The organism is Enterococcus sp. DIV0240d (genome assembly GCF_051711245.1).
In the GTDB taxonomy this organism is placed as follows: domain Bacteria; phylum Bacillota; class Bacilli; order Lactobacillales; family Enterococcaceae; genus Enterococcus_D; species Enterococcus_D casseliflavus.
This window is the reverse complement of sequence record NZ_JBIOMG010000001.1, coordinates 1,914,867-1,971,530: the sequence shown is the minus strand read 5'-3', so window position 1 is coordinate 1,971,530 and position 56,664 is coordinate 1,914,867. Positions and strand designations below refer to the sequence as shown.

The window sequence follows — 56,664 nt, the reverse complement described above, 5'->3', positions numbered from 1 at the left end:
GCCTGATCAAACAAGTGGCGCAAGTTTCTCAATTACCAATTATTGGCATGGGGGGCGTGATGTCAGTGGATGATGTCCTTGAAATGTATCTGGCAGGTGCTAGTGCTGTTGCAGTCGGAACCGCAAACTTTACCGATCCTTACATTTGCCCAAAGTTGATTGAAGAATTGCCTATACGAATGGCAGAATTAGGAATCCCTTCTTTGGAACAGCTGATAAAAGAAGTGAGAGAGGAGCACATGTGATGAGTGAACGGCCAATTATTGCCTTAGATTTTCCTAACAAACAGGCTATTGAAACTTTTTTAGCGCAATTTCCTATAGAGGAAAAGTTGTTTGTGAAAGTGGGAATGGAGATTTTCTACCAAGAAGGACCAGCGATCGTTACTTGGTTAAAAGACTGTGGTCATGATATTTTTTTAGATTTAAAACTACATGATATTCCCAATACAGTAGGACGAGCAATGGAACGCTTAGCTTCTTTAGGTGTTGCTTTGACGAATGTTCATGCGGCCGGCGGGATCGAAATGATGACTGCTGCTAAAAAAGGCCTGCAGCAAGGAACCCCCGCAGGGCACAAAGTTCCTGATTTGATTGCAGTTACCCAATTGACCTCCACTAGTGAGGCACAAATGCATCATGATCAGCAGATCATGACGTCACTGCAAGAAAGTGTCATGCATTACGCCACTTGTGCCCAAAAAGCTGGGTTAGACGGTGTTGTTTGCTCCGCTCACGAAGCAAAGCAGATCAAACAAAGGACAACGGATGCCTTCATACGCTTGACGCCTGGTATCCGACCAGCTGGCAGTGAATTTGGTGATCAAAAACGGGTCATGACACCTGCACAAGCTCGTAAAGCAGGGGCTACCATGATCGTTGTGGGACGTCCAATCACCCAATCTAAGGCACCGTATGAAAGTTATCTGCAAATAAAACAAGAATGGAAGGAAGCTAGCCAATGAAAGAACAATCCAATCAAATCGCCAAAGATCTTTTAGACATCGAGGCGATTTTCTTACGACCGAATGAACCATTTACTTGGGCAAGCGGCATCAAAAGCCCTATTTACTGCGACAATCGAATTACTATGAGTTATCCACATGTACGTCGCGCCATTGCGAAAGGCTTAGCTGCAGTCATCAAAACGACTTACCCAGAAGCAGAAGTGATTGCAGGGACCGCAACAGCTGGGATTCCCCATGCTGCATGGGTCGCTGAATTGTTAGATTTGCCAATGGTTTATATTCGCAGCAAAGCAAAAGAACACGGTAAAGGCAATCAAATTGAAGGGCGTATTCAACCAAATCAAAAAATGGTCGTCATTGAAGATTTATTGTCAACAGGTGGCAGTGCCTTAGAAGCTTGTGAAGCAGCCAAAAGAGAAGGAGCCGACGTATTAGGCGTCGCTGCGATCTTTACTTACGAGCTGCCTCAAGTCCAAGAAAATTTTGATCAAGCAGGTTTACCCTATGTAACTTTGACAAACTATACAGCGTTGATCGAGTCGGCTTTAGAAACGGGTGCTATTCAAGAATCTGATGTTGCCCTGTTACAAGAGTGGCGTAAAGATCCTGCTGCTTGGTTGAGTGAATAAGGAATTGAAATAAGAAACGGATATGTGAGGGAATGACCAAGCATATTCGTTTTATTTTTACCTATTTTCTGATAGCATTGGGAGAAAGTTTTTTGATAGGAAGGGCTATACCTTGCTGTCAACTTGAATTAGGAGGCTGTTTTTTTTGAAAAGAAATATGGACGTTCCCTGGAGTTATTCCGGAGACAATGGACCTGAACATTGGCACACTTTGTGCGACTGGTATGCACAAGGTGCCGAATTTCCTTACCAATCCCCAATCGCTTTAGTCCACGATGAGACCGAAGAACCCATCGATCAGGACTTGGCTTTTCACTATAAACGAGAGCGGTTCACGGAAAAAGAATTCAAAAATACGATTCACTTCGTTCCTTATAACAAAGAAAGCTATGTCACATTTAAAGGGATCAACTACTATTTGACGGATATTCATTTTCACATGCCGTCTGAACATATTATCGATGACGAGCAGCAAGAGTTAGAGTTTCACCTCGTTCATATGAATGATGACGGAGAAAACTTGGTGGTGGGTATCTTATTCAAACTGACGGATAAACTCAACTGGATCTGCAATCAGCAAGACGACAGCATCTGGGACTTTGAGAACCACACCCAATGGTTTGATCCGAGCATGTTCTTGCCAGAACGCACCCACCATTTTCATTATGTTGGTTCCTTGACGACCCCACCAACGAAAGGGCCAATCAACTGGTTTGTCTTTGACTGGATTGGGGAGATGAGCCGTCGCTTCATTTTAGAATTCCGCGAAGAAGTATTAGAAAATAATAATCGCCCATTGCAAGACCGCAAAGATCGGCCTATTTATTTCTATTGATTTATAAAAATGGTTCCTTTTACGTATTTTTTTCGGACTTCTCTTCTGATTATCCTATAAAACCCGACGTAGTGGGAACCTTCTAGCAATACAATAGTTTAAAAACGAACGGAAAAAAAGACGAAAATCCTCGTCTTTTTTTATTTTCATAGGCATCGAGCACAAAGACTATGCTAAACTAATCAATAAGCAGGTTTTAAGTATTTGGTTTATTGTGAAATAAAACACAATTGAATCAATTGAAAAAGAGCAGACACGGTAAAGCTTTTTTAGCGAATTATTTTATAGTAAAAGAAAGGAAATTCATATGCATGCATGGGAGGCAATCCAAAAATCAATCGATTATATTGAAGACAATCTTACCGAGCCATTAGAGATCGAAACGTTGGCGCAAGTTGCATCATTGTCCGTTTTTTATTATCAGCGCTTATTCACTCGTTTGGTTAAACTTTCTGTTAGGGAATATATAAAACTGCGTCGTTTGGCAAGAGGTGCGCTTTTATTGAAAAACCAAAAGAAGCGAGTCATTGATGTCGCTTTTGAAGTCGGCTTTAGCAGTCATGCCGTTTTTTCAAGAACGTTTAAAACGGTCTATAGAATTTCACCCTCGCTTTATCAGAAAAAGCCCATTGGCTTACAAAACTTTGATAAGCCAGATCTTTCATTAGGCTATATTGTGACGGAAGAGGGTATCCCATTGATCAGTGAAGGGGTTGTTTTAGAAATCCAGAAAAAAAGCAATCTGCATCCACTGGTCTTCTATGGGATCGTCGGTTACTACCCATTCAACTATGGGAAAATGCTAGGGCAACGAACAGGGATCGACCCGATTGAAGAAATTTGGCATGAATTTCTTCAAAAGATTGCTAATCAACCGGGAAAAGCCAACTACCAGATCGGTGTTTCGTTACCTGGAGATGCGCCAGAAGGCTATTCGAGTTACTTTGTTGGCCAAGTAGGTGATGACTCACAGGGATCGACCTTCAGTGAATGGACGCTACCGGCTCGGGATTACGTTGTTTGCAGTTTTGATACGATTTCAGAGCAACTGATCATCAATATGGGGAAGGCGATGCGCTATACCCGTTTCTGGTTAAAGAAGAATGGGTGGATTGCTGAGGATTTTTTCCCTGAGCTTTATCAAGAAAGAGAAAATCATGTCGTTCATGTTGAATTATGGATTCCTTTTAAAAAAAGAAGTGAGATGTAAGGAGGAACAGTACAATGACTCAGTTTGAAGAAGGAGTAAAACTACTTGAAGAAAAATTCGGACATTTTAAAGACAATGTGATCGCCCTTGCCACGACTGCTTGTAACGAGAATGACAAGGGAGAAACACAGCCAGTCGTCCGAGAAGTAGATGCTTTTTATGAAGACGGCGTTTTTTACGTGACAACTCATGAGCAATCAAACAAAATGAAGCAAATCAGCAAGAATTCAGCAGTTGCGATTGCTGTCAGTGGTGAATGGTTTACTGCGATCGGTCAAGGAGAGAATTTAGGGTGGGTGCTAGACCCTAAAAATGCAGAATTAAGAAGCAAAATTCGCAAAGCCTTTGTCTGGTACGACGAAGTTAACAATGAGGATGATAAAGGCTGTTGTTTTCTAGCGATCCGTTTGACCAAAGGAACGTTGAATATCAATCACTGGGAAAAGCTGTATCATTTTGATTTTGAGAAGAAAGTCACTATGGAGGATGGCGGGATTTATTAGCCAGCAGAGCCTATTAGCCGCAGGTGATGTTCAATTGCCATTCTAGCGGATCTAGCAGATATGTTGATGGCTGAATTCTGATAAGGCTTGCCTTTTGTGATACAAGCTAAGCAAAATTGTTGCTGAAAGAGCATTAGATAGAACGAAAAAGCATAAAAACCGATCACAAGCGCTGCGAAGAGGCACGCGCTTGTGATCGGTTTTTTGATTGATTACTTTATGATTTTTGATCCGAATAAACTTAGAAACAGCTAGGACTGTTTTAATCTCAAAATTCCCTCATCAGGTGTCACAAAAAGTGTTTTTTGATTCTCATAAATGACGAATCCAGGCTTGGCACCATTCGGTTTCCGAATATGTTTGACTTGCACGTAGTCCACTGGTACTTGGGCAGATTGACGATATTTCGAGAAATATGCGGCAAGCTCTGCAGCTTCCATTAAGGTTGTCTCACTAGGATCATCCGAACGAATGATGACATGAGAGCCAGGAATATTTTTGGTATGCAGCCAGATATCACTCTTACGAGCTGTTTTTAAGGTCAGTTGGTCATTTTGTAAATTGTTTTTTCCGACGAGAATTTCAGTTCCGTCTGAAGAAAGAAATCGTTCTGGTTGCGAAGGAGCAGCTTTTTTACGCTGTTTCGCCCGATTTTTGACATAGCCTTGTGCGATCAGTTCTTCCCGAATAACCGCCAGATCCATGGGAGAGGCGATTTCTAATTGGGCTAACACGGATTCGAGATACGCGATTTCTTCTTTCGTTTCGGCAATCTGCTGATGGATCAGTTTGACTGCATTTTTTAATTTCTGGTAACGTTGAAAATATTTCTGAGCATTTTGATTGGGAGAAAGAGCAGGATCGAGTTTGATCGTCAAAAGCCAATTCTCATCATAATAATTTTCCAAATCAACTGAAGCAGCACCACGGGGGACTTGATTCATAAAGGTCGTCAAAAGCTCACCTTTTTGACGGAATTCTTCGGCGTTTTCTGAATCGATCAACGTTTGTTGGCGTTTCTTTAACTTCAACTGGTTCCGTTTCAGTTCATTCTCAATTTTTTTCAGTAATTCGCCACCTTGTTGTTTGACCCGATCTCTTTCCGCCTTGTCGTGATAAAACGCATCTAAAAGCTCACTCAGACTCTGATAATGGGTGACAGTGGTGGTCGCATCGATCAATGATGGATAGGGAATTGGTGTAAAATATTCCTTTTTCTCTGACTGGAGATAACTTGGTACTAGCTCCTGGGTAAGCTCTGTAAAGAAAGCTTCCCACTGACGCAGTTTTTCATTGGGATTGGCATTGATTCGAGCGATCAATTCTTCTGCTGTATCGCGGCCTAAGCCTTGGAATCGTTGTTGAAGTTCTTTTGCCGTCAATGGATCAAGAGTAGATAATTCTTCAAAAATTTTGGTGCGAGAGGCTGTGAAAGGATTAAGCGTCGATTGCTTTGGTGGTGCAACATAGACAGCACCTGGCAATAAGGTACGATACGTATTTTGTGAATGACCAATGTGTTTGATCGTATCGACGATTTTTCCGCTCGTCTTATTCATTAATAAAATCGTACTGTGACGGCCCATTAGTTCGACGATCAAGACGAGGGCTTGCAAATCACCTAATTCATCTCGTCGCGTGAAATGAAAATGGATCACACGGTCATTGTCGATTTGTTCGATTGATTCTAAGATCGCCCCTTCTAAATATTTCCGTAGCATCATCAAGAAATTCGGTGGGGTTTCTGGATTGCTATAGGCGATCGTTGTGCATTGTACACGAGCATAGGTGGGGTGTGCGGATAGCAAAAGTTTGTGATTTTTCCCTTGGGAACGAATCACAAATACGACCTCATTTTCATAAGGTTGATGAATTTTGTTTACACGTCCACTGGTTAATTGATTTTGTAATTCTTGGACCATTAAATGGGTAAAGACACCATCAAAAGACATATTGTTTCCCTCTTTTCTTTTAAGGATAGTTTGACTGAGGGATTGATCCTTCCAATGTCAAATATTCCTATCTATTATACCGAAGAATCCAAAGAAAAGCCATGGCAGCTAGCTTTCCTTTTTCTTGGTAGGTTGGTGATCGGTGGTTTGCAGTGCACGCTCGATTTCCTTATTCAAGAAATAAGAGATGACTGTCCGAATAATAACGACGGCAGCTAGACGTACGATGTCTTCGAAAGTAGGGTGGATGATCGTCTCAATAATATCTGCTGCAATCAAGATCTCCAGACCTAATAAGACATAGCTCCCTAAATAATTGCGGATAAAATTATTCTCTCTGGCTGCCACCAATCGATCCTTTTCTGTTAATTCGTAGCGCACAAAATCAATGCCTGCGATCAATACACCCCAAACGATGACAAAAATGGAGAGAAAGTTCAAACAGACAACGATGAAATCGAAGATTGGATTGGCTCCAGTCATCAATGAATCAGCTAGATTATGCATAATGACTCCTTTACCGTTTTCTTTTATCTTACCGAATTATCGAAGAAATGTGAAGTTTCTTGACGTTCTAGGAGGGAATTGATAGTATGAATTAATAGTAGGATTTTTAAAAAAGGTGGGCAAATTATGGAACAAGTTAGGAACTTTGTTCATTACACGAAAGAAAAAATAGTTGAAAGCTGGCAAGCTTTTTTAGATGATCTTTATCGAGATCAGAAAAAAACGATTTTCACGCTGATCGGGGGAATTCTTTTCGCACTGGTCTTCGCAGGTTTGATCGTCTTTTCTCAAAATCGTATCAATGCTTCTTTAGTGGATCGGATCGCTTTTGACAAGCTGCCGTCAGAAAAAGTACAGCCATTGCCTTATCTGACTGCAGACAAGACGATTCGTGAAACACGAGCGATCTCGGTGATGTTTAGTAAGCCCAACGGACCTCAACTCGATCAAGTATTTGATCTGATCCAAGCGCAAGAAGATGAGCTGAATCGGACATTTTTTTATTATCCAATCGTCTATGATGCGGCTTTTTTCTCCAATGAATACAGCGTTGATCCTGATAAAGTGACGTTTGTTTTTTATGAAGAAGGGGTTGAGAAAAATCGCTTTACCTTTGATTCATTTGAGCAGCCAACGACGGAATTCATCCCAGAATTGAATCGTTTACCGATGTGGACGATTCGTTCTTCTGCCAATGATCGATAAAAAAATCTGACAATTTGACAGAAAATTGTTGACGTTTTTTTATCAATAAGCTAAACTGAATTCAATCAAGAAAGAAAACAAGTTGAGAAGGAGGAACAATCATGAAACTATTTATTCCATTGCAAGTGAAATCATGGCAAAACTGGCGTAGATAGTTGTATTGATGGGACCTCATTCCATAGATACAACTTTTTAGAGAACCTTCTAAAGTGCTGTATCTATGCTGGTAGTTGAATTTATCGCCGCATAGGACAAGCTTCTATGCGGCTTTTGCTTACTTGCAATTGCCGTCACATAGGCAGTTGCTTTTTTTGTTCTCAAAAATCATAAAATGAAAAACACGAAAAACGTAAGCAGAAAAAGGAGAATGAAAAATGAAAAACAAGGGATTAATTGCATCGGTTGCCGTTATTTTATTATTTTTAGGAGCGACATTTGTCTATCAGTTAGGAATGAGAAGTGGGACCAATCAAGCTAGTGAGACTTCGGAACCAGTAGAAAAAGCTGAAAAAACAGTCGGGATCCTACAATTTGTCAGTCATGAAGCACTGGATGCGATCACCGAGGGGATCAAAGAAGGCCTTAAAGAATCAGGCTATACCGAAGGGGACAACTTGACGATCGAATTCCAGAACGGTCAAGCGGATCAAAGCAAATTGGCAACGATGAGTCAGCAGCTGCTAAATAAAGATGCCGACGTTTTGGTTGGGGTAGCAACACCCGCAGCACAAGCGTTGGCGAATGTCACTCAGGATGTACCGATCGTTTTAGGAGCGGTCACTGATCCAGTTGGGGCAAATCTGGTGGCAGATATGGATCAACCCGGCGGCAATATCACTGGTGTTTCCGATAATGCACCAGTTGCTGCACAAATCAAACTAGCAAAAGATTTGCTGCCAGAGGCAAAAACAGTCGGTATTTTGTATTCTTCGACCGAAGACAATTCGAAATACCAAGTGGCAGAAGCAGAAGCTGCTGCCGAAGAAAATGGCTTGACCAGCAAATCGTATGCCGTTCCTTCAAGTAATGAAATTGCGCAAATGGTGCAAGTGATGGTACGGGAAGTCGATTTTATCTATATTCCGTTAGACAATACGATCGCAAATGCTATGCAGACCGTAGTTCAAGAAGCCAATAAATCAAAAACACCAATCATTACTTCCGTAGACACGATGGTGGAACAAGGCGGTTTGGCAACGGTCGGACAAGATCAATTTACGATAGGCGTGGAAACTGGGAAGATGGTGGCAGCAATTCTTGATGGGACAGCAGAACCTGCGACAACACCGATCTATACATTCAGCGATGGCGAAACGATCATCAATGAAACTCAGGCGCAGTTATTGGGCATCACTATCCCAGAAAACCTCAAAGACGAGGCGAAACTGATTACAACGACGCCAGAAAGCGAAGCAAGTGACGAGTAATAACCAAGAACAGCGACCACCTGCGATCATCGAGAGGGTCTTGAAAGAGAAAACTTGTAAGAATATGGAGGAAGAATGATGATTGTTTCAGCAATAGGGCAAGGACTACTTTGGGGAATCCTGGGATTAGGGATTTTTATGACCTATCGAATTTTAAATTTCCCGGATATGACGACGGAAGGGTCCTTTCCGTTAGGCGGTGCTGTCTGTGTGACAGCGATCACCCATGGGGTGTCGCCCGTCTTAGCGACTTGTTTAGGAGTATTGGCTGGGATGTGTGCGGGCTGTGTGACAGGACTTCTTTATACAAAAGGCAAAATTCCCGTGATTTTAGCTGGAATCTTGGTGATGTCTTCATTGAACTCGGTCATGCTGTTTGTGATGCGCTCACCCAACCTCTCTTTATTAAACCAACCGAAAATTCAAGATTTTTTTACTAGAATGAATTTACCGAATTATTATGATACGGTGATCATTGGATTGATCATGGTCTTGTTGATCGGGGGCGTCTTGGTTTACTTTTTCCATACAAATTTGGGTCAAGCTTACATCGCTACAGGTGATAATGAGCATATGGCAAAATCGATGGGGATCAATACCGATCGAATGAAAATCATTGGATTGATCGTCTCCAATGGCGTGATCGCACTCTCAGGCGCATTGATTGCGCAAAATGACGGCTATGCCGACATAAGCAAAGGTATCGGTGTGATCGTTATCGGACTGGCGTCAATCATCATTGGTGAAGTGTTATACGGGGAACTGACCTTGCTGGAACGTTTGATCGCTATTGTGATCGGCAGCATTATTTACCAATTATTGATCCTATTTGTGATCAAAGCTGGATTTGATACGACCTACTTGAAGATCTTCTCTGCAATCGTCTTGACGATCTGCTTGTTGATCCCTCAATTTAAACAAGCCTTGCATCTACGCACTGGTTTTGAAACGGAGGACGAATAATGTTAGCCTTAAAAAAAGCCTTTAAAGTTGTCGGCAACGGACCAAATGAGAAAAAAGTACTCTTGAATAAAATCGATCTTTCTTTAAAGCCAGGAGAATTTGTCACGGTCGTTGGAGGAAACGGCGCCGGCAAAAGCACGTTATTCAACTGCATCTCAGGCACCATGCCCTTGACGAGTGGGCAAGTGATGATCGATGATCAAAATGTGACTACACTTTCGGAAGAAAAACGCGCACGCTTTTTGGCGCGGGTTTTCCAAGATCCGAAAATGGGCACTGCTCCCCGTATGACAGTGGCAGAAAATCTGCTGTTAGCACAAAAAAGAGGGCAAAAACGGTCACTTGGTCTTCGACAACTCCAAGGACAAAGGGAAATGTTCTTTGCGCTTTGTAAAGAAATCGGCAACGGGTTGGAAAATCATTTGGATACGCCAACGGGCAGTTTATCTGGTGGTCAACGACAGGCACTAAGTTTATTGATGGCAACGATTCACACACCAAAACTGTTGTTGCTAGATGAACATACGGCTGCGTTAGATCCAAAGACCTCCAAACAGCTGATGCAAATCACTGCAAAACGCGTGGAAGAACAAAACCTGACCTGTCTAATGATCACCCATCGGATGGAAGATGCATTAAAATACGGGGACCGCTTGATCCTGCTCAGAAAAGGAGAGATCGTCAAAGATCTTTCAGCAGAGGAAAAAGCGCAATTAAGCTTACCAGAACTATTACTGTTCTTTGAGGATGACTTATAAACCCTTGATAGAACAGTGTTTTCAAAAAAAACAATCAAATAAATGAAAAAAATAAGAAAAAATCATTGACATCTTTCAAAGTTAAACCTATACTTAGGTCAATCTTACATCAGTTTGGAGCGAATGACTATGCAAAAATTATTGCTAACGAACCCCACACAACTGAATAAATATTACTTTAGCTATTTTAGATAGGTTTGTATTCATGAAGGCATGGGTACAAACGCTAAGTTTGTATCTATGATGGCTAGAGCATTTCGTAATGAATTCGCAGCCACGTAGATCGTAAAATCTATAGTGGCTATTTTTTATATTCACATTTCGGCTCTGTCGTTATGTAATGTTTGAAGGTGTTCACTGTAGATTCTTAAATTTACGGTGGACATCTTTTTTTGTTGAAAGGAATGAACCAGATGAAACAAATGATAACCGGTTACACACGGTTGGCGGCACTATTTGCTAAACCAGCCAAACACAGCATCTCTCCAGCGATGCACAATCTTTCTTTTGAAGAACAAGGGATCGACGCCGTGTATCTGGCCTTTGATGTTGAGCCGGACAATTTAGCCGCTAGTATCCAAAGCATCCGTCAGTTGGACCTCTTAGGTGTCAATTTATCGATGCCTCATAAAATGGCGGCTGTAGCGCTGATGGATGAATGTTCACCCGCAGCCGAGTTGATCGGCGCAATCAATACGATCGTCAATCAAGAAGGTCGCTTGATTGGGCACAATACAGACGGCATCGGCTTTATGCGAGCTCTTGATGACATTCAAGTATCCATCATTGGCGACACCATGACGGTGATTGGAGCTGGCGGAGCGGCGACAGCGATCATTAGCCAAGCCGCACTAGACGGCGTCAAAACGATCCATGTCTTTAACCGCAAGGATGAGTTTTATCCAATCATCCAAGAAAAATTAACACAGATTGCACAAAAAACAGCTTGTGAAATTACCTTAACCGACTTAGAAGATCAGATGGCTTTAAAAACAGCCATCGATCAAAGCAGCTTATTGGTAAATGCCACGGGCGTGGGAATGAAACCAAATGATACCGTAAGTCCTCTGAAAGATAAAACACTCCTACGGGAATCATTAGCTGTCTATGATGTCATCTATAATCCAAGAGAAACGCAGCTTTTGAAAGATGCGAAAGCAGTCGGCGCCAAAACTGCAAACGGCTTAAGCATGCTACTCTATCAAGGTGCAGCCGCATTTGAACTTTGGACTGGCAAAGCGATGCCTGTTGAAAAAGTCAAAGCACTCATCGAATCCATGTAAAAAATAAAAAACAGAAAAAAACGAAAGTAGGAAGAAAAAATGATCGTAATTATGAAACCAGGCGCTACGCCAGAACAAGTTGAAGTTGTTGTAACTAGAATCAAAAAAGAAGGCTTAGATGTTCAAGTCAACCAAGGAAAAGAACAGGTAGTTATCGGCTTAAAAGGGGATACCCGCCGCATCCAAGATGTTGCTTTTCGCAGCTACGAAGGTGTCGAAGATGCCATTCGGATCTCAAATACTTACAAATTGACCTCTCGTGAGTTCCATCCGCAAGATACGGTTGTTGATGTAGATGGTGTGAAAATCGGTGACGGCAACTTTGTTACGATGGCTGGTCCATGTTCGATTGAAGGCTTAGACCAAATTCGTGAATGTGCCCGAATCGCTAAAGCTGGTGGTGCACAAATCTTACGTGGTGGTGCCTTCAAACCCCGCACGTCGCCTTACGCATTCCAAGGGCTTGAAGAAGAAGGGCTAAAATACATTCGCCAAGCAGCCGATGAAACGGGAATGAAAGTCATCACAGAAGTCATGGACGAAGGACATATCGATATGGTGGCGGAATACAGTGATATTTTACAGATTGGTGCTCGGAACATGCAAAACTTCAAATTGCTAGCTGCCGTTGGAAAAACCGGGAAACCAATTGGCCTTAAACGAGGCATCTCAGGCACGATCGACGAATGGTTGAATGCAGCGGAATACATCGCCGTTCAAGATAAAAGTGAAGTGATTTTCATTGAACGCGGGATCCGAACTTACGAAACAGCAACCCGTAATACCTTTGATCTAAGTGCGGTACCAATCATCAAAAAACTGAGCCACTTCCCAATCATCGTCGATCCTAGTCATGGAACAGGTATCTGGGATCTCGTACCACCAATGGCAAGAGCGGGTGTTGCTGCTGGCGCCGATGGGATGATCGTTGAGATCCATCCAGATCCAGCCAATGCTTGGTCTGATGGCCCTCAATCACTTAACGAAAAAACGTACATGAACATGATGAAAGAAGTCCATATCATGGAAAAAGCGATGAAAGAAATCAAAGCGTTGCAAGACTAAGCGTCAAGACAACCAATAAAAGAGGTGCAAAAATCAATGTTACACATTCATTTAGAAGAACATTCCTATGATATCCTCATCAAACGAGGGGCGTTTCAAAACGTCGGAACCTGGGTGCAACAGTTGTGGGACAAACAGCGTATTGCCGTCATTACAGACAGCAACGTCGCACCCCTGTATGGCGGACAAATCGTCGATTCCTTAACCGCTGCAGGGTTTGAGGCAACACTGTTAGTCGTACCAGCTGGCGAAAAAAGCAAATCACTAGAGCAAGCAGCTAATTTATATGATGGTCTTGCCCAACTCGGAATGACCAGAAGCGATGGGATCATTGCCCTTGGTGGCGGTGTGATTGGTGATCTTGGAGGATTTGTTGCTTCTACTTATATGCGCGGCATTGATTTCTTGCAGATTCCAACGACGTTATTGGCACAGGTCGATTCAAGTATCGGCGGAAAAACAGCTGTAAATACTGGCAGTGCCAAGAATCTCGTCGGGACATTTGCACAACCAGCCGGTGTGATGATCGATCCAGATTTACTTACAAGTTTGCCCCTCAAACGCGTCCAAGAAGGCATTGCTGAAATCATCAAGTCAGCCGCTATTGCAGATCCTGAGCTTTGGCAAACGTTAGCAGGTTTGAAAGATGAAGTCGATCTTTTGGCACATGCTGAGAAAGTAATCACTGCTTCTTTAAAGGTAAAACAAAAAGTAGTAGAAGAAGATCCTTTTGATCATGGCAGTCGTCTGACACTGAACTTCGGTCATACGATCGGGCATGGCTTAGAAAGAACAGCCGCGTTTGACACCAGTCATGGCGAAGGGGTTGCAATGGGGATGATCATGATCACCCGTCATGCAGAAGCCATCGGATTAACACCAAAAGGTACGACCCAGCAGCTTACAGAAATGGTTGAGAAGTTTCATTTGCCGATCACACCAAGTGAAATAGATAAAGAGCAATTATACCAAGCAATTACTCATGATAAAAAAGCCCGCGGGCAACAATTGAAGATTATTCTATTAGAAGCGATCGGACAGGCGAAAATCGTGACGATCCCGACTGAAAAAATCAAAGACTACCTATTATAAGAAAGGAAGGTAACGGATCATGCGTTATATTACAGCAGGCGAATCACATGGACCAGAGTTGACCGCCATTATCGAAGGTTTACCGGCAGGATTGCCATTAACAGCAGAAGACATTAATTTTGAATTAGCGAGACGACAAACCGGCTATGGCCGTGGGGGACGGATGCTGATTGAAAAAGACCAAGTCCGTATCACTTCGGGTATCCGTCATGGAAAAACACTAGGCTCTCCTGTGACTTTAGTGGTTGAGAACAAAGATTGGAAAAACTGGACCAAGGTCATGGCGATCGAAGAGGTACCAGAAAAAGACCGCAAACTACGACGAGTGGCACGACCAAGACCTGGTCATGCTGACTTAGTCGGCGGCATGAAATACCATCATCAAGATTTACGAAACGTTTTGGAACGCTCATCTGCTCGTGAAACGACCATGCGGGTAGCCATCGGAGCAATCGCGAAGAAAATTTTAAAGGAGCTTGGCATCGATGTGGCGGGTCATGTAACAATGTTAGGCGGCATCAAAGCGGAAATTCCTGAAGGGTTGACCGTCAAAGAAATCGCAGAACGCTCTGAAGCTTCAGAAGTAAGGGTGTTAGATCCGTCAGTCGAAGAAGAAATCAAGCAGCTGATCGATCAAACGAAGAAAAATGGCGATACGATCGGCGGTGTAGTGGAAGTACTTGTTGGCGGCGTTCCTGCTGGTTTAGGCAGTTACGTGCAATGGGACAAAAAACTTGATGCGAAAATCGCCCAAGCCGTGGTCAGCATTAATGCCTTTAAAGGTGCTGAGTTCGGCGTTGGCTTTGAGGCTGGTGTTTTGCCCGGCTCCAAAGTCATGGATGAGATTTTATGGGACGAACAACGAGGCTATACCCGTCGCAGCAACAACCTTGGTGGGTTTGAAGGCGGCATGACGAACGGTGAACCAATCGTGGTTCGTGGTGTTATGAAGCCGATCCCGACCTTGTACAAGCCATTGCAAAGTGTGGATATCGACAGCAAAGAACCGTATAAAGCAAGCGTCGAACGCTCAGATAGCACCGCTGTACCAGCAGCCAGTGTTGTTTGTGAGAGTGTGGTGGCGACAGTGGTGGCCAATGAACTATTAGAAAAGTTCCCAAGTGATTCATTCGCAGAATTGACTGCATCTGTTCAAGCGTATCGAGAATACTTGTTAACCTACTGATTATAGAACCAGCAAAAATTCCAGTAGAAATGAGGATTCTTTTCATGAACCAAAATATCTTTGTCGCCGGTCTAGGATTGATCGGCGCTTCCTTAGCAAAATGTATCAAAAAGGCACATCCGCAAGTGCATTTGATGGGCTGGGATTGTCAGGAAACCAATGAGATCGCATTAGCAACAAGTTTAGTAGACGAAGTGCCCCCTTCATTTTCTGAAGGTGCTGTCCGTGCCGACGTGATTTTGTTGGCATTGCCGGTAGAGATCACCAAAAAATATCTTGCCGAACTGGGGGTACTTTCATTAAAGCCTTCGGTGCTAGTAACAGACACCGGCAGTACCAAAGCGGAAATCACCCAATTCGCCGAGTCCTTTTCCTTTGATTTTATTGGGGGCCATCCGATGGCTGGCTCTCATAAATCAGGGATCACAGCAGCCGATGAGAACCTTTTCGAGAATGCTTACTATATCTTCACACCGACGAAAAGTCAGCGGATGGAAGAGCTGCAAGAGCTTTTTCGCGGCACCAGAGCCAAATATGTGGCGCTTGCGCCAAAAGAGCATGATCAAATCACAGGGATGTTGAGCCATTTGCCCCATATTATTGCTTCTGGATTAGTCAATCAGGCAGACGCTTTCAACCAAGCCCACCCCAGAGCGCAACAACTTGCAGCAGGCGGTTTTCGCGATATCACTCGCATCGCTTCTTCAGATCCTCGCATGTGGACCGATATCTTATTGAGTAATCGACAGGAACTACTGCAGCTGATCGATGAGTGGCAAAAACAAATGACGACCATGGCTCACTGGTTGCAGGAAAAAGACGAACGGGCGATCTTTCGGTTCTTTGAATCCGCGAAGGAAACACGGGATCAATTGCCGGTTCATCAAAATGGCGCGATCCCGGCATTCTATGATCTATTCATCGATGTACCGGATCATCCCGGTGTTGTCGCTGAAGTGACGGGGCTATTGAGCGAACATCAGCTCTCTTTGATCAACTTAAAAATTCTTGAAACTCGAGAAGACATCATTGGTGTTTTACAGATTTCATTCAAAACGCAAAATGATTTGCTGCAAGCAGAGCAGCTGATCCAAAACAAGACGACCTATTCGTGTCGAAAAAAATAGGAGGCTGGGATGAAACTAAAAAAAGCAACACATTTAAAAGGGACGATAGCGGTCCCTGCTGACAAATCGATCTCACATCGCAGTATCATGTTCGGGGCGTTAGCTGAAGGAACAACGACTGTCCGAAATTTCTTACGTGGAGAAGACTGCTATAGCACCCTTCATGCATTTCAATCATTAGGGGTTCCGATCCATGATGACGGTCAGACGATCACGATTGAAGGACAGGGCTTTAATGGTCTTAAGCCTGCTGACGAACCAATCGATATCGGTAATTCTGGCACAACGATTCGTCTAATGATGGGGATTTTGGCTGGACAGCCATTTACAACTTCCTTATTCGGTGATGACTCATTGAATAGACGACCAATGAATCGCGTGATGCTGCCGTTAAGAGAAATGGGTGCCAATGTGAGAGGGCATGAACAGACGGAGTTCCCACCGATCACCATCAATGGCACGGCTTCATTACATCCCATCAATTATCAGATGCCCGTAGCAAGTGCTCAAGTAAAATCAGCACTGATTTTTGCGGCACTACAAGCACAAGGTACATCTACGATCATTGAAAAAGAAACAAGCCGCAACCACACCGAAGAAATGATCCGTCAATTCGGTGGTGTCATCACAACACAAGGTAAAACGATCACTGTGACGGGACCTCAAACACTCCAAGGGCAAGAAGTAGTTGTTCCCGGTGATATTTCCTCCGCTGCCTTTTTCTTAACAGCCGGCGCGATTATGCCAGAAAGTGAGATCGTTTTAAGAAATGTCGGGATCAACCCCACTCGTACAGGAATTCTTGACGTGCTAGAGGAGATGGGTGCTTCGATTGCTTTTTCTAATCAAGACGATAAGAATCAATCAGCTGACCTTACCGTTCAAAGTTCTACCTTGCAGGCAGTAACCATCGCTGGCGATATTATCCCACGCTTGATCGATGAATTGCCGATCATTGCGTTGTTAGCCACGCAGGCGCATGGCAAAACGGTGATCAAAGATGCGGAAGAACTAAAAGTAAAAGAAACCAACCGAATTGATGCAACTGCCGAAGAGTTGACAAAACTAGGAGCGGACATCACTCCCACCGAGGACGGCTTGATCATCAACGGTCCAACCCCTTTGCATGGCGGTCGAGTGTCAAGTCGGGGGGACCATCGCATCGGCATGATGCTGCAAATTGCCGCCTTATTGACAGATGAAGAGGTAGAATTAGAAAAAGCCGAAGCCGTAGCAGTTTCTTATCCTGATTTTTTTGAGGATGTCGCACGTTTGGCTAAAGGAGGAAACAGCGAGTGAAAAAAGTGATATTAATTGGCTTTATGGGTGCTGGAAAAACCACGATTGGTTGTCTTTTGGCTGAAGAAACGAACCAGTCTCATGTGGATTTTGATGACTTGATCGTTGCTGAGATCGGCATGACCATTCAAGACTTTTTCGATCAACACGGTGAGGAAGCCTTTCGCAAAATCGAAACGGATATTTTAGCTAAAACTTTGGCAAAGGAACAAATTATTTCCACTGGTGGGGGCATCGTATTAAAAGAAGAAAATCGTCAGCTTTTAAAAGAGATGCCGCTCGTCGTGTATTTAAAAACAGATCCCGAGGAACTGATCCATCGCTTAAAGGCGGATACTGGCAGCATTCGCCCCTTAGTCGTCTCAAAATCACCAGAAGAAATATTGGCTGTTTACCGTCCTCGGATCCCTCTTTATGAAGAAACTGCTTCATTGATCGTTGAAACGACGAACAAAACACCAGAAGAAATCGTACAGGAAATCTTGATCAAAGCAGGTGCATAAAATGAAGATTGGTTATTTAGGACCGAAAAGTTCCTTTACGCATTTAGCTGCGCAAGAAGCGTATCCAGAAAATGCCTGTATCCCTTATGGATCGATTCCACTTTGTATTCAAGCGCTAGCTAACGGTGTGATCGATCGCGCGGTCGTTCCGAACGAGAACTCATTAGAAGGGTCCGTTCATGCCACTATTGATACACTGTTTCGTCAAAATCAATTGAGCATCGAACAGGAAATTATTTTACCGATCAATCATCAATTGTTAGTTTCTCAGCAAACAGCAAAAGACAACCGTCCTATCACTAAGATAATTTCTCATCCGCAAGCCTTGGCGCAATGTGCCGACTTCATCGAAGCCAGATTTGCTGGAGCTACTGTTGAGGCGGTTGCTTCCACAACGACTGCAGCAGCCTACGTAGCAAAACATCCAGAAGAAGCAGTTGCAGCGATTGCTTCCAAAGAAGCCGCTTTGGCTTATCAGTTAACGATCAAAGAAACCAATATTCAAGATGTTGCCTTTAATCAAACCCGTTTTTGGGCTTTGACGAAGAAAGCAGCAAACACCCAATTACCAGAGCAGACCGTCGAGAAAGCAACGATTTTTGTGACGCTGCCAGCAAATCGCCCGGGAATCTTGCACAAAATCTTAGCAACCTTTGGCTGGCGAGAAATTGATTTAAGTAAAATTGAATCGCGGCCGTCAAAAACCACCTTAGGGGAATACTTTTTCGTGATCGATCTGGTGATGGACAAACCGTGGCAACTGATTGTAAATGCCTTTGAAGAGATTCAGTTGTTGGGTGGACACGTCCATCTTCTCGGCGTGTATTCGGTAAATGTTGTTGAGGACGTGACAAAAAATGACTCAAGTCAAAATAAGAATTAGCCAAGATGAAACACTTTTAGCAACGTTTCATAAAGAGATCCAAACACAGCACCATCAATGGTACCCAACGATTTTTAAGCCCTTTGATCAACCAAGATTTGAACAAGCAATCACACAGCAGCTGCAAGAGCCAAGCCACCACTTTTTTATCGCTTGGTTGGCGGAACAGCCTTGTGGCTTTGTGCATCTTCAAGAGGTCCGTTTGCCACAAAATGCGATGATGCATGAACGAAAGTGGCTGGAAATTGCAGCAATCGCTGTTGACCCTCGGTACCAAGGGATGCATATTGGAAAACAATTGTTGGAATTTGCTGAAAACGTTGCGTTGGAAAAAGGCTTCGATGATCTCTCACTAAACTTTTGGTCGGCAAATCAAGTGAAATCATTTTATGAGCAAGCAGGATTTGTGAGCACACGACAAGGAGCATCAAAGCATCTAAGGTAGAAAAATGAAGAAATTTCCTAGAAAAAGGTTAAAATTTCAGAAAATAGCTTTCTTTCTATAAGGTCTAGGGTATCCTTATAGACAGAGAGCTATTTTTTAGTTGGAGGATCAGAAGCAATGAGCAGGATGGAAAAAAATAAAAAACTGCATGAACGGCTAGAAAAGGAATCCAGTCAGGCAGCCAAAGAAAGTATCTTTGCCCGCCGAGAAGCCAAAAGAAGAAACCAGCGCGTCAGACCGAGTGATTCTACTTCGTCTGCTGATGAGCCAGTAAGAGACATTTTGTCTCAAAACACCGAGCATCCTAGGGCAAGCGACCCTCGTGCGGCTCAAAGTTCCCGAAAACAGTCACAAGTAGGAATAAAAAAATCTGAGGGACGAAAAAGCGCAATCCCCCCGCTATCTGCTCAGGGACCTGCGATGCATCAAGGTCAGGAACAAAGCAAACAAAAACCGCAAAAGTTTAAGAAGACCAAGCAACCCAAACAAAAGAAAAAGCGGAAGCACCCAGTTCTACGTATTGTGGTTCGGGTACTATTGGTGCTTTTTGCCTATTCATTGATTGCGTTTCTTGTCGGTCGGCAAGTCGCAAGAAGTGACGCTGCTTTTGCTACGACTGATGAAGAGACCTTTAATGGTACGGCCGCTGCTAATGGTGCTCGTAATATATTGCTCATTGGTAGTGATAGTCGTGAAGGAGAAGCTGGACGCGCAGACACTATTATGGTTTTGCAATTAGATGGTCCCAGTAAGCAACCGAAGCTGCTTTCCTTTATGCGGGATACTTTAGTTACGATTCCCGGTTATGGCGAAAACAAGATCAACGCGGCGTATGCCTTTGGTGGTGCTGATTTAGTCAGACAAACATTAGCGGAGAATTTCGGGCTAGAAACCAACTATTATGCAAAAGTTGACTTTCGTTCCTTTGAAAAAGTGATCGACACACTGTTTCCCTCAGGTGTTGCTATCAACGCGGAAAAAGATATGAGTAAAAATCTTGAAGTTGCCATCAAACAAGGGCAACAACAAATGAATGGGCTTGAGCTGTTGCAATACGCACGCTTTCGGATGGACGAAGAAGGTGACTTCGGTCGTGTAAGACGACAGCAGCAAGTAATGGATGCGATCTTTAGCGAAATGAAAAATCCTTTAGCTATTTTAAAATTGCCTTATGCAGCAGGAAAAGTCTTAGGCTATGCTTCCACCAACCTGCCAATGTCTTTCCTATTAAAAAATACCTTCTCGATTGCTCGAGGGGCGGGAGGAGTCGACAGCTTGACTGTCCCAGTCGCTGACTCTTGGCAATACGGTTCAAGTGCGAGTGCTGGAAGTGTGTTAGTCGTCAATCTTGAAACCAATCAACAAGCGATCAGGAATTTTCTTAATGAGTAAGCAGAATGAAAAGTTCTGAAAACCATTTGAAAGTAAGTAAATTTATGCTATATTATTAATGACGTTTGAAATTTGTTGAAACGAGGAAAAAGAATGAAATTAGCCGTTGTTACTGACAGTACAGCTTATCTGCCGGAACGGATCAAAAACCATGAAGATTTGTTTATCATACCGATTCCTGTTATTTTAGATGGAAAAGTCTACAATGAGGGTATCGACATTGAAGCTGATGAGTATTACGCTTTGCTGAAAAACAGCAAAGAATTCCCAACCACTTCTCAACCGGTATTAGGAGAAGTGTTAGCCTTATATGAGTCATTGAAAGATCGCGGTTACGACACGATCATTAGTATCCACTTATCAAGCGGGATCTCTGGATTTATCGGAACGCTGTATGGAATCACCGATGAAATCGAAGATGTTCAAATCATTCCTTACGATTCGAAAATCACAAGTATGCCGATGGGTCACATGGTAGAAACCGCTCTTGATCTATCAAGTCAAGGCAAAACCGTCGAAGAGATCATTTCCCATCTGGACACTATCAGAGACAATACCTATGCCTATTTGATCGTGGACGACTTGAATAACTTGGTTCGCGGCGGTCGCTTAACCAATGGGGCAGCCTTGATTGGCGGATTATTAAAAATCAAACCGATCTTGACCTTTGATCAAGGAAAAATTGTGCTTTACGAGCGCATTCGTTCCAGTAAAAAAGCATTCAATCGCGCAGAAGATATCATTGGTCAACGGGAGCAAGAAATCGCATTGCCTGTTAAATTTTATGTAATCCACGCCAATAATTTAGAAGTAGCGAAAGAAGAAAAAGCGAAGCTACAAGCGAAATACCCAAATGCAGAAATTGAGATTGGTCACTTCGGACCAGTTATCGGCACGCATTTAGGAGAAAAAGCCATTGGGATCGCTATTTCAGCGCAATAATTTTTATTTTTTCTATGTTTATCACGCCATTATCTTTTCAAGACGATGTATGTAAGAACCAGTTAGACGTTTGTCTAGCTGGTTCTTTTTTCTGCTTTTTTGAGATTCGCTTGTAAAAAATCACACAAACTCGTACAATAGGATCAAAATGAAGGACTGACAAAGGAGGAATTGCTATGAAGTGTTCCTTAAGAAGGTGGCAAATGAGCGATGCGCAAGATTTAGCCCATGCGTTAAACAATCAAACCATCCACGATTATTTACGAGATGGGTTGCCATTCCCATATACGGTCGCAGATGCACAAGCCTATATTCGATCTGTGGAGGAAGCAGAATTTGCCTTTGCGATCACTGTGGATGACCGAGCAGTCGGCAGTATCCGTGCTGTTCGCAAAGAAAATATCCATTATAGAACGGCTGAGATTGGCTACTCGATTGCACAAGAGTATTGGGGAAAAGGCTTGATGACCCAAGCTGTTCAGCAACTATGTGACTATGTATTTACTACATCAACTATTGTTCGTATGTCTGCTGAATCTTTTGCGAAGAATCATTCCTCTTGTCGTGTGTTGGAAAAGGCAGGTTTTACGTTAGAAGGCGTTTTGCGAAAGCATGCGGAGAAAAACCAGCAGCTGTTCGATATGAAGCTCTATGCGTTGATTCGTCAAGAGAAAGAGGAGCAAGATGACCACAATCAAAAAGGAGAAACCTATGAATGAACTGCAAAAATTACCAAATGTAGGTCAGGTTTTAGCGGATCACCTGGTTCGTATCGGCATCAATACCCCTGAACAACTACGCACAAAAACGGCCGAAGAGGTTTTTCTAGCTATCCGCCACCAATGCGATGCGGGCGCTTGCTTGCATATGCTCTACGGCATTGAAGGGGCGATCCAAGGCATTCCTAAAGCGCAGCTTACACATCAGAGAAAACAAGCGTTGCGCCTTTTTTTCAATCAATTGAGTTAGTGAAGTAATGCGTCATAAAAAAGTACTTTTTAAGAGCGTTTGTTTTTAGATGCTTCTTATCAAGTGCTTTTTCTATAAACATCTGTCCCTAGCTACTAGAAAAGACCTTTTGCTTGTTCCAAACCAGCTTCCTCATTATACTTACTCTATCTAGTAAATTACTAATTTACTAAACAAGGAGTGAGAATAATGAAAATACCAGAAAACTTGAAACATAAGCCCGTCATTAAAGTGGAAGACTATGATACTGTTGACGGAAAAAATGCGTTACATACAGATGCAAAAGGCCTTTCCCTCGGATTAGCACAATGGAATGATCGCGGAAAAGTCGATATCTCAGGCAAGGTTTGGCGCCATACAGGTGAAAAATGGTCTCGTCAGTCAGAAGAACTACCCCTCACTAGAATCTTAGATCTAGCAATCTTAGTGGCGCAATCTAGTTTGTATTTTCAAGAGGCCTATCGCCATGAAAAGTTTTACGATCCTGAAAATCCGTTGATCGAGATCATTGGCCTGCAAGGAAATCGTATGACCGTTGAAGTAGACACCGAAAATCCTAAAATCGATGAAGACATTCTGCTTTTTTATGATTCCTTGCAAAAAGATGGCGAGCTATACGGCGAACGCTTCAAAATCCTGAAACGGCTTTTAGATGAGCTAGGTTATTAAGAAAAGGAGCAGATTGCCATGACACAACATCAACCGTCTTTTGTCGTAACGAAAGGACGCGCTTTTAGCAAATTAGAACAAACCATGATTTGGAAAAAACCACAAAGTCATCAGACCAGTGCTGAAGAACTACGAATTGCTTCAGAGATCGCGTTGAATTGGGCGGATCCAGAGATGAAGATCTTCAATGTGTTGCTGGAAGGCGATGCTGGGTCGGGTAAGACTCAGTTGGCAAAGGCACTTTCTGCCGACCTGCAACTGCCCTACACCAAAATCACCTGCTTTGCGGATATGGATAAGTCAGATGTATTTGGTGCTTTATTACCAGTGATCAATACCGACCAAGAAGAGGACAAGGACTTGCTGGATGCGATTTATCAAAGTGATTGTTTTGAAGATGTCTTGGCATTGATCCAGCGGCATTTTTCCCTGACTCGTGAGCGGGCACGGGCGAAATTTGCGGAACTGATCGAACGGATTGAAACCAGTGATCAGCAACCGACGATTCAATACAAATTTTATCCCTCCGAAATCGTACGGGCGCTGGAAAAAGGCTATTTGCTTGAGATTCAAGAACCAACGGTCATTCGTGATGCTTCGGTACTAGTGGCACTAAACTCGGCCCTTGAACAAAACGGGATGCTAAATATCCCGACTGGCTTTGTTCGACGACACCCTGACTGTGTGGTGATCATCACAACGAATCGGAATTACCAAGGCAACCGCCCCTTGAACGAATCCTTGCGAGATCGGATGCAGCATGCTGAAAAAATGGATTTACCTGAGCTAGCAGTCATGGTGCAGCGAGGCATTGCCAAAACCAATTATCTGGACAAAACGACTGCACAGAAAATGGCTGAAATCATACGCTTACTAGACGTGACCGCCAAAGCCAACGCCATCAAAGGGGTGGCGGGCATGCGTTCCTATTTTTATTGGTTAAATGCAGTCAAACAAGGACAAGATCCCTTTACAGCAATTGATAGCAAAGTGCTCTACAAAATCACTACCGATCCAAATGAGCTTTCTCTGTTACAACAGGCGCTAGAAGCTTCAGGCTTATTGGCGCAATTGCGGCTTTTGTTTTCTGGACAACCGCTAAATGCCTTTAAAGAACAAATCAAAGGACGCAGAGTCAGCAGCGAAGAGGCTGACCAACGCAATGTAGTGGAAGAAGGCACGCCCATCCTAAAAAATGAGCAAGTCCTTGAGACCGCCAATCAAGAAACTGAGGCGGAAACGATGGAAACCAGTGATTCTGACAAACAAGAAGCGAAAAGCGCAGCAACTGAGGCGACGTTTTCAGAAGAACTAGAGCGCAATAGTCATGATGGCCAAGCAAAAGCTGGGAGTGAGACACAAGAGGCAGCTCCTGCTTCTCATTCTTTGTCCATCGAAGCGTATGAAGCCCAGGAGAAAGAAAAGAAAACCACGGCATCAAAGGCAGCACGACAAGCATTGAAAGAATCGATCCATGCCAAAGAAGGGCTGATCGTTCATCGACCACCCGTCGATTTAGAAAAAGCGACTGAAGCCCAACAGCGTTTGCAGCCGTTGCTGCCGATCGTAGAGTCATTGATCAAGCAAACACAAGAAGTATTGGAAAATGAACAAGCTTCGGCATACAGTAAAGGTAAGTACAGCGGCACACGCTTTGATGCCAGCAAGGTTGCGTATCAAGATTTCCGGACCTTTGACAAGAAGAATCCACCTCACGAACAGCCTTCCTTAGCTCTTGCTTTGCGCATCGATGAATCAGGTTCGATGATTCGAGAAGATCGGATATTGTATGCCCAACAGGCGGTCTTAGCGGTGAATGCTTTTGCCGAACGTTTATCTTTGCCATTGATGATCTATGGCGATACAGCGGACGTGACCGCTCGTGAAAAAACCTCGCTTTTTGCATACAAAGAATTCTATGAAGGCTTTGAATTTGTGCCAGAGAAACTCATGACAATGAAGCCTCGGCAAAATAACCGTGATGGAGCTGTCTTGCGCGTGCTAGCTGAAAAGCTCGCTCATCAGCCGGCAACCACTAAATTACTCTTGAATATAAGTGATGGCCAGCCAAAAGCTCTTCCTGATTATACAGGGGTAAAAGCCAAAGAAGATATTCAGCAGGTGATCGCTGACTATGAACGACAAGAGGTGCTGTTTCTTGCAGCTGCTATTGGGCAAGACAAAGAGGTGATCAAAGCGATTTATGGGGAAGAACGCTTTATTGATCTTTCCAACCTAACAGAATTTCCGCAGCGTTTGTTGCAGCTACTGACAAGGTATTTGTAAACGTCGATAGCTAAAGGGAAAAGAGTGTGGGCTGTGTGCTGCACTCTTTTTTTGATCATAATTATATTATGTAAACAAGAAGATGTTTGTCTAAATTTGAAAAGTTCTGTAAAATAGACGCCAAAAGGAGGGATATCATGAACAAATGGCGGTACTTCTACTATCCTTGCCAATTCGGCTGGCACGCAGCACTTCGTAGGCACAGTTTGTTGATGAGTGGTGTATTGGCGATTCTTCTAATGATTATCGCCAACTTTGCAGAGAATTGGCTAGTGTTTTTTCATCAATGGCTACAATATGAAACAAATAGCAGTGAGAATCAGATGGATCTCACGTATGCCAGTTGGCTTTTCTTTTTGCAGTTGCTACGCTTCGTACTAGGCGTTCTAACTATAGGCTTGATCGCCGCCTTTTTATGGCACTGCAATCACATGTATCGTTTTCATTTGATGGGGAGGAGCAGCAATCCCTGAATATTCGGTTGTTGTTAGGACAGTCTCCGTTGTTGGTCACCTTAGAAGAACTTTTCTTTGTAGGCATTCAAAGCATTGTTATTAGTTTGATAGGGCTTGTCAGCGGTTTGTGGCTTAGTCAAAAAGCACTGCAGGATTTTTTCCATTTCTTTCATCTTCCCGCAGGCTTTACTTTTGAATTTCCCTTCAAAGGTCTATTAATCACGCAACTTGGTGTGCTCTTGCTGCTTTTTTTGTTACGATTCCGCGGTACAAAGAGGACGGTTGAAGAGATTCTTGTTAACCGATGCCCGAATGGGTGAAGGAATAGGCTGCCTTTATTTCCCTCTTTCAAAATGCGAACATATGTTTTATAATAGGTGAAACAAGACAAAGGTCGTGAAATTGTGAAGACATCCTTAACTTTAGAAATGGAAGAGGCACTTTATTATTATTGTCGTGAAAACAGTGATATTGTGGTAGAAGAGGTCGTCATGCCAGACGATCACGGCATCGTGGATACCTTAAGTTGTCGCTTGACGGCAGAAAACACCTTTGAATGGCGTTGCTACGAACTCAAAGTCAGTTTGGCAGATTTTCGCTCAAAAGCAAAACTATCTTTTATTGGGAATTATAATTATTTTGTCTTACCCAAGGCATTATATGAGAAAGTTAAAGATCAGATTGGGTCAACGATTGGTGTTTTGGTCTATCATGCGTTTCTTGAAAAAGAAACGGGCAGCAAAGGGTATTTCAGTGTCGAAAAGAAGCCCCAAAGGCAAGAGCTGCAGGTTCCAGAAAATGCCTTATTGTTTCGGTTGATTTCGGCACAAGCGCGAGAAGTCGGCAAAGCAAAACAGACTGCTCGAGGATTGCGGGTATTTTCAACAGAACGTTTGTACCAAGAACTGAAGAAACGTCAGCCTGAGTATGACTTGTTCGGTGGTGGAGTCAATTACTATGATCGATTTATTGAAGATACTCAGCTGCAAGCGATTGAAGCCTTGAAAGAAGAATTGGCCGCTACGAGATCAGCCTATGAAGCGCTGGAAAAACGTTTTTTATCAGGCGAGTAAGAAGGAGAGAAGAAGATGTACTTCCCGTATATTCGTGGAAAACAATTTGATTTATTGGCGTTGAAAGCACTGTTGGAACAAGATTGTTTGTCAGACGCGATCCAGCCGATCATTGAACCAGTCAAGCAATCAAAAACGTTTTGGACGACCATTGACCTGTTTCAAAGGAAGCAGCATCCTTTTTATCTGGTTCGCAATCCACAGGCAGGGGCTTTTCTGACGGCAGAGGGGTTAGCAGAGTTGCAAAATGTTACTGCCCCTAAAGCAATGATCGTAGATCGGCCCATTGAGACAGTGGAAGAAAAGCCTGATCTTTGGATCATTCATCAAGCGGACCAAGCACTCGCTAGTGATTGGCGGGAAAATACGCTGCCGGTACTGGTAAGCAAAGAGTTTCGTTTGTTAAATAAAATCAACGGCCCGAAACTACTGATGGAAGATCCGTTTACCCGTTTACCTAAAAATAGTTTTTATACAGAATGTCCAGACGAAGGATTTTCAAAAACCCATCATCTTTATCATAAATTGGGCTATGCGGGATTTAGTGATTTTTCTGTCGATAGCAAAATTTATTATGAGCACAGTTATCCCTCAAAATGGTTGGTTTTGCATTGGATCTATCCGACAGCAGAGCAAGACTTGCGAATCGTTCACTTATTTTCTGAGGAAGAATTACCAAGTCAGAAAGAAAAGTTTTTCGAAGTCATGGAAGCTTTGTTACAGCATGAGGAAGAGTATCCTACGCAAACAGCTGGGCTGCAGCTATTAGTTGCTGCCTATCAGCAAAGGTCGTTCCCAGGTATGGGCGTTATTCGGAAAGCTGCCGTTATGAATCACTTGGAACTCGTCAGTCGTCTTATTTAGTCGCTATACGCATACGATTGTAGGCTCTAACAAAATACTGCCATTTATTGTACAAAACACCTTGATTGCACCCATTTTTTTCAGGATAGTGATAGAATCAGGGAAAAGGAGTTGGCGCTCGTGGGAACAAAAGATAGAGAATATTATCGAAATGAAGGAAAAGAATTTGAAAAAAATAAGAAAAACCTGCTTATTCGACGTTTAAATCAACTAATCGTTGTCTTGGTCATTTTGATCATTGTCTTTTCGGCGATCCTGTATTACATAGTTTGAAACTTTTGTTGCCGTCATTGCTTTATTGGCAGCAATAAAACGAAAATTGTACTTAGATGACTGTGAACCCTTGGTTAGGACTCGCCATGGGAATCTGATCCGATTAGGTGAAAACTGAACGCAACTTCATTTTTCTTGTTTATCGTTGCTGGTTTGCCTGTGATCAAGATTCCCATTAGGCTATTAGTTAGCACAAATTTGCTGGGTTAAGTACGAATCATTACTGATAAGATCGTGAACAACGATTACTTGACTGATTCATTGAGTTTGGCCAGCATCTGCAAACCAAAGCTTGAATTCAAAGAATCAAGGATCAACAAAATCAAATACAGATAAAGGTACAGATATAATTTGCCAGTTGATTTTCTTATCAGTTGTAGAACAAACAAAATCTAAAACTATCGCTCAAATGACCATTTTTTTTGGATTATGCTGCCAATTAGGTGAATTTGAAGAAAATAATCCTAAATAAGAGGGAGGAGAGCCGTAAAATTATCCGCTAAATACGGTGTTCGAAAAATTTTATATTTTAGTTTACATAATATATATTATACAAAGTTGTATTCGAAAAAGAGTTCGTGATATTTTAGACAGTTCAAGTCAATTTTGCATCATTTTACCTCCCTCCGAATGACTTTTATCAGGAAATTGTCACTAATTCATCTAAATTTCAACTAAAGCTAAGAATTTCTTATTTTACAAGTTTCTTCAGATTCTTTTTTATGATTTACTGATCAACAGATTGTTAACGGTCTTGTAGCAAGTTACATACGGATTCGTCTTTTTTATCTCAGCAAATACAGATTCAAACTATCAGCCTTGATTCACGAACCAATCGGTTTGATTGTATGCTATAATCATTTTGAAAATCTTTGAGCTTTTACCTAGAACTTTATTCATATAGCCAATCCGTTTCAAAATTCTGACACAAGTAGTTAGACGTTGCAAATGCCAACAAATATCTACTACATGATTCGATAAAAAAGAACCCTAAAATCATGTAGATAACTTAGGGTATTTCGTTATTTAATATAATTGTAATGTTCATAGGTCGCCATAAACGTCCATATTTTGCTAAAAAAGTCTGAATAAAGCGCCGTTGATCATTCCTTGGAATACTAGAACCATGGCAAGTAAAATCAAACCAGCAGCTACCCATAAGTTTATTTTTCCTTTTCGTCGACTGCTGAACGGGTTTTGCTTCAAGTTGCCACTCGTCAGGATGAAATACATAATCATGCTGAATGATATGAGCAAAATAATTTCTATCCCTATACCTAACCATAATCGCTGATTGTTTATTATTGTCATTTTATCACCTCAACTCATTTTACCATTAATGAGTTGCAGACTACTGATTTGCCTAGTTTGCAGCTTGTTTTTTCCATTTGTGTAATTAACACCCGATAAAAGCAATTCCATCCGTATAAGCTGACAATTCTAAAAGGAGAATACAAATGAAAAAGAAGAAGCAATTAAAGCTAGTCTTTTTACCAAAAATCTGGGCGTCACTCCTCTACTTGCTTTTCGTGTTCACAGCCCTCTTCCTCTACTTATCAAAGTACTTGGACATTTCTTTCTTTACTTCGATGTATCCTGACTTTTATTTTCATATCTCCAATTTTTCGATTAGTTTGATTATTGGCTTACTGGGGTACTTTTGGCTTCTCGTAGGTGCGCCATTTAAAGCCGTCACGCTATTGCCCCTGCTCTTACTCATTGCCAATCTATTGAGCGAGACTGTCTTGGGCTTTATGAACACCCCTGATCGAATCGATTTACTTTTTGGGATTGCAGGAACGCTCGTCGCATATTTTACTTTGGCAATGATCAAAAGATACGGTTTAGTCAAGAATCAATCGGTTTGATTCAAACAGTCGTGACTTCTCCTTATATGATCCCTTTGCTACTTAGGTCCAACCCAATTTTTGGGAAAAGAAACATCTTGCTGCAGTGATTTAGCCGAAAAAAAGCACTCAATAAAGGGAGTGCTTTTTTTCGTTTCCATTGGCGATACTTTCGTATGACTAGTCACTTGGTAGCCAATACAATGGACTTAGCTGTAGATTTTCCCAATACGGGTTGTGAAACCCTATCAAATAGTGCATAGCTAAATACCCGAAAATCATAAAGCCAAATGACAAAGTCACGATCCGTCCCCACCGTGGTATTTCTTTGATAAATAGACCTAGCATACATATCAATAAGGGGAACGAATAATTAAACAGTAAATCACTTCTAATATTTTGGTTCCGAGGATCCTTCATTATTTTGTCATTTAAGCCCCAACTTATGCCGATGATCACAAACATAAGCGCCAGAATAGTCAATCGTTTGCGATCAAAAAGCCACTGTTCTTTATCTTTCCTACTTGCAAAGTAGATCGTAAGCAGGACCACAATTAATCCAGACATACTATTCTCCTTTTTCGCCAGCTATTTTCTAAAACGTTCATGATTCCTTCAGGATAAATTATAACATATATAGTATAAAAAAACGATACCCGCCACTATCCCCTTGTTTGATGCACTTTTTAGATGTTTCATAGAAGAATCAGAAATTTAAAAATCTGTTCGCTTTACAAAAGAGAACGTATGTTTGTATTATATAGATAAGAGGTGATTGCTATGGGTATGCTGCAACCATATGAAGATCGGAAAAAGCTAAAGTGGCAAGGATTCTTTTTATCTGAGCATACAACTGAAATTGAAGAAGAGCCGACACGCACGTTTGATTGTCCGCCTAAGCCGTCACTCACAACGGAAGAAATCAATCAATGCTTATTCGAAGCGATGAAAAAGAACGTAACTGTGGCGATCCAACGAGAAGAAGTCAATGAAGAAGGCGGCTATCCCCCAGATATTGTCGGAAAAATCAGCGGATACGACACATTGGGCATTTATTTGACGGGAGAAACCATAGAAAAAATCCATTATGATGAGATTCGTCATGTTGCTTTTTATGAAGAGAAAAAATGGTTTGATCTCAACGAATGATCCGCTTTTTACTACTTACTAAAGGAGGAATACCTGATGCAAACACAAAAAGGCGCTGTCTCAAAAATAAGGATCATCTCCTTTGCCCCCTCCCCTTTGGTCCGCTTTACACTAGGCACCACCAACTGTTTGATTGCGAAGCACAGTTTGAATTTTTTAGGGGATGTTGATGAGGGCATGTTTCTAACTGTGGGTGGCTATTGGAATAAGCGCCACCAATTCGTGGTGCAAAAGTATACGGTGTACGGCAAAACAAAAATCATATTGGATATCGATGCTTATCGACAAAAAACAGTAAAGGCGGGTTCACTATGAGAGCAAGAGACCTCTTGACAGCACTGACAACGTCGTCGAGTGCAGCAGATTACCAAGGAATTTATTTAACTTACAAAGAAAACCTGATTCCTTTTACGACGATCGCACAAGATAGTCATAACCAATTGATTTTATTTTTCGAACCCAAAAAGCCTGCTCTGACTCTGAAAGAATTATATACACAGCTAATGCTGCATAAGAATTTGGACTTGCTCTATTGGGATGGCGAGTCACGACAAAAGGTATTGGGGTTTCGTGAACAAGAAGAAAAAATCATCCTTTAGTCCCCTCGCCTATTTTGGCACACAACAAACGTTGAAAATCTCGGCAAAAAGAAAAAAATGAAGTATACTTTGTGTAAAGACTAAAGGAGTTTATCATGAAAAATCAAAAGATTACCCAAATGAGTTTTGCGAAAGTCTATCCTCTGTATATTGCCAAAGCAGAACGGAAAAATCGGACAAAAGAAGAAGTAGATCAGATTATTACCTGGCTGACTGGGTATGACCAAGAAACACTCCAACAGATGGCTGATGATGTTTCTTTTGGACGCTTTTTTAAGCAAGCCCCTCAGCTCAATCCTGCACGAAAACAGATTACTGGTGTGATTTGCGGGATTCGGGTAGAAGAGATCGAAGAGCCAATAGTTCAAGAAATTCGTTACCTAGATAAACTGATCGATGAATTGGCGAAAGGAAAAGCCATGACGAAAATTCTGCGCTCTGCTGAATGAGGCGTTTTTTTCGAGTTGCTATTTAAGAATCAACGCTTTATACTAGAAATACCTTGGCAGGGGCAAATCATTGCTCAAAACACAGTGGGACAACACCCCGCTGTGTTTTTTTATCCTGCTTTTCTTGACGACAGCTTGTAACCAGGCAGGCGATCTTAGTTTAGTTCAACCACTTAGCATGTAGTGCCCTTTGAAATTGGCCGCCTTTTCATGAAAACACAAGAACATTGGCTGCGGCTCTCCTCTTCTTTACTCAACAAGGCGCTCTTGACACGTACAAAAAAGCACTCCTCTTATAGAAAGGAGTGCTAACTATTACTTTTTCATTTCTTTGATCTGTTCTTTTCGTTTCAAATACGCCAGCTCTTTTTCCATTTTGCGATAGCGAGCGAAGGCTGCTTCTGAAAGCTCACCGGCAGCAATAGCTGCTTTTACCGCACATTTCGGTTCTGTTTCATGCTGACAGTCTCTGAAGAAACAACCTTCAGCATATTGATTGATCGCTTCAAAGGATTGCTCGATCGAAGCTGACCGAACGGTACTGATGCCAACTTCCCGCATGCCAGGAGTATCGATGATCATTGCGCCAGAGGGCAGTGTGAACAACTGGCGACTCGTCGTCGTGTGTCGTCCTCGACTATCCTCTCGTATGTCATTGGTTTTTTGAACGGCTTGTTCCATGAGCTGATTTAATAAGCTGGACTTCCCGACGCCTGACGAACCGATAAATGCACTGATTTTTCCGTCTGAAAAGTAGGCTTCTGTCAGCAATTCGTTCGGTTCATAAATAGAAGTAGCGAATGCTTTCACACCAAAAGCATCGTTTAATGCTTGCAGCAGCTCTGCTTTTTCATCAGCTGTGACTTGATCGGCTTTGGTCAAGAGAATCACTGGGTTAGCGCCACTGTCCCAAGCGATCGTGACAAAGCGCTCTAACCGAGCGAAATTAAATTCTTCATTGGCACTAGTAGCAATAAAAACCGTGTCGATGTTCGCAGCGATCCCTTGTTCATCCGTCCGATTTCCGGCTACTTTTCGTTGTAAAAAACTCTTTCGTGGGAGCAAAGCATCAATCAAGAAATGATCTTGATCATACACCTGCCCTTGGACAAAATCACCAACAATAGGATAATCCTTTGGCGCTCGTGCCTGTTGACGAAATTTTCCTGAAACGGTTGCTAAACATTCTTCTCCTGTAGTCAGGCGGACTTTTGCGATATCCTTAGCCTGAAAAACCACGATTCCTTGTTTTTCCATGATTTCCCTCCAGTTAATTAGGAGGCCGCACTTAAAAAGAGAAACCTCCGAGTTGATGTTGCTTCATTTGATTTGTCATAGGACATTTCCCCTTTCTATGTTGTGCTCATCATGTGATGTCGCTTTATTATACCACTGGAACGGACAGTATGCTAAAGCAAATGACCCAAAAGAACATTTACTGAAACGAAGTAGATAAACAAGCCAGCAATATCTTTGATCGAGGTGATGATCGGTGCCGAGCCGGCTGCTTGGTCGATGTTTAGTTTAATAAGTACAAACGGGACTAAAAAGCCAAGTGCTGCGGCTAAAGTCATAGCAAAAACTAATGAAATCCCAACAGCGACCCCTAACATCGGGATCCCTTGCCAAAGTGAAGCAGCGGTTCCTGAGATGATCCCGACGATCAAGCCTAGACTCAAACCGATCCAAACTTCTTTAAAGAAATGTCTGGTGAAGGTTGAAAGATCAATATGCCCTAACGACATCCCCCGAACAAATACAGTAGAGGATTGTGTACCAACGTTTCCACCCATATCCATGATCAAAGGAATAAAAATCGCAACGGCTGCCACCGACTCTAACGTTTGTTCAAATTCATCAATGACGACCCAGCTAAAAGTCCAGCCACTAAAGTGATCACTAAGAATGGCAAGCGGACTTTCCAGATTTGCCACAGGCTGCCATTGATCAAAACATTACTACGGTCTGCTTCGTTGGAGGCGACATCGACCAAGCCAGCGGCATTAAACATGTCTTCCGTTGTTTCCAACTCGATGACATCGATCGCGTCATCGACGGTAATGATCCCAACGATTCTTGATTCCTTGTCTACGACTGGCAGCGCAATGATATCTAGTTCATTTAGCAAACGGGCTGCTTCTTCTTGGTCGGTGTCAGTGGTCACATAAATAACTTTTTGGGACATGATCTCACTGATGCGTTGATCCCCTTGTGCCATTAAGAGATCTTTCAGCGACAAAACACCTTCTAACGTTTTCGTTTGATCAGTAACATAAAGCGTATAGATTGTTTCTTTTTCTTTGGCTTGCATTCGCACTTTTTCCAATGCTTGATTGACTGTCATATCTTTTTTCAATGTAATGAATTCCGGTGTCATCAAGCGACCCGCAGTTTCAGCTTCATACCCTAGTAAGAGGTTTGTTGCAGCTCGTTCATCAGGCGCCAACGATTGTAAAAGTTTTTGTGTTACGGTCGCTGGCAACTCATCTAAAAGCCGTACACGAACATCTGGCGCCATCTCATTCACAAATTCGGTTGCTCGTTCATCGGTGAAAGAGCGTAATAAGTGTTGTTGGGTAGCTGGTGTCAAATCTTCAAACAGGATAAGGGCTTTGTCTTTCGGTAACAGTCGGAAAACGATCACTTTTTCATCCGCGGATAAGTTGCTGAATAATTGTAATAGCGGCAGCTCTTCCATTCCTGATACGAGTTCTTTTAACTTTTCAGAGTCTTTCTTATTTAAATAATGTAAGATGGTTTCTTGCTGGTTCATGGGATACACTCCTTCTCCTATAATTTTGGTCAAAGAAAGAAAGGCAATCGTTCAGAAAATTGTCCAGTATTCTTTCGTTTGAACGTTGTCTGCTAGACAGCTGAAAGTTTGTTCCGCAGCTGGAGATGACTGTTATTAAAACAAGCATCAAAGGGATAGAGCAGCAACTTTATTCATTATATCACATAGTTTTTTTAAAATATGAAAAATATCACTCGCAAACGAAAAATTCTTTTAAAGGACGTCGCTTGTAAAGAAAATTGACTGAAGTTTATCAAGAACAAAAGGCAAAAGAAGCTAGCAGACGCTGTAAAACATCCCCCGCAAATGGTATGATAAACTAGTTGTGATTTTTTTACTCACCGTTTATTCTAAACCTATATCAATGAAAAGAGAGGCAATAAAGAGATGGCAAAGAAAAAAACATTGATTGGATCGGTCACTGCGCTTCTCGCACTCGCAGCAGTTGGCTTTGGTTTCCTACAAAACAATGACCTATTTCCAAAGCAGGAAACGCAACAATCAGAGGTAAGCACCCCTTCTGCTAAAGATATTCGCGCAGACGAATTGGCACAGCTAACCTACCAAGGCACCCAAACAATTGAAGTCAATCAAAACATCCCTGAGTTTTCAGAAGACGACCTTTCACTTGAAAATGGTGCCTGGGAAGCATACGGCGACCTTGACCACCTCAATCGAGCGACTTCGGCTGAAGCAATGTTGAATCAATCCTTAATGCCTACGGAAAAACGTGGCGATATCTCCAGCGTGAAACCGACAGGCTGGCGTAATAAACAGCTCCCCAATGGGAAATATTTATATAATCGGACGCATTTGATTGGGTTTGCTTTAGCTGGCGAAAATGCAAACTGGAAGAATTTGATCACGGGAACTAGTCAATTGAACAATCCAGAGATGTTGCGCTTAGAAATGGATATCAACTACTATCTCAAGCAAGACAAAAACCATTATGTTCGATATTCTGTCACTCCAATCTATCGTGATGACGAGCTGGTTGCCCGTGGGGTACAGATGCAAGCCCAATCTATTGGCGACGATACGATCCAATTCAACTATTATATCTTCAACATCCAAGATAGCGTCACGATCAACTATGCGGATGGCAGCAGCGAGATTTCAAACGAAGATATGACGCAACAGGAGAATGCTACAAGTAGTGAGAACAACACGACAACAGCCACTTCTCAAAACAGTGAAACAGAGGAGAAACAGAAAGAATATGTTGATCAACAAGGAAATGGTTTGATCAAAGGATCAAGAAGCGGCATCTATCATTTGCCAGGATCTAAATACTATGATGATACGACGAATCCGAAAGAATGGTTCAAAACGATCGCTGAAGCGGAAGCCGCTGGCTACCGTGCACCAAAATAAAAAAGCCTCTAGGCTTTTTTATTTTGGTGTTAAGTTATTCTTCATTGCCATGCGTTAGTTTTTCGTCTGCTAAAAGTGCTTGTCGCAACGCTTTGACATAGGCCTTCCCTTCGTCTGTAAAACGAACCGAACGTGACTTAAAGCGATAAGCTCGGTAAATTAGGCCTCTTTTTTCGAGACGCAGCAAATGACGATAAACCAAAGAGGTCGTTTTTATTTCTTCATTGGCACAGATTTCTCGTATGGTAGGTGCGCAACCTTGAGCTTGCATATATTCGTCAATGAAAAGTAAGATTCGATCTTTTCTAGGCATAAGTCCTCCTTTCCGCAAAACAGTCTTCACTGCTGCAAATTCGTAAAAACCGATAAACTGCTACCTGGTCTGCTTTTTGTCCGATCAATACACTGAAAATCTATTGATCTGTCTCTTTTCCCCTTCTTCCAACGAGTAAAAGATCTTTTTATACGCTGAAATTTTCCCCTTAACGAGAAAAGCATCGGCTAGCAGCGCTCTTTGGTATTGATTTTATCAAATTTAGCAGCAAAATATAGCAAATTTCAAAATTATTTTCCTTTTTATTGACATAAAAATAAATAGAGCTATTATTTTTTCTTAGAATTTGTTATTCTAAATTTAAGTAAAGGAGGATTTTATGTTAGGGATCGGTTTATTTTTTGTAGGAATTACTTTGATAATCAACGGCTGGGGCAGCTTACTTCACATTGACTACCGCTCACTTGCTTTGATCAATCTTTTTACAGGTACGTTATCTTTTATTATCAATCTAATCTATATGCTTCAAGGCGCTTATTATGAAGCAGGCACTGGCTTTCTCTTTGCCTTCACGTATTTGTTGGTAGGGATCATTTACCTTTTTGATTTAGATCTACGTATTTATGGGATTTTCGCACTATTCGTAGCCATCAATACCTTACCTTTTGCTTGGGTCTCTTGGCAATGGGAGCAAGATCCCCTCTTTGCATTGATTTGGTTAACATGGGGAGCGTTATGGTTTTGCGGCTTTTTGGATACGATCGTGAAGGTAAACTTTGGTCGTAAGATTCATTATTTTGCGATCGCTTGTGGTATCTTCACTACGTGGGTCCCAGGCTTGCTGATGCTAGTAGATCTCTATTAAAAAAGAGTGATTATCTCAATGATAATCGCTCTTTTTTAATAGGAAAATTTAGAAAAATTGTTTTTTTCTAAAAAGTGTTCAATCTCCTGCATCGCTTTCTGAGGACCATTTGTCGGGAAATCCTTCTTTAACTGATAGGCTTGTTGGCAAATCTTCGGAGCTCCAACCTCAGTCAGGGCAGCTTCCAGCTTTTTCTCAGTTAATGGTTTTGTCAGCGCGATTGCATTGCCATACGCCACGCAGTACTGCATATTGCAGCATTGCTCATAGTGCATCCCAATTCCGATAAACGGCTTCCCAGATGCACAAGCTGTTTGAACAGTCCCTTCCCCACCATGGATAAAAGAAAAATCGATATGCTCATGCAATAGATGACTTGGCAGATATTCGGTCAAGAACAGATTCTCTGAGTCGTTGTGTTTCCCCTTGAGTAGATGTGTAACCGGAGCAATGATCGCTAGTTCCGAACGGTTTCGCAAGAAAGCTAAGATTTTTCGCACCATGCGCGGATTCCCCGAACTGCCCATCGTAAAATAAACGATTCGTTTTCTTTCCCGCCGCTTTTGTTGAATAAAAGTCAACACTTCGTCTGGTAAAGAAGACCCGAGCTTCGCAAAAATCGGCCCAACGATTTGATAATTTTCTGGCAGCTGCTCTTTCGTTAAAAATAAATCAGGAGTGGTGATGAGATTTAAATCAGCGTCCATCATTCGTAAGCTCGTTTCAGGCATAAAAAGTTTTTCTGTTTGAGCAGCGTGTTTGAATGCTCGGGGCATCCAGCGGGATTTTACCAATTGTTTTCTTATCCAATACCAAAGTGGTTTCCTTAGCGGTCCGAAGAAACGCAAACTAGAAGGGATAAATGCGCTATCTGATCGAAAAAAGGGATCGCTCATCGCATAGGGTTTTACGTAGACTAAGGGAATCTGTTTGCTGCGAGCAGATAGAAAGATCGTGACATTCGATCCAGTTACAATGACCTGAGGAGCAAGTTTATCGATCAGCTTTTGTTCGCTCAGAATACGCGCGGCAACCATCTCTTTGGTGAAGGGATTTTTTATTGAGCGTAGTTGATCTAATTTTATGATCTGTTCCTCTTGTTTTTCTGTCAGATTCGGCGTCAGCAAATGGTACGTAAAGCCACTTTCAGTGATAAGTGAAGCAAAGGTTTTTGAAAAACCAAAGAACTCGCAGTGGTGATTTCCTTGCATTTGTTTAGCGACTTCGATCATCCTTGTCGTTTCAGCCAAGTTGAATACCGCAGGCGCAAAAAGAATCGTTGGCATGAAATCCTCCTTATGTATCGAGTCCATCCACTCGTTTCTTTCAAGTATTCTAAAAGTAGGCACATGTAGGAGAAGTTTTTTTGCAGATCTTCTCGTTCATCTTTTTACATTATTTAATTAAAAATTTGCTATAATAAAGAAAACCTTTCAAGGAGTAAACCAATGCGAAAAAAAATATCTTCCTTGCGGCTTAGTACATTATCAAGCGGGCTCATTCTCTTTGCTTTCTTTTTCTTGATTCAACAATTTTGGGAAATGGTTGTTTCTGACTTTGCACTTTTGCCTTCGCTGGCATTCATCCAAATTCTCTTGATGATCCTTTCAACCTTTCTCATTAGCAAGTTTGTTAAAAAACGCTCGTGGCGGCAAGTGCTTTTTGGCAGCTACCTATTCATCATCGGCTCGCTATTTTCTTTCTGGCTAGCAAATAATCCATTGGAGCTGCAAGCAGTCATTCTTTATATGATAGGCGCTTTTTTTGGCGGCATTCTTTTGGAATATTTGGCCCAGCGCTTGGCAACAGATCTTCTGGCCAAAGAACATGAACCTCGTTAACAGAGGTTTTTTTCTTTTTCTGATAGAAAAGGCAAACATTCTTCGTATATAGTGTGAAGGGGTGAAGAAGGTGCAGGATGAAGAAATCATTGAACGAATCAAAAAGAAAGACTATGCCGGCTTAGAAGAACTGTTAGCTGTTTATGGTGATAGCATGCTGAGGACGATTCATAGTGTCCTCTCCCAACCGCATGAAGTGAGCGAGCGCCAAGATGTAGCGAACGAAGTTTTTTACGAGGTTTGGCAAAAGATTGCTGCGTACCAACCAGAAAGAAGCCGCTTGATTACTTGGCTGCTTTTGATCAGTCGTAGTCGTGCGATTGACCACAAGCGGAAATTGAACAAGCGCTCACTGGAAGAAAAACCTGTTGATGAGCAGGAACTAGCTATTGAAGAATCACCTTTGACAAAGGAAACCTTTTTGGGCTTTATTGAAGACCTTGAAGCCCTCGATCAAAGGATTTTTCTGCTCTACTATTTTTACCAAGAGTCACCCGAAACCATCGCAGAGCAGACGGACTTAAATGTCTCAGCGATCTACAATCGTCTTTCCCGTGGCCGCAAACGCTTAAAAGAAAGGATGACTATCGATGGATTTTAAACAGTTAGTCTTAAATGAAAACAATTCACTGACAAAAATATCTGAACAAGTAAAAGCAACAACTTTCGAGCTGTCCAAACAATATGTTTTCTTGCAAGATCTATTAGAGGAGCTTCAGACGCTTTTAGCAAAAGACGAAACGATTCTTGGCTATCTGCCTTTGACGCCAGATGGAAACCTCGCCTTCGCCAATCAAGGACTTGGCGCCTATGCCTATGCAACAACCGAGAAAGCAAAAGCATACCGGGACATCTTTCATGATACCCGCGGCAATCGTTTGTTAGTTTTCACAGAAACCCGCATGCTTTTTCTGGTCATCATCGACTATTTAGAAAGTAACACCTATTTCAGTTACCCCTATGAGACCATCAAGGCGTTCACGATCAAGCCAAGAAAGCTGATGAAGCACGAATCACCAGAGGATAAAGAACAATTCCATTGGGGCTATTTCGACTTTCAGGCAGGGACGCACATTTTCTCAGAAGTACTGACGAAAAAAGACTACGAATTATTTACGTCCTATCATGAATCGATCCCTGCACTCAAGAAAATTCCGATTCAAAACAAAGTTTACCGAGCAGCGAAATATCAGTATTTCCTGAGTAATTGGCATTTCAGTTTTCGCTTGATGACCGCTTTCAACCTGCTTTTTCTGCTGCTGTTTGTATTAATGATTCTCGGATTTTTCTTACACATTGGTCCACTAAAAGGATTTTATTATAAGGATCTGTTGGACATAGGTATGGTCATTTCCCTTTTTTATAGTAAGAACATCTTGCCATAAAAAAGGACTGCTGCTCCTTCCTAGGCATTTCTTTTATATCAATTGAATAAAGCACCAGATTTTCTAAAAAAGAGTACCCCTTGCAGGATTCAAGTCAAAATGAATGCTGCAAGAGGTATTTTTTGTCTCGGACTATTGGGATATTCCTAACCGTTCGTTTTTTCATTTCCTTTTGAAATTCTCAGATTTCTTGTGAACTTTTCAGAAGACTCCACTCATAATTTCATACATGCCTAATGGGATTATTTTTTCCTTCACGCTTGCTTTTTAGGAAGAAACGTTATGATGATTTTACTTGCTAGGAGGTGTGAAAAATCGAACTTATCGGACATTTGGTCTTTTGGATCCCGTTTTGTCTTTTTCTAGTGATTGGATCGTTTTTCATACAATGGCGGAAACGTTTCGTTTCAACCCTTATTGCAGCGATCCCGTTTCTCTTTTTTATGGTAAAAATATTCAATTATCGGCACTATGAGCCAGATTCTGTTTTCATCATCTATTTGGTCGGACTCTTCTTGTCAGCGATCTTACTGATTGCAGCTGTCCGCCGACTGTCAAAAAAAGCCTAAACCTAGGGTTACTAGAAAACAAAGACATTGCCTAAATGAAACCCAGCCTAACTTTAAGGTTCATTTAAGGTTCACGGACTATAGTCAATACGGACATAATAATTTAGAGCCTGTGCTAGCGGAAACTAGCGCAGGCTTGTTTGATTATTTATAGAAAATAGGACAAATCGCTAGCAGGTGTTGGGTAGGCAAAAATCATTTGGGCCAGCGCTTCTTTCGATAGCTGATTCTCCAACACAAAAACGAAGTGGTTGATCAACTCATCGGCCAATGCAGAAACAATCGTGACCGCAACGATGGTATCAGATGTGTCATAAACCAATTTGATTTTTGCATCTTGATCATTGATTCGTCGATAGGTATACCAAGAAGAAAGATCCATCACCTCGCTATGATACTCTGAGGCATTATCGGCAATCTCTTGCTCACTGATCCCGATTCTTGCTAGTTTTTCCGCACCAAAAACCAGCGTAGGGATCAGCGGATAGCGGATGGGTGTTTTCTGGTCATCTATATGATCGACAAGATAGGCGGCTTCAAAGCTGGCAACAGGCGTCAGTTTGGGCTGCTTTTTCGCTAGCACATCCCCAATTGCATAGATGTTTCTTTGACTAGTCTGCAAAAACTCATTTACTACGATCCCTTGTTTTGACGTTTCTACCCCTGCCTTTTCCAGTTGCAGCTGATCGCTATTGGGTCTGCGTCCCGTGGCACCAATCACTGCTTCTACGGTGAGAGACAATGCTTGTGTCTGGATCGTATAGTGGTTTTGTTCTTTCGTGATTCGCCGCGTGTTCTGATTAAAGTGGAACGAAACGCCTTGGTCCTGCATTGAACGAACCATTTCTGCGGTCAATTCAGCATCAAATCCTTTTAGCGGCTGGTCATTATGATGGATCACATGAACTTCAGCACCTGCTGCTTGAGCGATCATCGCCAATTCGAAGGTAATATACCCAGCACCTATGAAAGCAATCGTTGCTGGCATCTTTTCAAAGGAAAGAAAATCAGTACTGCTTTGTAAATGCTCCTTGCCGACGATGGGCAGTACGGCTGGACGCTGTCCTGTCGCAATAATTATTTTTTCTGCTTGAATCTCTTCTGCGTCCACGACGACCGTATGGGCATCACGAAAAGCGGCTTGTCCGTAGTAAGTAGTGATCCCTTCTGCTATTAACCCTTGTTTGGTTGACTCTGGCACCCGATCGGTATACGAGCGCTTAAACGCCATCAGTGCCGGCCAATCAATGGCTACCTGCCCTTGAACACCATTGCCTTGCATACGTTTCGCCTCTGTTTTGACTTCTACGCCTCGCATCAGTAGTTTTTTTGGATCGCACCCGCGATTGGGGCAAGTGCCACCCCATAAATCGGCTTCAACGATCGCCACTGTCTTACCTTTGGCTTTTAACCCATAGGCAGCAGCCGTTCCAGCTGGACCCGCTCCGATAATCAGTACATCCACCTTTTTCATCTGTCTCCTCCTTCTCCTAAAAAAATATTCCTGCGCTTTCTCTTCCCTTCAAGTATAGCGAATCACGGCCAGTCGACAAAACAATTCGCCTTTAGCGGCTCCTGCGAAAGATCACATTCAGCCCTTGAAGTTGCATTTGATGTGGTATACTTTTCTTGTCAGTTTAACGACAAAGGAGAATGAATGACTGTGAGTTTTAAACGTTTTTTTCAGCTCTTTCTTTTTTATTTTCTCTCGATTCTGGTGGCATATGGGCTGATTGCATTTCTAGCAGTAGATAACTTTTGGCTGGTGGTCTGTTTGATGACGATTGTCGGCTACCTCACCTTGGGTATCCCACTAACCTTATTGAGTTTAAAGAAGAAAAAATAAGACAACAGACAAAGACTCCAGCAACTTTTCTAAGAAGCTGGTGTCTTTCCTCATTGATGCGATTATCCTAATACGATCTGGGCATCTGCCAATGCTTTTTCCACGACTTCCATCACCAGCTTGCTATGGGCAAGACGTTCCTTGACAAAGGCCTGATCATTTTCGTGAATGGCTTGTGCAAAACGGACAAATTCTTCAAACATACGATGTCCGTGAACGCTGCGATCCTGATGGCTTTTTGCCCCATGGACCGGTTCAACGTCATAGCTGGCAAGCATATTCGTCGGCCCATTGACGATGATCGATCCTTTCGTCCCTTGGATCGTTGAACGAATCGTCGCTGTCGAATCTTTGGTGCCGATACAAACGACTTTTGTTTGTTCATAGTCTAAAAACAGCATGCCAGAAGTATCGATCCCCTGTTCGACATTAGCAAAATAGCGGACACTTTTTGGTTTTCCTAAAAGCCCGACGACAAAATGAATATTATAGATATTGATATCCATCAATGCCCCACCACCCATTTTCGGGTTAAATGCAGGTAAAACGGTTCCCTCTTTGAATAAATCATAACGAGAAGAATACTGCGAATAGTTGCATTCAATCACTTTCAGCTCTCCCAATGTTTCAAGCTGCGCTTTTATTCCTTGATAGTTGGCTAAGTACTGATTTGTGATGGCTTCGATCAAAAGCACCTTGTGGGCAGCAGCCAATTCTGCTAATTCTACTAATTCTCGTGTCTGCAACGTAAATGGCTTTTCACAAATGACGTGTTTGCCAGCGAGGATTGCTTCTTTGGCAAAGGAATAATGCAAATGATTGGGCAGTGCGACATACACGGTGTCAACGGATGGATCCGCCAAACATGCCCCTAACTCTGTGTAGACGGTTTGAATCTTGTATTGCTGTTTTAAGTGATTCATTTTTTCTAAATCATTTTCTGTCCCAAAAATAGCGGACAGTTCAAGTTGTGGGACATCCCCTGCCACCGTTAAAAAATCATGGACGATCATGCCTGCCCCTAAAATCGCTAAGTTCATCTTGCTTCCCCTTTTCTATCTTCTTAAATCATTTGTTTCAATACTTCGGTGATCACTTTATGATCCTCTAAATGAGCCAAACCTGACACACAGATAGCACCAGTGACTTTTCTGTCTTCGATAATTGGAAAACCACCACCACAAATTGCATAATGTTCGTCTTGTGCCCATTTAGCAAATTGTATATCTCTATCTTTTTGCGCATAGACGTACAGTGAACTATGCCCGCTTTCTAGTACCGTTCGTTCTTTTCTTTCAAGCCAAGGGCTCTCTTTTCGCCCTGCCATTAAAAATCGAATGATCGGCAAGCCCTGATGAACAACTTTGATCCCTACCGGCTTCGGATAGTTCCTTTTAACGTACTGATCGATGGCAATAACCAACCGCAATGCGAGGTCATTGTCAAAATGAGCAAACTGCAGCTGCTGTTCTTCTTGCAGGATTTCTGAAGGTTCGATTCGGATCTACTCCTTTACGTTGAGTCAGTTGATGCCTTCAGGCGCTTTGTTTGTCAAAAGCCCCATAATCACCCTGCATTATGACTCAGTAATCACTTGATTGATGCCTGTTTCTAGCATTTCGATTTGTAAAATCGTTTCTTCGTCTTTCACGATTTTCTCTTTGCCATGGATGATCGTTTCATAGACGCCCTCATACACACGGCTATAATCACCAATTTCAGAGATGACTTTTTCTTCATGGTAGTTCCCGTTAGCATCCATATAAGTTAGTGTGCCATAGTGCTCTGGCAAATCGATCCCAAAATCGGCATGATCTGGGAGATAAAACTGTTTTAGATGCTCTTCTTGTCGATCCTTGGTTTGTTTTACAAAAACGCCGTTTTCGCCATAAACGACAAAACTAGGCCGCTCTTTTAATCGGAAGTAACTAGATTTGACTGAGACTTTCATTCGACCATAAAACAGATCCAAATCGAAGTAATCATTCATGCGATTTTTTCCAAGCAATTGCCGAACCTCATAATGGACATCGTCTGGCTGTCCAAAATAGGAGATCACTTGGTCCAGTGTATGACAAGCGTGTCCGTACAAGTAGCTAGTATTCAATGAAAATTCGGTCACTGACCGTGGAATCTCTGGACGAAAATAATCATAATGCATCTCTACTTCTAAGAGATCTCCGAGCACGCCGCTTTCGATCACTTTTTGCGTGGTCAAAAAATCGGAATCAAAGCGGCGATTTTGATAGCATTGCACAAACAAGCCTTTCTCTTGCGCCAGTGCGAACAATTCCTTTGCTTGTGCCGAAGTTTCCGTAAAAGGTTTTTCGATCAAGACATTTTTCCCATGGAGCAAGACATCCTTGCCTAATTCATAATGCAAATGACTGGGGGTCGTGACCACAACTAATTGAATTTCAGGATCACGGTAGATATCCTCTAAGTCAGAGGTGTAATGAACGCCTTCTAGTGTTGGCCAGGTCAGCTTGCCGCTTGGTGAATAGATCGTCTTTACTTTGATCTTATCCTGTAGCTTGGTTGAAAAAGGCAGATGGTAGCGATTGGTGCTTTTTCCGTTTCCGAGATATGCGATAGTTAACATTGTGACGCCTCCTATGAATTGATAGCTTGATTATTGCTGATATCCTTCGAAATGAGAAGTCTTTTGCCAAAAACAGGTTCTTTTGACCAGACTTTTTCGCACACTGCTCAGTGGTTCTGAACATTTTTACCAAATTGCCAAAAAGGTACAGTTTTTGCTTTTGGTTTTCTTTGTCCTAGGCTATGATTAGAAAGAGGTGGTTTGATGTTATTAAGAGATAAATTACGGCTTCAAGAAGGATTGACCAATACGGAGAAACGGATTGCCGATTATATTTTGCAAAATATCAATGATGTGCCTTTGTTGACGATTGAAGTCATCGCTAAGCATACATACACATCCCACTCTTCCGTCATTCGTCTAGCCAAAAAGATGGGGTATGAAGGATTTAAAAGTTTTCGCTTAGGTCTGGCTGAAATTGCCCATAATCAGATGTTCAACCCAACCTTTGTTGACGCGAATTTTCCCTTTTCGCCTAAGGATCAAACACCTGACATTTTGAAAAAAATGGCCGATCTAACGATCAACTCGATCCACAAAACCCATGCTCAGGTCGCTCCAGAAATGATGGAAGCAGTGGTGCAATCGTTGGAAGCTGCGCAACGGATTTTCTTATTTGCTCGCGGCGATTCTCAGATCCGGGCAAGAAGTTTTCAAAACAAGTTGGTCAAAATCAATAAGTATCTGATCGTTGCTGATGAATATGGGGATGATGCGTGGAATGCATCGAACGTCACGCAAAATGATTGTGCCGTGTTTATTACCTACCGTGGGAAAAATACGCAATACGAAAAAATCATGCAGCACTTTCGTGATGTCGGGGTACCAGTGATCGTGATTTCTGGAAACGCTCATGCGAAAATCATCCCATTAGCGACCCATGCGATCATCGCTTCTCATGATGAACGTGATTTTCTCAAAGTCGGCACCTTTTCTTCACAGGTCGCCTTTGAGTATATTTTAGATTCACTGTTTGCATTGCTGTATGCCAAAGAATACCAAAAAAATATTGTCGAGTTAAGAAAAAAACAAACTGTTTTGGAATCAGGGATTCTCTCAGAATACCCGTCAACTGAAGAAAAGAGGGAAATAAAATGATCAATTGGGGAATTATTGGTGCCGGAAATATCGCCAATCGCTTTGCTGCTAGTTTAGAAAATTTTCAAGACGCCCAGCTTTATGGGGTTGCTTGTCGTACGATGGAAAAAGCGCAAGCGTTTCAAGCAAAATTTCCGTGTGACGCCGTCTTTGATGACTACCAAAACCTATTAGATGATCCAACTATCGATGTCGTTTATATTGCTTTGCCGCATTTGTATCACTATGAATGGATCATCAGAGCCTTTCAAGCGAAAAAAGCTGTTTTATGTGAAAAACCAGCAACCTTGACTGCACAAGAAATGCGCGATGTACAAAAACAAGCCCAAGCACACGAAGTCTTCTTTATGGAAGCCATGAAGCCACGCTTCACCCCAGCGTATCGCAAACTAAAAGAACTTGTGGATGGTGGTCATATCGGTGAGCTAACAAGTGTCACGACTACTTTTCGCCGCCATTTACCAGTCGAAGGCAGTTCTTACCATTATCTGCCAAAACAAGGGGGTGCTTTACTGGATATGGGGATCTATAACTTAGCCTTTATCCAAGATTTTTCACCAGAAAATTTAACTGCCGAAATGATCGATTACAGCCTGTATGAAACTGGGGTTGATACCTATGTTGAAGCACGCTTTGTCAGTGAAGACTTTGTTGCAGTGATTGAGACTGGATTTGACCAAACAAAAGAGACGGTGGCGGAGTTACAAGGAACAAAAGGGAAAATCACGATCCCCAACTTCCATCGCCCCGCTTCTTTTACCGTGACGATTGACCAAGAAGACACGGTCTATGATATTGGGTACGAGATCGATGATTTCCATTCGGAGATTCAAGCAGTTCATACCGCTCTTGCACAAGGACAACTCGAAAATCCCCTGATGTCCTTAACGGATAGTATTGCCTGTATCGCTTTAGCTGATGAACTAAGAAGCTTACTAGATGCGGAAAAAAAGACAATTAAGATCATGCCCCATCGTTTTTGAATAGAACTGACCAGTGGTTGCCACTCGGTCAGTTTTTTTGTCAAAAATTGAGCGCTTTCTTTGACGCTATTGAAATGGTTATATTATATTTATTGAGTATATTTTTATACAAATAAAAAAGAAAGGAAAACGCTTATGACTCCAGAAATTATAACGTACCTTATTTGTTTATTGACCTTCGCTTATCTAGCTGTGACGGTTTTTACTTTTGTAAAAAATCGTCGGACAGGTGACGGCTATCGCCTCCGTATTTTTTACGTGTTGGCAGCAGCACTCGTCTTTTTGCTTTCCGTTTATGCAATCGCTACCGGTCAAACCTATGACGACTTAGTGACATCGATAAATGATCTTTTTCAATAAAACAACGACGGCACGAACCCCTGCGGATCTCTTCGTTTGTGAACCTGTGGTTGAGGGAAGGATCAAAACAGAAACGAGCCAATGAAAGACTGCTAATCGATGGCTTTTCCATCAGGATCTGCTAAGCCGAATCAATGTCTTTCAATAAATGATGTCTGATTTTTTATGGAGGTGTGCATGCTCATTCAGCTTAAAGAAGCGAAGCTTTCCGATCTGCTTTCAATCTACTTGATACAAAAAGCGGCCTTCAAACCACTCTTTCTCCGTTATCAAGACAAAGAAACTTCTCCCTATTTACAAAGTTTCGAGAAGCTAAACGCAAAGTTTTCTGCGTCGAATACCACTTATTATTTAATCATGACCGCTCAGAAAACCGTGGGCTTTGTAAAACTGACGGTTGAGCAGGAACATACGACGAAGCTATCTTCCATCGCCCTTCTTCCCTCCTACGAGAACCGCGGGATTGGTAGACAAGCAATGACCTTGATTGAAAGGCTCGTTCAAACAGATACGTTACGTTTGAATACGATCCTGCAAGAACCTAAGCTGGTTCACTTTTATCACTCGTTAGGGTATTCAGCAACAGGGATGTTTCAAAGCCCCTCTTCAGCAATCTGCTTTGTCTCCTTTACGAAAAAAATTGCTGCGAAATAAAAAAGCCATCTCGCCTTTCATCGGCAGAGATGGTTTTTTCTATCAATTGCCATCCTTTATAGCAATCATTTTTATTGGTCCTGCAAGGTGTCATGGGATTTTTTACGCAATCGCGGAATCTCTTTCACATTCATTAAATCTAAAAAGAAAGTGAACAATGGGATCCCGATGATCAAGCCCCACAAGCCAAAGAGATGTTCGCTAAGATACAGGAGAATAAACGTGTAAAACATCGGGATCTCTGTTTTATTAGCCATCAAGCGCGGATTTAAGATATAGGATTCCAACGCATGAACAAACACTATGATCAATAGAATGTAGATCACGTCATTAAATCCGCCGATAGAATAGGCAATAAACGTCAATGGAATACACGAGATGATCACACCAGCAACAGGAATCAAGCTGAGAAAGAAAATCATCAACGCCAAACTCAACAGCTGCGGAAAGCCCATCACCGCTAAGGCGAAAACAGTGATCGCTGTATTGACTAAGGCGATCACCAACTGCGTCTCGATCACATTTCCGAAAGCCCGCGTAAACTTAGCTCCTAAATAGTAAACATCTTCAAAGAACCACGCCCCTCGCCCTTGCAAAAACAGCCGAGAAAACGCAACGGTCTTTTTGTTATCGATCATAAAGAAGAAGCTAAGCAGAAAGGAGATCAGCACAGTCAACGCCAACTCACCGAAATTATACAGATAATTGATCACGACTAGAACGCCGCTTTGTAATTTCTGGATGTATTCGCTGGTCTGCAATAAATTCAAGACATATTCGATCAATTCATTATTGGAGTCTGTCCGTTGGTAGAAATCAGCAACGGAATTGACTAATTGGACGGATTGTTTGATGATGATGGGTACATAATTTGTTGCTACTAAATAAAGAATAAAAACAATCAAGCTGTAGGTCAGGATGCTCGTAAGCTTGATGGGCAGATGGCTTTTTCGATGGAGCAAAAGAACCAGCCGATAAATCAGATACGTAAAGATAAAGGTCAGCAAAAGAATGGTCATCAGACTGCGAAACAAAAAAAGAATGCCCGCAAGCATAAACAGGACAGTCCAGCGCCGCAACACAAGATTTTGAAGAAAAGCATTATAGTATTTCATCTGTAACTCCTTTATTCGTTGCAATGGAGCAACGAAGCATTTCAGTAGTGCCTAAGAATTATCTAATCATTAAACTATGCAAATAGCAAGAGATTTTATTTTTCTTAATCGAGCGAAAAAATGAAACAAAAAATCCTTAGAAGAATCGTTGCCTTTCTTCTAAGGAAAAGAGTTATTGGTAAACGGTCTTTCCTTCGTTTACGGGTAAAACCGAGTTGATGGACAATAAAAAGAAGCTGGCAGCCAACAGATCAGCACTGCCGCCTGGAGACACATTTTCTGACTGGCAGAAGGCTGCTAGTGCATGAAATGCTGGGTTCGGCAACGCTTGCTGATTGGCTTTTTGTGCGAGTTGCTGAACCAGTGCCAGTACCTCTTGATTGCTGCGGTATAAAATACACGTATCGTCCAGCGTAGCGATGATCGCCAACAGCATGTGGAGCCTTTTTTTGGTCTCATTGGAACAATCCCGAGAAAAATAATCTGCTAGAGCGATTTGAACATGAGGGAACCCAGCAGCAGCTTCCCCATACGCACCGAGATGTCCATATTTGGCTTGAACAGTTTTGCCATGACTTTCTGTTTGTTGAATCAGCGCACGATCAGGAAATGCAGTGAGAAGCTGGATGTCAGAAAAGACTTCTGGTAAAAAAATCCGTTGTTTGCGACTAAGTTGGCTACTGACGGCGCTGATGAGCAAGCCTAGTGCACAGATGGCCCCTTTATGAGTGTTGATGCCACCAGTGGCTGCCAACATCGCCTGTTCTGCCTTCCGACCGATGGCAGCGATTGCTTCCCGCAACTCTTGAGACATGCTGCTTCCCCAAGACACCAAGGCCATTTCTTCAAAGTATGGCGTCAATGCTCGAGCTGATCGTAGAAAGAGTGCTTGATCCATATCGTGATGGGCACCTGAATCAATGGCATCCACTAACCCAGGTTTTGGGGACAATGTCACTTCTGCAATCAAGGCTTCTTCTACCAATTGGGCGAGTCGTCGACAATTTTCTTCTACAGCTAATGCAAACATCCAACTCCTCCTCTAGTTTTTGATTTGACCTTTGATCGTTACCCATAAAACATGCAAAACATAGCTTGTTAAAAAACCACAGCTGGCAGTTGCCAAATAAGCGACGATGATCATGATGCCCATTGGCAGTTGCAGCAACAAATCTTTGAAGCATAGCAACAAGACTTGAAAGACAAAAACATTGGCAAGATAGGTTCGATACGCATAAGTAGACAGCCACTTAAACGTCCCTAACTGTGGGGCATTGTTTTTGATCATGGTTGATCCAAACATAAAGACTGCAAAAATCAATACTAAGCTATATAAGCTTTGCAATGTATTTAAATACGGTGCATGAGCGAAACTTAGATCACCTGCATAATGTAGCAGATGATTGGCAGATAATAGCCCTAATGCTAAGCCCACTGGCAAGAAAGCGTAGCGAATCTTGTATAGGAAGCGATAAACGGTTGCGTGATAAATCAAAGCGGCTTCGCCATAGATCCCGTAGATCACAAAGCTAAAGACAAACCGATCCAATAAATACCAGCTTTCATGATGCGGTCCTTCAAAAACTTGGCGATCATAAAATACATACCAAACGACATACAAAGCAGTTGCGACGATCAATACTGGCCAAACAGCTTTTTTCTTCGTCAACACTTTGTAGCCTAACCAGACAAAAAACGGCATCAACAATTGGATCTGCAGCATCATGATCGTATACCATAAGTGTGGCGCCGCATCCCCCGTCACATATTTCAGTAAAAACGTTGCTGTGTCAGTATAAGGTTTTCCTTGTTGGACAGCGGGAAACAGCCATAAATAAGCCGTCGTCCAAAGCACATATGGCACGACAAGTTCAAAAAACTTTTCTTTCAAAAATTCTAGATAAGACAGATGTTGACTAGTCTTAACCATGTTATAAACAATAGCAAAAATAAACAGGGGTGCGGTAAATTTCACCAAGACATAAAAGGTACCGATGAATGCTGCAGTCTTTTCATCTTGGGTATTGGATAAGGCAAAAGTCGAAATCGTTTGCATCATTACTGCTGTCACGGCAAATACTTTTTGGAAATCACTGATGTTGATTTTTAAATCGTTGTTCTCAAACATGTTTTTCGCTCACTTTTCTAATAATTACCAAATCTCAGTGGTGAGTTTTGGCCCTTCGTCTGTTTTTACTAAGATTTTTTTTGATGGATGTTCCAAATACTCCTTTAAGGCAAACCCGCCTTGTTTTGTGATAACTTGAACATCGATCTGTTGAAAAAAGGCTGCCTGCTTTTCCAATAGTTCCAGTGGCAGCTTTTCTTTCGTGTCGGCATAAAGCAACAGATCTAAATCACTGGTCGGCTTGATTGCTGCCTGTTTTGCAGCCAATTCAAAACCCAAGCTGCTACCGATTCCCCAAGAATAGTGCTTCAATAAAAGCCGTGCTTGTTGATAGCTGCGGTAAACTGGATAATTGGCTACTTCATTGAAACGAAAGCTCTCACGAGTGATCAATTCCCAAGGATGGATCGTTCGTTTGATCATGTTGCAGGGTGCCTCAAAGGCAAACCGTTCTTGCCGCTTTTCCCCGCGCAACCCCACTGGTAAATAGCTGGGGTTACGGGGTTTCCCACGACGGACGGTCGCAAAAAGCTGTTCTTTTTCAGAAAACCATTTGGGAATATCAATCATATCAAGAACTTCTTTATCTAATTGAACGATATCGTGGGCACGGTTCATTCGTTACTCATTCCATTCTGCATTCATTTTTTCAAATACGTTATTCGTTTCCAGCCGGCCGCTCTTTTTAGCGATCGGATTGGTGTAGCGACTGGTCAACATCGTGTCATTCGTTTTACGCACATCATCAATCGCCTCATTGATCGCTTCAATTACAGTCGCTTTGCTTTCAGAGGTGACAGACTGATCCGTAATGGAGGATAAGAAAGTGAAGATTGCCCCAAGTTTCGTATAATTTTTGATATCATAAGCAATACTTGGTACTTTTTCCGCCGCGGCTTCAATCGCTGCAATCGACCGTTTGGTGACTCGACTTGCACTTTCTTTTGACATTGCTTGAACAGTGATCTTTTCACTATTTAATGCGATCAGACGACTTGATTGCAAGCCATGCGCTAAGAAAGCCCCAGAGATCGCATTACCAGCGATAAAACCGATTACTGGATGACCCGCATGGCGTAGTTTGGCATAAGCTGCCGCACTATTTGCTAAAGCTGCATGAATACCAATCAATTCTTCATTATAGCCATACGCTTGGCTAGGGACATCGATGACCGCAACGATTGGCCGTTTGATTGCTTTATCTTTGTCTTCGTGATAAACAGTTTCTAACAGATGGCCCATCTCGTACCCTTCGACTAAACCAACTTCTCCATTGCGTACCCGATACATCGGATTATTTGGGTTTGGCACGATTGCTGTAACAACGACTTCTTCAGTAAAAAGGTCAGATGCAGCTGCATAGACTGTTGCACTAGTTGAGGTTGGGAACTGCAGATTCGTCAATGCTGAAAACCAATGATAACCGATACTGTCAGCAGCAGCTTCTTGGCCTTCTGTTACAGTAATAGGTGCCACTTCAGTTGCTTTATGCGCTGCAATAGCCTTATTGAATGCCTCGATAGCCAGCGGTTTTGATAGATCAAGTTTGTTTAAAAGAGAAAGATAAAAACCACTTTTTTCGCTGCGATGACTGTCTTTCTTTTCAACCATCGCCGCAATCACAGCTTCTTGGATCGATTCGACACTGTCAGTCACTAGTTCATCGATCATCTGTGCTTCCAAACGTTGTTTGGCGCCAATGGTATTCCAAATCAAATCTTTATCACTGGAATCAAATTCTCTCACGCCAGCTTCTTGCTCGATGACTTCAGGACCGTTCAAACCGATACGGGCTTTCTTCGTCGCTATCAAGTAACTCATAAGTGCTGAGGTAATCGACATACCGCCAAAAGAACCCACCCGACCTGGCACTAAACCAATCACTGGCACATACGATTTTATTGCAACGATCAAATTGCCGATTTCTGCGATCGACAATAAGCCGTAATTCGCTTCTTGGAGGCGTACCCCACCAGTATCGAGGATGATGATCGGTGTGATCGGATTGCCCTTTTGGTTTTCTTCCAACACATGCGTCAATGCAGCGATGATTTTAGCACCAGAAACTTCACCGATCCCGCCACCTTGGAATTTCCCTTCCATAGCGATCACGACTACGTTTTCTCCAGAAATCGTTCCACGACACACAACGATCCCATCATCGCTTTGTGGCACGATGTCTTGAGCCACCAGATTGGGTGCGATCATTTGGTCGAATGGATCGATCAATTCACGACCGCTCTTGGCATCCAATAAGGCGTGCACCCGTTCTCGAGCATTTAATTCTACAAAACTATTCTTCATCTGCTAGTTCCTCCATTGCTTGGGTTAATCGTAGGTAAACCACACCGGGAGTGGCGCCAAAGTCGTTGATCACTATTTGCGCACTGATTGGATAGCGCTCAAAAAAACGCGTCAAGACATTTTGCCACACATCGCCAAAGCCGTCACTTCCTGTACAAACTGAAACGGTGGTTTCTTGTTTGTCTGTTGGAAAAAGCAGAATTTCCAAGTCACCAGAACCCACCACGCCAACATGGACTTTTTTGGTGACTGGTTTCGTTGTTTGATACGTATAAGCTAATTTTTCCATCTCTTCTTCTCTCCTCTTGCTCTTATTAAGACCACGTTCTGAATTTCATTGGCGGTTCGTACAACCCATCGGACCATTCGATCAAATCATCAACGGTTTGAGCTGCTAGCAATGATCGTTTGGCATCACTGCGTTTGATCCCTAAGTCTTCTGGTAATTTCACGATCCCCGCTTTGCGCAAGGCATCCAGAGAAGCTTTTGTGCTGGTCATTCCTAGTGGAGTTACACCGCCGATGGCTGCGATGGCTGCTTGTTTTTCCTCTTTTGAGTTTGCTTTATAAAGATAAGCGATGCCTTCTTCTGTCACGATATGCGTCGTATCTTCGCTATAGATCATAATTGGGGCATTGGCTAAACCAGCTTGCTTTTGGACAGCCAACGCATCTAACGTTTCTACAAAAACAGGTTTTTTATTGGACGCATACGTTTCAACCATTTGAACGACTAATTTTTGTCCTTTTGCTAAAGGATCTGTTTCATCCCGCAAGGATTGCCAAGCTGGAGTCGAATGTCGACGGCCCCCCGGATTATGCCCCATATTTGGTGCACCACCAAACCCAGATAAGCGGCCTTTCGTCACTGTAGAAGAATTTCCATGATAATCTAGTTGTAAGGTCGAACCGATAAACATATCGATGGCATATTGACCTGCAGTTTGTGATAATGCTCGATTGCTGCGCATCGTGCCGTCTTTTCCGACAAAGAATACATCGGGTCGAGCGGCAATATATTTTTCCATACCAACTTCCCCACCAAAACTGTGGATGCTTTCGACCCAACCAGATTCGATAGCTGGAATCATCGTTGGATGAGGATTCAAGACCCAGTTTTTCGCTACTTTTCCTTTGATTCCAAGCGTTTCTCCATAGGTTGGTAAAAGTAACTCGATCGCAGCGGTGTTAAAACCGATCCCATGATTCAACGATTGTACTTCATGTTCTGCATAGATTCCTTTTAATGCCATCATCGCCATCAAAATTTGTAATTCCGTAATGTTCTGTGGATCTCTCGTAAAGAGGGCTTCTAATTGATACGGTTGGTCTGCTACCACGACGACATCGATCCAATCGCTGGGAATGTCGACCCGCGGCAAACGATCGACCACTTCATTAACTTGGACGATCACAATCCCATCTTTAAAGGCTGCTGCTTCGACGATCGTTGGCGTTTCTTCCGTATTGTAACCTGTATAAAGATTTCCTTGGCGATCGGCTTTGTCCGCCGCCACAAGGACCACATTCGGAATCAAGTCGATAAATAAGCGACCATATAATTCCAAATACGTATGAATGTCCCCTAATTTCATAGTTTTGTCTTCAATCATTTGGGCAACGCGCGTACTTTGTGCGCCTGCATAAGAAAAATCGATTTTCGCTGCAATGCCTTTTTCAAATATCGTCAAATGTTCTGGACGGGAGATACTCGACATGATCATATGCAAATTATTGACTTTTTGAGCATCGACTTGTTCTAAGCTTTTTGATAGGAAGCTTGCTTGTTTTTGATTGTCGCCTTCAAGGACCACTTTGTCTCCCGGACGGATCAACTGTTCTAAGACTTCAATGATCGCTTCCGTTGGGACATATTTTCCATCGAGAAGATGCTCGATTTTTTTCATGGTTTGGGCCTTCTTTTCACGTTTACTTGCCCAGTTTCTTGCAGGTTTTTCCATTCTATTCATCTCCATTTTTGATATAGGAATAAAGCATCATCCAAGCCATGTTGATCCAAATTGATCACACGGATCGCTTTGTTTTCACCAAATTTTGCTTGGATCAGTTTTGTTAGGGTATTGCCAGGAGGAAATTCAAGAGCCAAATCAAGTCCTGCTTCGTAGGCAACATCCATGATCTTGTTCCACTGCACCGGATAAGCAA

The 56,664-nt window shown here is 42.4% G+C and carries 62 protein-coding genes and 1 pseudogene (2 of these 63 running past the window's edge); 44 read left to right on the top strand and 19 right to left on the bottom strand.

The genetic code is table 11. From position 1 onward, the window contains the following. From IGJ25_RS09255 to IGJ25_RS09230, 6 genes are all read left to right on the top strand, one after another. On the top strand, window positions 1-245 hold the final stretch of the coding sequence (locus tag IGJ25_RS09255; RefSeq protein WP_005226113.1) for a dihydroorotate dehydrogenase. 679 nt of this gene lie to the left of the window's left edge; only the last 245 of its 924 coding nucleotides appear in the window; its start codon lies off the left edge, out of view; it ends in the stop codon at window positions 243-245. Next, window positions 245-964, top strand: coding sequence for an orotidine-5'-phosphate decarboxylase (pyrF, locus tag IGJ25_RS09250; protein WP_225000859.1), 720 nt, complete (start codon window positions 245-247; stop codon window positions 962-964). The genes IGJ25_RS09255 and pyrF overlap by 1 nt, the downstream gene beginning before the upstream one ends. After that, the gene (gene pyrE, locus IGJ25_RS09245) at window positions 961-1,596 is read left to right on the top strand and encodes an orotate phosphoribosyltransferase (RefSeq protein WP_438779255.1); all 636 of its coding nucleotides are present in this window, start codon (window positions 961-963) and stop codon (window positions 1,594-1,596) included. Before pyrF ends, pyrE begins: the two co-directional genes overlap by 4 nt. A 157-nt stretch (window positions 1,597-1,753) precedes the next feature. Next, window positions 1,754-2,431: a carbonic anhydrase family protein gene (locus IGJ25_RS09240; protein WP_017144366.1), complete on the top strand. Its 678-nt coding sequence runs from the start codon at window positions 1,754-1,756 to the stop codon at window positions 2,429-2,431. 307 nt (window positions 2,432-2,738) lie between these two features. Next, on the top strand, window positions 2,739-3,641 hold the full coding sequence (locus IGJ25_RS09235; RefSeq protein ID WP_225000858.1) for an AraC family transcriptional regulator: 903 nt from the start codon (window positions 2,739-2,741) through the stop codon (window positions 3,639-3,641). A gap of 14 nt (window positions 3,642-3,655) precedes the next feature. Further along, window positions 3,656-4,144, top strand: coding sequence for a pyridoxamine 5'-phosphate oxidase family protein (locus tag IGJ25_RS09230; protein ID WP_128431994.1), 489 nt, complete (start codon window positions 3,656-3,658; stop codon window positions 4,142-4,144). A gap of 251 nt (window positions 4,145-4,395) precedes the next feature. Here IGJ25_RS09230 and efbA read toward each other — a convergent pair whose 3' ends face one another. Beyond that, a complete protein-coding gene (efbA, locus tag IGJ25_RS09225; protein ID WP_225000857.1) occupies window positions 4,396-6,096 on the bottom strand; it encodes a fibronectin-binding protein EfbA in 1,701 nt (566 codons plus the stop codon). A 108-nt stretch (window positions 6,097-6,204) separates the two neighbouring features. After that, window positions 6,205-6,603, bottom strand: a complete 399-nt coding sequence (locus IGJ25_RS09220) for a DUF1622 domain-containing protein (RefSeq protein WP_016609320.1) — start codon at window positions 6,601-6,603, stop codon at window positions 6,205-6,207. 126 nt (window positions 6,604-6,729) lie between these two features. Between IGJ25_RS09220 and IGJ25_RS09215 the strand changes: the two genes are divergently transcribed. From IGJ25_RS09215 to IGJ25_RS09100, 24 genes are all read left to right on the top strand, one after another. Then, the gene (locus IGJ25_RS09215; RefSeq protein ID WP_010748364.1) at window positions 6,730-7,308 is read left to right on the top strand and encodes a hypothetical protein; all 579 of its coding nucleotides are present in this window, start codon (window positions 6,730-6,732) and stop codon (window positions 7,306-7,308) included. A gap of 374 nt (window positions 7,309-7,682) precedes the next feature. Then, on the top strand, window positions 7,683-8,735 hold the full coding sequence (gene trpX, locus IGJ25_RS09210; RefSeq protein WP_225000856.1) for a tryptophan ABC transporter substrate-binding protein: 1,053 nt from the start codon (window positions 7,683-7,685) through the stop codon (window positions 8,733-8,735). A gap of 78 nt (window positions 8,736-8,813) precedes the next feature. Beyond that, window positions 8,814-9,698: an ABC transporter permease gene (locus IGJ25_RS09205; protein WP_010748362.1), complete on the top strand. Its 885-nt coding sequence runs from the start codon at window positions 8,814-8,816 to the stop codon at window positions 9,696-9,698. After that, on the top strand, window positions 9,698-10,456 hold the full coding sequence (locus IGJ25_RS09200) for an ABC transporter ATP-binding protein (protein WP_225000855.1): 759 nt from the start codon (window positions 9,698-9,700) through the stop codon (window positions 10,454-10,456). Before IGJ25_RS09205 ends, IGJ25_RS09200 begins: the two co-directional genes overlap by 1 nt. Before the next feature lie 413 nt (window positions 10,457-10,869). Then, on the top strand, window positions 10,870-11,739 hold the full coding sequence (locus IGJ25_RS09195; protein WP_225000854.1) for a shikimate dehydrogenase: 870 nt from the start codon (window positions 10,870-10,872) through the stop codon (window positions 11,737-11,739). Window positions 11,740-11,778: 39 nt separating this feature from the next. Beyond that, entirely contained in the window at window positions 11,779-12,804 is a 1,026-nt protein-coding gene (gene aroF / locus IGJ25_RS09190; protein ID WP_005226100.1) for a 3-deoxy-7-phosphoheptulonate synthase, read from the top strand. A gap of 36 nt (window positions 12,805-12,840) precedes the next feature. After that, window positions 12,841-13,896 (top strand): 3-dehydroquinate synthase, encoded by a 1,056-nt coding sequence (aroB, locus tag IGJ25_RS09185; RefSeq protein ID WP_142974258.1) that lies wholly within the window; start codon window positions 12,841-12,843, stop codon window positions 13,894-13,896. Between the two features lie 19 nt (window positions 13,897-13,915). Continuing rightward, complete coding sequence (aroC, locus tag IGJ25_RS09180) at window positions 13,916-15,082, top strand: chorismate synthase (RefSeq protein ID WP_005226098.1); 1,167 nt, start codon at window positions 13,916-13,918, stop codon at window positions 15,080-15,082. Between the two features lie 44 nt (window positions 15,083-15,126). Then, window positions 15,127-16,209: a prephenate dehydrogenase gene (locus IGJ25_RS09175; protein ID WP_034868604.1), complete on the top strand. Its 1,083-nt coding sequence runs from the start codon at window positions 15,127-15,129 to the stop codon at window positions 16,207-16,209. Window positions 16,210-16,218: 9 nt separating this feature from the next. Beyond that, window positions 16,219-17,508 (top strand): 3-phosphoshikimate 1-carboxyvinyltransferase, encoded by a 1,290-nt coding sequence (gene aroA, locus IGJ25_RS09170; protein WP_225000853.1) that lies wholly within the window; start codon window positions 16,219-16,221, stop codon window positions 17,506-17,508. Continuing rightward, entirely contained in the window at window positions 17,505-18,011 is a 507-nt protein-coding gene (locus IGJ25_RS09165; RefSeq protein ID WP_225000852.1) for a shikimate kinase, read from the top strand. The genes aroA and IGJ25_RS09165 overlap by 4 nt, the downstream gene beginning before the upstream one ends. A gap of 1 nt (window position 18,012) precedes the next feature. Then, window positions 18,013-18,894, top strand: coding sequence for a prephenate dehydratase (pheA, locus tag IGJ25_RS09160; protein WP_225000851.1), 882 nt, complete (start codon window positions 18,013-18,015; stop codon window positions 18,892-18,894). Beyond that, the gene (locus IGJ25_RS09155) at window positions 18,869-19,339 is read left to right on the top strand and encodes a GNAT family N-acetyltransferase (protein ID WP_225000850.1); all 471 of its coding nucleotides are present in this window, start codon (window positions 18,869-18,871) and stop codon (window positions 19,337-19,339) included. Before pheA ends, IGJ25_RS09155 begins: the two co-directional genes overlap by 26 nt. Window positions 19,340-19,456: 117 nt before the next feature. Next, window positions 19,457-20,731 carry an LCP family protein gene (locus tag IGJ25_RS09150; RefSeq protein WP_225000849.1) on the top strand — a complete coding sequence of 425 codons (1,275 nt, stop codon included), beginning with the start codon at window positions 19,457-19,459 and terminating at the stop codon, window positions 20,729-20,731. 93 nt (window positions 20,732-20,824) lie between these two features. Beyond that, window positions 20,825-21,673 carry a DegV family protein gene (locus tag IGJ25_RS09145; protein WP_225000848.1) on the top strand — a complete coding sequence of 283 codons (849 nt, stop codon included), beginning with the start codon at window positions 20,825-20,827 and terminating at the stop codon, window positions 21,671-21,673. A gap of 176 nt (window positions 21,674-21,849) precedes the next feature. Next, window positions 21,850-22,392, top strand: coding sequence for a GNAT family N-acetyltransferase (locus tag IGJ25_RS09140; protein WP_225000847.1), 543 nt, complete (start codon window positions 21,850-21,852; stop codon window positions 22,390-22,392). After that, a complete protein-coding gene (locus IGJ25_RS09135; protein WP_225000846.1) occupies window positions 22,385-22,642 on the top strand; it encodes a TfoX/Sxy family protein in 258 nt (85 codons plus the stop codon). The genes IGJ25_RS09140 and IGJ25_RS09135 overlap by 8 nt, the downstream gene beginning before the upstream one ends. Before the next feature lie 189 nt (window positions 22,643-22,831). Beyond that, entirely contained in the window at window positions 22,832-23,311 is a 480-nt protein-coding gene (locus tag IGJ25_RS09130; protein WP_005235941.1) for a DUF6530 family protein, read from the top strand. Window positions 23,312-23,329: 18 nt separating this feature from the next. Then, window positions 23,330-25,597 (top strand): AAA family ATPase, encoded by a 2,268-nt coding sequence (locus tag IGJ25_RS09125; RefSeq protein WP_225000845.1) that lies wholly within the window; start codon window positions 23,330-23,332, stop codon window positions 25,595-25,597. A gap of 137 nt (window positions 25,598-25,734) precedes the next feature. Continuing rightward, the gene (locus IGJ25_RS09120; RefSeq protein ID WP_225000844.1) at window positions 25,735-26,070 is read left to right on the top strand and encodes a hypothetical protein; all 336 of its coding nucleotides are present in this window, start codon (window positions 25,735-25,737) and stop codon (window positions 26,068-26,070) included. A gap of 29 nt (window positions 26,071-26,099) precedes the next feature. Next, on the top strand, window positions 26,100-26,372 hold the full coding sequence (locus IGJ25_RS09115; RefSeq protein WP_225000843.1) for a hypothetical protein: 273 nt from the start codon (window positions 26,100-26,102) through the stop codon (window positions 26,370-26,372). 84 nt (window positions 26,373-26,456) lie between these two features. Further along, a complete protein-coding gene (locus tag IGJ25_RS09110) occupies window positions 26,457-27,125 on the top strand; it encodes a hypothetical protein (protein ID WP_225000842.1) in 669 nt (222 codons plus the stop codon). A gap of 15 nt (window positions 27,126-27,140) precedes the next feature. After that, complete coding sequence (locus IGJ25_RS09105; RefSeq protein WP_225000841.1) at window positions 27,141-27,989, top strand: sce7725 family protein; 849 nt, start codon at window positions 27,141-27,143, stop codon at window positions 27,987-27,989. A gap of 1,730 nt (window positions 27,990-29,719) precedes the next feature. Beyond that, window positions 29,720-30,130, top strand: a complete 411-nt coding sequence (locus IGJ25_RS09100; protein ID WP_081116307.1) for a hypothetical protein — start codon at window positions 29,720-29,722, stop codon at window positions 30,128-30,130. A 159-nt stretch (window positions 30,131-30,289) separates the two neighbouring features. Here the strand turns inward: IGJ25_RS09100 and IGJ25_RS09095 are convergent, their stop codons facing one another. Next, on the bottom strand, window positions 30,290-30,676 hold the full coding sequence (locus IGJ25_RS09095) for a hypothetical protein (protein WP_081116306.1): 387 nt from the start codon (window positions 30,674-30,676) through the stop codon (window positions 30,290-30,292). Window positions 30,677-30,889: 213 nt separating this feature from the next. Here IGJ25_RS09095 and IGJ25_RS09090 point away from each other — a divergent pair, with 213 nt between their 5' ends. From IGJ25_RS09090 to IGJ25_RS09075, 4 genes are all read left to right on the top strand, one after another. Continuing rightward, window positions 30,890-31,258, top strand: coding sequence for a hypothetical protein (locus tag IGJ25_RS09090; protein ID WP_034868585.1), 369 nt, complete (start codon window positions 30,890-30,892; stop codon window positions 31,256-31,258). A gap of 36 nt (window positions 31,259-31,294) precedes the next feature. After that, window positions 31,295-31,573 (top strand): hypothetical protein, encoded by a 279-nt coding sequence (locus IGJ25_RS09085; protein ID WP_438779254.1) that lies wholly within the window; start codon window positions 31,295-31,297, stop codon window positions 31,571-31,573. After that, window positions 31,570-31,857: a hypothetical protein gene (locus IGJ25_RS09080; protein ID WP_005226077.1), complete on the top strand. Its 288-nt coding sequence runs from the start codon at window positions 31,570-31,572 to the stop codon at window positions 31,855-31,857. The genes IGJ25_RS09085 and IGJ25_RS09080 overlap by 4 nt, the downstream gene beginning before the upstream one ends. Window positions 31,858-31,952: 95 nt before the next feature. Further along, the gene (locus tag IGJ25_RS09075) at window positions 31,953-32,306 is read left to right on the top strand and encodes a DUF2200 domain-containing protein (protein WP_081116305.1); all 354 of its coding nucleotides are present in this window, start codon (window positions 31,953-31,955) and stop codon (window positions 32,304-32,306) included. A 315-nt stretch (window positions 32,307-32,621) separates the two neighbouring features. Here the strand turns inward: IGJ25_RS09075 and rsgA are convergent, their stop codons facing one another. Both rsgA and mgtE read right to left on the bottom strand, forming a co-directional pair. Then, the gene (rsgA, locus tag IGJ25_RS09070; protein ID WP_016609344.1) at window positions 32,622-33,563 is read right to left on the bottom strand and encodes a ribosome small subunit-dependent GTPase A; all 942 of its coding nucleotides are present in this window, start codon (window positions 33,561-33,563) and stop codon (window positions 32,622-32,624) included. Window positions 33,564-33,715: 152 nt separating this feature from the next. Beyond that, window positions 33,716-35,079 (bottom strand): annotated as a pseudogene (gene mgtE / locus IGJ25_RS09065) (magnesium transporter). Between the two features lie 408 nt (window positions 35,080-35,487). On the opposite strand from mgtE, the gene IGJ25_RS09060 reads away from it, so the two are divergent. Beyond that, window positions 35,488-36,474, top strand: a complete 987-nt coding sequence (locus IGJ25_RS09060; RefSeq protein WP_074933894.1) for a DNA/RNA non-specific endonuclease — start codon at window positions 35,488-35,490, stop codon at window positions 36,472-36,474. Between the two features lie 34 nt (window positions 36,475-36,508). On the opposite strand, the gene IGJ25_RS09055 is transcribed toward IGJ25_RS09060, so the two are convergent. After that, the gene (locus tag IGJ25_RS09055) at window positions 36,509-36,787 is read right to left on the bottom strand and encodes a LexA family protein (protein WP_225000835.1); all 279 of its coding nucleotides are present in this window, start codon (window positions 36,785-36,787) and stop codon (window positions 36,509-36,511) included. 340 nt (window positions 36,788-37,127) lie between these two features. Between IGJ25_RS09055 and IGJ25_RS09050 the strand changes: the two genes are divergently transcribed. Further along, complete coding sequence (locus IGJ25_RS09050; RefSeq protein WP_005226071.1) at window positions 37,128-37,613, top strand: AmiS/UreI family transporter; 486 nt, start codon at window positions 37,128-37,130, stop codon at window positions 37,611-37,613. Window positions 37,614-37,648: 35 nt separating this feature from the next. Here IGJ25_RS09050 and IGJ25_RS09045 read toward each other — a convergent pair whose 3' ends face one another. After that, on the bottom strand, window positions 37,649-38,899 hold the full coding sequence (locus IGJ25_RS09045) for a glycosyltransferase (RefSeq protein ID WP_438779253.1): 1,251 nt from the start codon (window positions 38,897-38,899) through the stop codon (window positions 37,649-37,651). A gap of 162 nt (window positions 38,900-39,061) precedes the next feature. On the opposite strand from IGJ25_RS09045, the gene IGJ25_RS09040 reads away from it, so the two are divergent. The 3 genes from IGJ25_RS09040 (at window position 39,062) to IGJ25_RS09030 (ending at window position 40,839) form a co-directional block, all read left to right on the top strand. Continuing rightward, entirely contained in the window at window positions 39,062-39,454 is a 393-nt protein-coding gene (locus IGJ25_RS09040) for a hypothetical protein (protein WP_081117175.1), read from the top strand. A gap of 61 nt (window positions 39,455-39,515) precedes the next feature. Next, window positions 39,516-40,055 (top strand): sigma-70 family RNA polymerase sigma factor, encoded by a 540-nt coding sequence (locus IGJ25_RS09035; RefSeq protein WP_051095336.1) that lies wholly within the window; start codon window positions 39,516-39,518, stop codon window positions 40,053-40,055. Continuing rightward, window positions 40,045-40,839 (top strand): hypothetical protein, encoded by a 795-nt coding sequence (locus IGJ25_RS09030; protein ID WP_081117174.1) that lies wholly within the window; start codon window positions 40,045-40,047, stop codon window positions 40,837-40,839. Before IGJ25_RS09035 ends, IGJ25_RS09030 begins: the two co-directional genes overlap by 11 nt. A 717-nt stretch (window positions 40,840-41,556) precedes the next feature. Here IGJ25_RS09030 and IGJ25_RS09025 read toward each other — a convergent pair. Continuing rightward, window positions 41,557-42,882 carry a dihydrolipoyl dehydrogenase family protein gene (locus IGJ25_RS09025; RefSeq protein ID WP_081117172.1) on the bottom strand — a complete coding sequence of 442 codons (1,326 nt, stop codon included), beginning with the start codon at window positions 42,880-42,882 and terminating at the stop codon, window positions 41,557-41,559. A 183-nt stretch (window positions 42,883-43,065) separates the two neighbouring features. Between IGJ25_RS09025 and IGJ25_RS09020 the strand changes: the two genes are divergently transcribed. After that, window positions 43,066-43,254: a hypothetical protein gene (locus tag IGJ25_RS09020; RefSeq protein WP_005226063.1), complete on the top strand. Its 189-nt coding sequence runs from the start codon at window positions 43,066-43,068 to the stop codon at window positions 43,252-43,254. 62 nt (window positions 43,255-43,316) lie between these two features. Here the strand turns inward: IGJ25_RS09020 and IGJ25_RS09015 are convergent, their stop codons facing one another. The 3 genes from IGJ25_RS09015 to IGJ25_RS09005 form a co-directional block, all read right to left on the bottom strand. Next, window positions 43,317-44,294: a Gfo/Idh/MocA family protein gene (locus IGJ25_RS09015; RefSeq protein ID WP_081117171.1), complete on the bottom strand. Its 978-nt coding sequence runs from the start codon at window positions 44,292-44,294 to the stop codon at window positions 43,317-43,319. A 23-nt stretch (window positions 44,295-44,317) separates the two neighbouring features. Beyond that, on the bottom strand, window positions 44,318-44,716 hold the full coding sequence (locus IGJ25_RS09010) for a heme-binding protein (protein ID WP_080542651.1): 399 nt from the start codon (window positions 44,714-44,716) through the stop codon (window positions 44,318-44,320). Window positions 44,717-44,830: 114 nt separating this feature from the next. Beyond that, window positions 44,831-45,856, bottom strand: coding sequence for a Gfo/Idh/MocA family oxidoreductase (locus tag IGJ25_RS09005; RefSeq protein WP_005226060.1), 1,026 nt, complete (start codon window positions 45,854-45,856; stop codon window positions 44,831-44,833). 204 nt (window positions 45,857-46,060) lie between these two features. Here IGJ25_RS09005 and IGJ25_RS09000 point away from each other — a divergent pair, with 204 nt between their 5' ends. The 4 genes from IGJ25_RS09000 (at window position 46,061) to IGJ25_RS08985 (ending at window position 48,951) form a co-directional block, all read left to right on the top strand. Then, window positions 46,061-46,954 carry a MurR/RpiR family transcriptional regulator gene (locus IGJ25_RS09000; protein ID WP_225000832.1) on the top strand — a complete coding sequence of 298 codons (894 nt, stop codon included), beginning with the start codon at window positions 46,061-46,063 and terminating at the stop codon, window positions 46,952-46,954. Continuing rightward, window positions 46,951-47,937, top strand: coding sequence for a Gfo/Idh/MocA family protein (locus tag IGJ25_RS08995; RefSeq protein WP_081117167.1), 987 nt, complete (start codon window positions 46,951-46,953; stop codon window positions 47,935-47,937). Before IGJ25_RS09000 ends, IGJ25_RS08995 begins: the two co-directional genes overlap by 4 nt. Before the next feature lie 135 nt (window positions 47,938-48,072). Continuing rightward, a complete protein-coding gene (locus IGJ25_RS08990) occupies window positions 48,073-48,297 on the top strand; it encodes a hypothetical protein (RefSeq protein WP_005226057.1) in 225 nt (74 codons plus the stop codon). A 177-nt stretch (window positions 48,298-48,474) separates the two neighbouring features. Further along, a complete protein-coding gene (locus IGJ25_RS08985; protein WP_081117166.1) occupies window positions 48,475-48,951 on the top strand; it encodes a GNAT family N-acetyltransferase in 477 nt (158 codons plus the stop codon). Between the two features lie 71 nt (window positions 48,952-49,022). Here IGJ25_RS08985 and IGJ25_RS08980 read toward each other — a convergent pair whose 3' ends face one another. From IGJ25_RS08980 to IGJ25_RS08945, 8 genes are all read right to left on the bottom strand, one after another. Next, window positions 49,023-50,066, bottom strand: a complete 1,044-nt coding sequence (locus IGJ25_RS08980; RefSeq protein WP_081117165.1) for an AI-2E family transporter — start codon at window positions 50,064-50,066, stop codon at window positions 49,023-49,025. A 172-nt stretch (window positions 50,067-50,238) separates the two neighbouring features. Further along, a complete protein-coding gene (locus IGJ25_RS08975; RefSeq protein ID WP_225000829.1) occupies window positions 50,239-51,096 on the bottom strand; it encodes a triphosphoribosyl-dephospho-CoA synthase in 858 nt (285 codons plus the stop codon). Between the two features lie 12 nt (window positions 51,097-51,108). After that, a complete protein-coding gene (locus tag IGJ25_RS08970) occupies window positions 51,109-52,194 on the bottom strand; it encodes an acyltransferase family protein (RefSeq protein ID WP_225000828.1) in 1,086 nt (361 codons plus the stop codon). A 24-nt stretch (window positions 52,195-52,218) separates the two neighbouring features. Then, window positions 52,219-52,812, bottom strand: a complete 594-nt coding sequence (locus tag IGJ25_RS08965; protein ID WP_225000827.1) for a malonate decarboxylase holo-ACP synthase — start codon at window positions 52,810-52,812, stop codon at window positions 52,219-52,221. Window positions 52,813-52,815: 3 nt separating this feature from the next. Next, window positions 52,816-54,498, bottom strand: coding sequence for a biotin-independent malonate decarboxylase subunit beta (gene mdcD, locus IGJ25_RS08960; RefSeq protein WP_225000826.1), 1,683 nt, complete (start codon window positions 54,496-54,498; stop codon window positions 52,816-52,818). Beyond that, complete coding sequence (locus tag IGJ25_RS08955; RefSeq protein ID WP_005226050.1) at window positions 54,488-54,787, bottom strand: malonate decarboxylase subunit delta; 300 nt, start codon at window positions 54,785-54,787, stop codon at window positions 54,488-54,490. The genes mdcD and IGJ25_RS08955 overlap by 11 nt, the downstream gene beginning before the upstream one ends. A 25-nt stretch (window positions 54,788-54,812) precedes the next feature. Next, window positions 54,813-56,459 (bottom strand): malonate decarboxylase subunit alpha, encoded by a 1,647-nt coding sequence (mdcA, locus tag IGJ25_RS08950; RefSeq protein ID WP_438779252.1) that lies wholly within the window; start codon window positions 56,457-56,459, stop codon window positions 54,813-54,815. A gap of 5 nt (window positions 56,460-56,464) precedes the next feature. Then, window positions 56,465-56,664 carry the 3' portion of an acyltransferase domain-containing protein gene (locus IGJ25_RS08945; RefSeq protein ID WP_225000824.1) on the bottom strand. Its footprint extends 715 nt past the window's final position, so the window shows 200 of its 915 coding nt (coding positions 716-915); its start codon lies off the right edge, out of view; its stop codon occupies window positions 56,465-56,467.

Coding starts and splice junctions, on each gene's coding strand:
- aroA (WP_225000853.1), top strand. CDS start 16,219: ATGAAACTAAAAAAAGCAACACATTTAAAAGGGACGATAGCGGTCCCT.
- IGJ25_RS09195 (WP_225000854.1), top strand. CDS start 10,870: ATGAAACAAATGATAACCGGTTACACACGGTTGGCGGCACTATTTGCT.
- IGJ25_RS09135 (WP_225000846.1), top strand. CDS start 22,385: ATGAATGAACTGCAAAAATTACCAAATGTAGGTCAGGTTTTAGCGGAT.
- IGJ25_RS08980 (WP_081117165.1), bottom strand. CDS start 50,066: ATGAAATACTATAATGCTTTTCTTCAAAATCTTGTGTTGCGGCGCTGG.
- mdcD (WP_225000826.1), bottom strand. CDS start 54,498: ATGAAGAATAGTTTTGTAGAATTAAATGCTCGAGAACGGGTGCACGCC.
- IGJ25_RS09000 (WP_225000832.1), top strand. CDS start 46,061: ATGTTATTAAGAGATAAATTACGGCTTCAAGAAGGATTGACCAATACG.
- IGJ25_RS09085 (WP_438779254.1), top strand. CDS start 31,295: ATGCAAACACAAAAAGGCGCTGTCTCAAAAATAAGGATCATCTCCTTT.
- IGJ25_RS09235 (WP_225000858.1), top strand. CDS start 2,739: ATGCATGCATGGGAGGCAATCCAAAAATCAATCGATTATATTGAAGAC.
- aroC (WP_005226098.1), top strand. CDS start 13,916: ATGCGTTATATTACAGCAGGCGAATCACATGGACCAGAGTTGACCGCC.
- IGJ25_RS09205 (WP_010748362.1), top strand. CDS start 8,814: ATGATTGTTTCAGCAATAGGGCAAGGACTACTTTGGGGAATCCTGGGA.
- IGJ25_RS09045 (WP_438779253.1), bottom strand. CDS start 38,899: ATGCCAACGATTCTTTTTGCGCCTGCGGTATTCAACTTGGCTGAAACG.
- IGJ25_RS09080 (WP_005226077.1), top strand. CDS start 31,570: ATGAGAGCAAGAGACCTCTTGACAGCACTGACAACGTCGTCGAGTGCA.
- IGJ25_RS09015 (WP_081117171.1), bottom strand. CDS start 44,294: ATGAACTTAGCGATTTTAGGGGCAGGCATGATCGTCCATGATTTTTTA.
- aroF (WP_005226100.1), top strand. CDS start 11,779: ATGATCGTAATTATGAAACCAGGCGCTACGCCAGAACAAGTTGAAGTT.
- IGJ25_RS09150 (WP_225000849.1), top strand. CDS start 19,457: ATGAGCAGGATGGAAAAAAATAAAAAACTGCATGAACGGCTAGAAAAG.
- rsgA (WP_016609344.1), bottom strand. CDS start 33,563: ATGGAAAAACAAGGAATCGTGGTTTTTCAGGCTAAGGATATCGCAAAA.
- IGJ25_RS09095 (WP_081116306.1), bottom strand. CDS start 30,676: ATGTCTGGATTAATTGTGGTCCTGCTTACGATCTACTTTGCAAGTAGG.
- mdcA (WP_438779252.1), bottom strand. CDS start 56,459: ATGGAAAAACCTGCAAGAAACTGGGCAAGTAAACGTGAAAAGAAGGCC.
- IGJ25_RS08955 (WP_005226050.1), bottom strand. CDS start 54,787: ATGGAAAAATTAGCTTATACGTATCAAACAACGAAACCAGTCACCAAA.
- IGJ25_RS09175 (WP_034868604.1), top strand. CDS start 15,127: ATGAACCAAAATATCTTTGTCGCCGGTCTAGGATTGATCGGCGCTTCC.
- pyrF (WP_225000859.1), top strand. CDS start 245: ATGAGTGAACGGCCAATTATTGCCTTAGATTTTCCTAACAAACAGGCT.
- IGJ25_RS09215 (WP_010748364.1), top strand. CDS start 6,730: ATGGAACAAGTTAGGAACTTTGTTCATTACACGAAAGAAAAAATAGTT.
- IGJ25_RS08995 (WP_081117167.1), top strand. CDS start 46,951: ATGATCAATTGGGGAATTATTGGTGCCGGAAATATCGCCAATCGCTTT.
- IGJ25_RS09140 (WP_225000847.1), top strand. CDS start 21,850: ATGAAGTGTTCCTTAAGAAGGTGGCAAATGAGCGATGCGCAAGATTTA.
- IGJ25_RS09055 (WP_225000835.1), bottom strand. CDS start 36,787: ATGCCTAGAAAAGATCGAATCTTACTTTTCATTGACGAATATATGCAA.
- IGJ25_RS08975 (WP_225000829.1), bottom strand. CDS start 51,096: ATGTTTGCATTAGCTGTAGAAGAAAATTGTCGACGACTCGCCCAATTG.
- efbA (WP_225000857.1), bottom strand. CDS start 6,096: ATGTCTTTTGATGGTGTCTTTACCCATTTAATGGTCCAAGAATTACAA.
- IGJ25_RS08965 (WP_225000827.1), bottom strand. CDS start 52,812: ATGAACCGTGCCCACGATATCGTTCAATTAGATAAAGAAGTTCTTGAT.
- IGJ25_RS09025 (WP_081117172.1), bottom strand. CDS start 42,882: ATGAAAAAGGTGGATGTACTGATTATCGGAGCGGGTCCAGCTGGAACG.
- IGJ25_RS09040 (WP_081117175.1), top strand. CDS start 39,062: ATGCGAAAAAAAATATCTTCCTTGCGGCTTAGTACATTATCAAGCGGG.
- IGJ25_RS09155 (WP_225000850.1), top strand. CDS start 18,869: ATGACTCAAGTCAAAATAAGAATTAGCCAAGATGAAACACTTTTAGCA.
- trpX (WP_225000856.1), top strand. CDS start 7,683: ATGAAAAACAAGGGATTAATTGCATCGGTTGCCGTTATTTTATTATTT.
- IGJ25_RS09075 (WP_081116305.1), top strand. CDS start 31,953: ATGAAAAATCAAAAGATTACCCAAATGAGTTTTGCGAAAGTCTATCCT.
- IGJ25_RS09120 (WP_225000844.1), top strand. CDS start 25,735: ATGAACAAATGGCGGTACTTCTACTATCCTTGCCAATTCGGCTGGCAC.
- IGJ25_RS08990 (WP_005226057.1), top strand. CDS start 48,073: ATGACTCCAGAAATTATAACGTACCTTATTTGTTTATTGACCTTCGCT.
- IGJ25_RS09050 (WP_005226071.1), top strand. CDS start 37,128: ATGTTAGGGATCGGTTTATTTTTTGTAGGAATTACTTTGATAATCAAC.
- pheA (WP_225000851.1), top strand. CDS start 18,013: ATGAAGATTGGTTATTTAGGACCGAAAAGTTCCTTTACGCATTTAGCT.
- aroB (WP_142974258.1), top strand. CDS start 12,841: ATGTTACACATTCATTTAGAAGAACATTCCTATGATATCCTCATCAAA.
- IGJ25_RS09030 (WP_081117174.1), top strand. CDS start 40,045: ATGGATTTTAAACAGTTAGTCTTAAATGAAAACAATTCACTGACAAAA.
- IGJ25_RS09200 (WP_225000855.1), top strand. CDS start 9,698: ATGTTAGCCTTAAAAAAAGCCTTTAAAGTTGTCGGCAACGGACCAAAT.
- pyrE (WP_438779255.1), top strand. CDS start 961: ATGAAAGAACAATCCAATCAAATCGCCAAAGATCTTTTAGACATCGAG.
- IGJ25_RS09125 (WP_225000845.1), top strand. CDS start 23,330: ATGACACAACATCAACCGTCTTTTGTCGTAACGAAAGGACGCGCTTTT.
- IGJ25_RS09240 (WP_017144366.1), top strand. CDS start 1,754: ATGGACGTTCCCTGGAGTTATTCCGGAGACAATGGACCTGAACATTGG.
- IGJ25_RS09145 (WP_225000848.1), top strand. CDS start 20,825: ATGAAATTAGCCGTTGTTACTGACAGTACAGCTTATCTGCCGGAACGG.
- IGJ25_RS09220 (WP_016609320.1), bottom strand. CDS start 6,603: ATGCATAATCTAGCTGATTCATTGATGACTGGAGCCAATCCAATCTTC.
- IGJ25_RS09230 (WP_128431994.1), top strand. CDS start 3,656: ATGACTCAGTTTGAAGAAGGAGTAAAACTACTTGAAGAAAAATTCGGA.
- IGJ25_RS09060 (WP_074933894.1), top strand. CDS start 35,488: ATGGCAAAGAAAAAAACATTGATTGGATCGGTCACTGCGCTTCTCGCA.
- IGJ25_RS09020 (WP_005226063.1), top strand. CDS start 43,066: ATGACTGTGAGTTTTAAACGTTTTTTTCAGCTCTTTCTTTTTTATTTT.
- IGJ25_RS08985 (WP_081117166.1), top strand. CDS start 48,475: ATGCTCATTCAGCTTAAAGAAGCGAAGCTTTCCGATCTGCTTTCAATC.
- IGJ25_RS09105 (WP_225000841.1), top strand. CDS start 27,141: ATGTACTTCCCGTATATTCGTGGAAAACAATTTGATTTATTGGCGTTG.
- IGJ25_RS09100 (WP_081116307.1), top strand. CDS start 29,720: ATGAAAAAGAAGAAGCAATTAAAGCTAGTCTTTTTACCAAAAATCTGG.
- IGJ25_RS08970 (WP_225000828.1), bottom strand. CDS start 52,194: ATGTTTGAGAACAACGATTTAAAAATCAACATCAGTGATTTCCAAAAA.
- IGJ25_RS09005 (WP_005226060.1), bottom strand. CDS start 45,856: ATGTTAACTATCGCATATCTCGGAAACGGAAAAAGCACCAATCGCTAC.
- IGJ25_RS09130 (WP_005235941.1), top strand. CDS start 22,832: ATGAAAATACCAGAAAACTTGAAACATAAGCCCGTCATTAAAGTGGAA.
- IGJ25_RS09090 (WP_034868585.1), top strand. CDS start 30,890: ATGGGTATGCTGCAACCATATGAAGATCGGAAAAAGCTAAAGTGGCAA.